Here is a 57,671-nt window from a genome sequence, read left to right as displayed (position 1 = left end):
GCAGGCAGTTCTGCTAATTTCAAATAGGCATCTACAACCCACTGCGGATCGGGCGCATCATCGCTTTTAAGCATTTTATCAAACTCCTCGCCCATGGCTGATGGAACACCTGCCAGGTCACCATATGACTCCAATACAATGCTATGTTCAGGAGCTTTGCCTGACGCCAATAAGCCTGTGCCAAATGGACCCGGTTCAACCAAAACTACATCAATTCCAAAGGGAGATAACTCGTATCGGAGCCCCTGGCTATAGGCTTCGAGTGCATGTTTGGTTGCGGCATACGTACTAAAAAACGGTCCGGTAACACGCCCCACAAGGGAACTTGTATTGATAATCAGGCCTGATCCGGCATTACGCATAGAAGGCAACACCGCCTGCATGGTTCTAATCGCACCAAAATAGTTGGTTTCCATTTGAAAACGTGACTGTTCAACACTATACGCTTCGGTAATACCGATATACATGATCCCGGCATTGTTGATGAGAACGTCGATACTCCCTGCTTCCGCCAGGATTGTGTCCATGGCTGCTGTAACAGAATCATCGCTTGTCACATCCATATCCACTACGCAAATGTGTTCTGAGTATGCTTCCAGTTCTGCTTTTTTTTCTGCATTCTTGCCATCAGGATTACGCATCGTGGCGAATACTCTGTTGTATCTGTCGGCAAAATCTTTCGCAGCTTTTAAGCCGAATCCGCTGCTGCTTCCTGTGATGATTATATTTTTCATTTTGAATTTTTCTAAGTCTAAAATTTAAATTGAGGCGTATGAAAACGCCAGATAATTAAGTGCCGATGCAACGAGCCAGAATGCAGAAAATACGATACCGACATTTCTGCCATTTCTGGATACTTTAGAATGTTTAACTAAGAAAGGATAGGCGACTTCCACGGAGTGAAGAATACCGGGTGCCATACACATTGCGAGAGCTAGCGTAGAAATTGAATGTTCAGTCATGATCAATTTTCTTATAGTTGCCTGAAATTATTAGAATCCGAACATTCCGTTGTCATTCGCTAAACCTTCGGTAGGCACAGGCTGAATCACATCCCAATGCTCCACGGCTTTGCCATTTTCCATACGAAATAGATCGTAAAAGGCATTAGTAGTACCGTTCCATTGGCCCTCGCTTATCGTAAGAACAAAGTTTCCCTCACCCAATACTTTATGGATTTTGGTGTACCTGAACATGTTGTTTTGAGCCATAAGGTATTCCACTGTTTCTGTGATACCCGCTAATCCGTCTTTTATATCGGGATTATGCTGGTGGTAGTGCTCCGAACTGATATAGTCGGTAATCTTATCTGGGTTTTTCCCCATCAGAATATCTTCCACCAGAGACTTTGCAAGTGCCTTGTTTTCTTCGGTTTTATCAAGGTCAGTTGATTCGACAGGACCATCCGTCTGCGTCCTTCCGTTTGCGGTTTCATTTACAAAAGGGGTCATGGCATCCCAATGCTCAGCTACTTTGCCGTTATCGTCTAATCGGATAATATCAAAGGAGACCATCTCATCTGCCCCAAAAGGTTTGGCGTTTCTCCAGATGTTATGCATAAACACATAATTGCCATCCCGGAACATCCTGATGTTTTCGGCAGTGGTACCATTTTCTTGTAGAACAGGCAGCATTTGAATGAATGGTTCCAGTCCTGTCGGGATAAATGGATTGTGCTGGATGTAATTGTCATTTGCCAATTCACGCATTGTGGCTGGATCATTTTGAATAACAGCACCCAGGAAGGTGCTCACAGTTTCTTTTTTACTCATTGTTGACATTTTAGATTGTTGGATGTTGTTTGGTATTCTTTGTACTACAGCAAGCGATTAAACCTGTAATCAGAAGATTTTTACCGGTTTGTTTCATGCTTGAAAGTTTTTACTTTTGTTTTGCAAGTTAAAATAGTGAATAACTTGCATTTTGCAAGTAATATTTAATAAAATGTTAAAAAATGTCCCAGGATTTCAGATGTGATTGCCCATTTACCTCAGCCGTCGACATTTTAGGCGATAAATGGATGTTGGTTATCGTAAAGCAGATGCTAATCGAAGGCAAAGAAACCTTTAAAGACTTTACGGAAAGTGAAGAAGCCATTGCCACCAATATTCTATCGGACAGGCTCAAACTCCTGGAGGAACTGGGAATCATCCTCAAAACAAAACGGCCGGATAACAAAAAGTCTAATCTCTATCTTTTAACTGATAAGGGTTTGGCATTGATACCGGTACTTGTAGAGCTTGCAACCTGGAGCGATCGTTACCTCAGAGATATCCATCCAGGCATTGTTGATGGCGAAAAAATGGAATTATTGCGAAATGACAAAGCAGCTTTTGCACACGCATTGGAGAAAAATTACAGGAAGAAACTGGCTACTATTGAGTAGGCGCCGGTAAAAAATTCAGCAATCTCTTGAAAAAATTGATTGATGAACTGATCATTACGATTCTCCCGATTCTTTTGGGAAACGGTATTTCATTATTGGCAATGGGACTTCAGAGCAGCCTTTAGAATTTATGGATGTTGCTACTGCTGCCGGTATGCAGCGATACAAGGTAAAATCAATTGAATCGATAAAAACTGCCTGACCTGTAAATCTTTCGTTATCCATTCTCAGACTTTAAAGGAAGTTCTTTTCTCAAACCAATCTCGTACTTCTATCAATTCTATTGCAGCTTAAAAATAATGGTGATAGTATATTATCTAGGTTTATTCATTAATATTATCTATACTGAAAATGCTATTCTCTTGTTAAACATCTACTTGGCTCACCTCCTTTAACTCAAATAAAAAAAAGGGATAGAATTATGAAATCTATAAAATGTCTGGTATCAGCAGTTTTGTACGTACTCATGTTGGGCTTATGCTTACCTGTATTGGCACAACCAATAAGTATCTATCAATTTCGTCACGTATCTAATGAAGATATGTCCCAGTTTATGCATCGTGAAACTACATACTGGGAGAAAGTAGCTGAAAAAGCTGTTGAAGATGGTAACCTTCAATTTTGGGCAGTCCTGGTAAAAGTTGGCGGCTTCGATATTCCAAACTCTCCTAATGTACTCTTCATTAATACGTTTAATGATATCGATGCCACAGGTGGCATTTGGGATCCTTCAGCATTATTTCCGGATGTGCCCTATGAAAGTATGGATACCTTTTCAATGAGCAAAGTTATGCATACAATGTTTGTAAGAAACCAATATTACGTAGAGGCTGATGGTGTGAATCCAGATGAAGATATTAACTATGTGAACATGATTTTTCACGATACCAATTCTCCTGGAGCATTGATCGATTTGGAAATTGAGCATTGGGGCTCCTTTATTGAGAGTTCGATGAACGAGAATAAAACACCTCAAAAAGGGTGGGGAAATGCTGTCATTTTATCCCCTTCCGGGCCTGATATCAAAGCTACTACAATATCATACGATCTGTATTCAACATTGAAGGATGCTCTGGCTCCCACCTGGGCTGAGGGTACTGTTTTCCCTGATGAAGGCCTCGATCAAATTGAAGAACTGGAGATCAACCGACGTATCAGTAATATTTATCAAATAGTGACTGTGGTTAGTGCAGATATGGATAATTAATCACCAAAAAAATTACTCTTTTCAAAAGGCCTCCATTTGGAGGCCTTTGCTATGTACAGTTACAAGACTCATTATACTAAAACTCCCACCTGGTGCAAGTCTTAAACGAAGTGTCAGTTGTGAATCTTCTTCTTTAATGATTCTTAATTTGCCTGAATATCTTTTCATACATTAAGCTTATGAAACGACGATCTTTTCTCAAAACATCACTTCTCGGAACGGTGGGACTCGGTTTGAATGCATGTATTCAAACCAAAAAAACACATATCTTCACCCTCAGCTTTGACGACGGTTTCAAAAAATCATTCTACAAAATTGCTGATATTTATGATGAGCACGGCCTGAGTGCCTGCCTGAATATTATTGCGTCAGGGCATCTCCCCTCCTTTCAAAAAGTGGATGAGTGGATTCTTCCCGAACTGATGGGAAATTTTGATGACTGGAATGCCCTCCAGGGCCGCGGGCATGAAATTATGCCCCATAGCTGGCAACATCTGAACCTGGCTAATCAGCCGTTGGATGAAGCGAAGGAACTCATTGTTCGATGCCTGGATTATTTTGAAGAACATCTGGATGGATTTGATGCATCCCGTGCTGTGTTCAATTACCCCTTTAATTCGTCAACGCCGGAACTGGAACAGTTTACACTTACAAAAGTCCGTGCACTTCGATCGAGTGGGGAAACTGCGCTGAATGTAATACCAAGTTCTTCGGAGCCATTCCTAATCGGCTGCCAGTCCATGGGACCTGGTAACATCGATCATTGGGTGGAACAGCAGGTGAATGATTTTCTGAAAACTGATGGTGGATGGCTCGTGCTTAATGTTCATGGGCTGGATGACGAAGGCTGGGGACCGATGAGTACAACTTATCTCGAAAACCTGATTGCACGTTTGGTTCAGGTGGAAAAACTGGAGATCCTGCCGGCCGGTGAAGTTTTGAAAAGAACAGCCTCCTGAGAAAGCAATTTTATCTCATTTTCATTTCCATATTTTTTTTCATGCATCAGTTGTACATCTAATTTTCATACTTAAAAAGTATGTTACTGTTATAGATCCAAATAAATCTTGAGAGATCTTAGGGATTAAAAACAGTAAAAAACAAGAGAATAGATGACACCTGATGATCTGCTGAATAATGTTTCCCGCCGAACATTTCTAAAAATATCTGCTATCTGGACGGGTGGTGCCTGGATCGTGGGGATACCGGGGTTATCTTCTCAAAGCTACGATGTACTTACAAGAGAAGAAGCCGATATCATGGATCTGTTAGCAGACTGTATGGTCCCGCCTGATGATTTTGCCGGTGGTAAAGAAGCGGGTGTCACCAATTTCATCGATCAGCAGATCAGTAGAAACGGATATCTAACTGAAGACCGGGATCTATACAAAACCTGCCTTCCTGCACTAAACCGGACTCCTTTGAAAGAATATAAAAAGCACTTTCTAACACTTGACCGGGATGCCCGAATCGAATATCTCAAGAAGTTAGAACGTGGATTTTATGATCATTCTACGGCAGAAGAAATTTGGGAGCCATTTATACCGTCACATTTTTTTGCAAAAATGAGAGATCAATGCTTGATGGGCTTTTATGGAAGTCCCAAACATGGTGGCAACAATAACTATGTAAGCTACCGAATGATAAGATTTTAAAAGAGGGACAGTTCATGGAAAAGAAACGTGTAAATGCTGTTGTAGTTGGCGCCGGTGCCGGTGGTGGGGTAGCTGCCAAAGAATTGAGTGAAGCGGGACTGTCGGTTGTACTCTTTGAACGCGGTGGATTGGTGACACATGAAGATCATGGAAACGATGAACTGACCGCCCAAAGAAGTTTTCCGCTTGCTTGTGCTTTTGGCCCGGATAATGAGCGCTATCGAAGAGTCTACCGGGATCTTCAGGGAAACGAAAGGGTTGTACTCCCGAATGAGTGGGATTATCAAAACAATGCTGCCTGTGTAGGTTCCGGTACTGTCTGCTACGGTGCCATGGCATGGCGGTTTATGGAGGAGGATTTCAAAATGAAATCAACGTATGGAACTGTTGAAGGATCAACACTTGAAGACTGGCCCATCTCTTATGAAGACCTTGAACCCTATTATGAAAAGGCAGAGTGGGAAATCGGGGTGGCGGGAGATGATTCCATCAATCCGTATGCACCCTGGAGAAGAAAGCCTCATCCGATGCCTGCATTCCATCACAACAGGGAAGCAAGAATTCTTGAATCGGCTGCCAAAGATTTAGGATATCATCCATTTTCCATACCGATGCTTCGAAACTCAGTTCCATATAATGGCCGAAGAGTGTGTGCGCACGTTCGTCAATGTGTGGGATTTGCCTGCCCGGTTGACGCCAAAAACGGAACACAAAACACCGTGATTCCAACTGCCATTGAAACCGGAAACTGCGAATTGAAAATACACTGTAAAGTTGCAGAACTCCTCACCAATGATCAAGGCAGGCTGACCGGTGTCTCCTATTTCGATGAAAATGACCAAAAACAAATTCAACCGGCGGATATCATTGTGCTTGCCGCATCAGCAACAGAAACGCCCCGTTTGATGCTCAACTCTACATCGAAGCATTTTCCAAACGGTATCGGAAACCGGTACGACTGGGTCGGGCGCAATCTCCAGGGGCATGCATATTGCGGGGCTGACGGACTATTTGAACATGAAGTCTATACCGGGGAAGGACCCGGAGCAAGTGTAGCAATCTGTGATTTTAATCACCACAATGAAGGGTACGTGGGTGGTGCCATGCTTGCGAATGAATTTATTAAACTTCCCTATGCTTACAGTTCAGGTTACCGGCCTCCCGGAAGCGCTCGCTGGGGGCAAGAGCATAAAGATTTTCAGAAGAGATACTACAGGCGAAATGCCAGTATTCGGGGACCGGTCCAGGAGATGCCAAATTATGAGTCCAGAGTACAGGTTAGCAGGGAAGTTCGTGACCACTGGGGAATTCCCGTTGCAAAAATTTCGGGTTATAAACTGGATGAGGATATACAAACAGCAGAGTTTATCGCCGATAAAGCGGAAAAATGGCTGCAGGCAGCCGGTGCCGTTGAAACCTGGAAGAGCATTCCGGGCAAAGGGGTCAGTGGCAGTCAGCACCAGGCCGGTACGTGCCGTATGGGAGATGATCCTCAAACATCCGTAACCAACAAATACGGTCAGGTTCACGGGGTTGACAATCTTTTCATAGCTGACGGCAGTTTGCATGTAACAAACGGAGGATTTAACCCGGTTCTAACCATTATGGCATTAGGCTACTGGGTATCCGATTATATTGTAAAAGAGTGGCAGCACGGCAATCGTTTTTAATAGTCTTCACTACTTTCAAATGGTATGGAAGCGGCTGACAGATATTTTTCCGCACTCAAATCACCACAAAAGGAGATCTGCCTGACGCTCCGGGGTATCATTTTCAGGCAAATCCCGAGTGTTCATGAAGAGATGAAATGGGGCGTTCCGGCTTATGCGGGAGGAAAGTTTTATATCGTAGCGCTCAAAGATCATGTAAACCTTGGTTTCTCACTTAAAGATTTGTCCCGGGAAAAACAACGGATGCTGAAAGGTTCAGGCAAGACAATGAAGCACCTGGAATATTATACACTGGATGATATCGAAGAACTAACCATTAAGGATTTACTGAAATCTGTACTGCATGATTGATAAGGTTAATCCCTCCAACGCCTGTCAAGCTTTTCTTATAGCCCGATGGCAACAGGAAAAGCACGAAATATAAGATATCCTCATTAGATGAATGCACCACTTGTCATCAATCACCGGATAAAGTTGTGCCTTTGGGGACGGAATTAGCAAATATGAACGTTGACATACGTGTTAATAACGAACCTGTAAACCAAATTGATCATCTAAAAAATAAGGGCCTTTTCCATACATCTCAGCTACCTCAAATAGATACATTTCCTAAATGAGATGACACAAAAATACCGTTAGAACGTAGAGCAAGAGCATATCCCGACGTCAATTGTTCTCATTGTCATACTCAAAGCGGTTTTGCAGGCTATACGACACTTCAGCTGGATTATGAGATACCTTTTGCTCAAACAGGAATAGATAAAAACAAAAAGAGTATTAGAAAGAGACTAAAATCAAAATGGGAAAGTGAAAGAATGCCTTTGATTGGAACGACAGTCATTCATGATGAAGGCGTCGAATTAATTGAACAATATTTGAATGAATTAAACACGAATGAATAAAAGCTGTGTTGATGAACATCAAATTAACTTTCTAATTCTAAATCTGTTTTAATGAATAAAATAACGCGTATATGGCACGGTACCACGAAAGCTAAACTTGCCGATGAATACTTGAAATACCTCGAGAAAACTGGATTATCTGGTTATCGGAAAATGGATGGAAATGTATCTACTAAGATTTTGAGGAGATTCGACGGTTATATTTGTCACTTTTTAACCGAGACAGAATGGAAATCTTATAAAAACATAAAGAGCTTTACCGGAGATGATTTTGAAAAAGCATAGTATTATCCAGAAGACAAAAAATATATCCTGACATTTGAAGAGTAAGTGATTCACTTTGTAACCTTTGAGTATTAAAACAGATTCCCTTTAAAAGTATTTAAAAGTGGTATCTGAAGCGAAACAAGTGGACTGGTAAGCGATTATTTTTATTAACATTAATCTTTGTTCAGCAGCGTATATGCTGGGTCGTTGCATCGCTTAATAACTTGAAACAATAAAACAAACTTATAAAATATGAATAACGAGATCGGGATCGTACTTATCCATGGAGCTGGATTTGGAAGGAGACCGAAAAACATCTTCAAACTGAAAGTTTAGCCATCGACTTTCCAGGAAGAAATGATACCTCAGAAGACAATAAATCACTTTCGTTAAATGATTATTGCAATCACGTTCTTGACAGTATTCGTGACTGGGATAAACAGCAAGTTATCTTGGTAGGCCATTCAATCGTTGGTGTTATTGCCCTAAAATTAGCAGATCAATTGGGTCATCGGGTTGTGGGGTTTGTAGGAATTAGCGCAGCCATTCCTACAAATGGGGCTCATTTATTTCTACTTTACCGTTTTTTAAACGGTTATTAATGAATTTTATACTCCGCATTGCCGGTACAAAACCTCCAAAAAATGTCATAATAAACTCATTATGTAACGATCTCACATCAGACCTATCTGAAAAGGTAGCCAATAAATTCGTATCAGAATCAATCCATCTTTATTTCGATAAATGTAAAGCTCCAATTCCGACCATAAATAAACTCTATATAAAATCAAGCGAAGATCAAGAGTTTCCTGAATCACTACAAGTTGAAATGATAAAGAATTTGGATACTCAGCATGTAAATATTACTGAGTCGGGACATTTACCTATGATTAGTATGCCACAACAACTTGCAGATATCTTAGATCAATTTGTTTCAAAGTGTAAAATCTAAAAAGTTGCCGGCGGTATAAATCACACGTATGAAGCGGACGTGTCTCGCTTTTGGCTGTCAGTTTGGATTCTCAGTTTCCAAAGTACATTTGTTAAAGAAACAACGCAGTTTTTCATACACCTTATGCACAAAGTTGTTATTTCTTTGTAGAGATCTATTGTATGTTGTATCCAAGATTGCAGTTATTACTATTATATTCAATGTACAAACGAACAGGATACTGCGATCAAACATGGCAAAAAAAAGAAAAAAGCAGGACTTTCGGGGACAGATCACAAATACCTTGATTTGCTTTTCCGGGAAGGTTCCTTGACTGCAGGTGAATTTGCTGAAAAAACGAATCTTACAACCTGAGCCATAACCGGAATCGTTGACCGTTTAGAGAAACAGGGATTAGTAAAAAGAGAAAGAAAAAAACTTACAAAATTGTACCGACTCTGCCGATAAAATATAAGTTTCCTTGGTACTCGATTTCAGTTACCCTTTTTTTAATTCCAGTTATAATTCAAAATTTAAGATGATGGTTCTGAACCATAAAAAAGCAACAAAATATCTCCGGGTAGCAAGCCTTTTTTTTAGCTTTGCAGGAATTTATTGGGCAGTGAGTGGCCAATTTGATCCTTTTGGACTATACAAGTCTGCATTTTTGGAACAGTTTTTAGGGCTTGAAAGCATCCAAAAAGAGGTGGACTTAACCTTTACATTTCTATTAGGACCGCTGGGTGCTACATGTGCCGGTTATTTTTTGATGCAATATTTCATAGCCACATACGCCTATTCCAAAAAAGAAAAATGGGCATATTTTGCTATTGTTATTCCTTTCACGGTTTGGTTTACTATTGATACGATCATGTGTTTATATTTGGGGGCTTATTTCAATATATATTTTGCAAATCTGCCAGCATTGGCGGCCATGTTACCCATCTATTTTACATACAGAAATTTCGATACTGAGTTTGGGAGTGCCGAAATTTCAGATCGGTAATAAGGTTATGGCTACTGAATCTTCCCCCCAACTGTCGCAAGTTTTAAGCGAAGCGTTACTTGAACCCGTTTGGTAATGCCCCTTAATCCAATGGCGAAACTGCTCTGAATCCCGTTCCCAAATCTTCAGAGCCTTTTCGTATTTGCTGTCGATCTATGGCACCCGACAACATCGATAACTGGGTGGAGGATCAAGTGGAACGATTTTCTCGAATCCGATGGCGGCTGGCTCGTTCTCAACGTCCACGGACTGGATGATGAAGACTGTGAGTACCACCTATCTACAGAAACTCATTTTATGATTGGTTCAAATCGAAAAACTGGAAATCCAACAGGCGTGTGAAGGTCTGGGACGAACTTGAATAATTCTCACCAGACAATTTGTTAGGATATAACTATTGATTTCTCCATATTGAATACGATTCACAACTCTTTTCGATTGTAGAGAACAGCTTGAGCCTTTGTTGTTGTTAATAAAATCAAAACCACTAACCGGGGAACAACATGGGCAATACAAAACTCATATTTCTTTTTTTTTGTGTATTTCTGATAACAAGTTGTACTGGGAATTTAGATAAATCTGAAATCCAGACTACCACAAGTACAATTCTTGAAGCTTCTAATAGCAGACCTCTCACAGATGTTACGTTTGAAGTAACGCCAGAACGTATAACACGGGGAAAGTATCTTGCCGAAGGACTTTACTGTTTAACCTGTCATACAGAAAGAGATACCACCCAAGTTGGTTGGCCTCCAATTATGGAAAAGCAGTTTTCCGGAGCACTTCGGTTCGAAACAGACAGTACATATCTATATGCTCCGAATCTAACACCTGATATAGAAACCGGAATAGGTTCCTTTTCAGATGATATGTTATCCAGGGCTATCCGGGAAGGAGTTGGACATGATGGACGAAGGCTCGTCCCACCGGGTTTGGGAGGAATGCCTGTTGGATCATTTCGCAACCTAACGGATGAAGACCTCGCTTCCATTATTGTTTATTTAAGGTCAATACCACCCATTAAGAATAAATTACCAAGTCGAAATATTGGAAATGCGTTAGAGGAAAATCTGAAAGAACGTTGGCATCCTAATATTACCGGTTTAGAAGATCCGGATTTTTCTGATCCGGTCGGCCGCGGCAAATATCTTATCTCTTTAACTGATTGTAATGGGTGTCATACAGGATGGTATGGAAGAAATCCGGGGGTATTTGGAGGCGGCTTACAATTTGGTGACGAGGATAAAAATATTGCGAGTCCTAATATCAGCTCAGATCCTACCGGTATTGGAAACTGGACGGCTGAAGGATTCATCGATATAATCAGAACCGGAAAAAATGGTCTTCTAGACCCCGCAATGCCGTGGATATCATATCGAAACCTGACCGATGAGGACTTAACATATATCTATCTTGCACTCAAAGAGTCTCAACCTGTCAGGCATTTTGTTTTAAATGGAGCCGAACCTACTTACTGCGAAATATGTGAAACTGAACACGGTATGGGAGTAGCAAATCATTTAGAACCGATCCAATCTTTTCAAAATGATTTTATGATTCCCATTGATTACGCAGGAAGATATGTCAACCAGATATTTGAAGCTGATACCATTGAATTCACGATTGCTAACAACAAACTAATCATGGAAGATTTTGAATTTATTCCAGTAAGTGAATCAGATTTTGTTGCAGATAGGTTTTTTGCACCTATTCATTTTAGCAGGGACGGAAGCGGTAAAGTGGTTGACTTTTACTACCAGGCTTATATGAGGGGTGTCTATAAAAAGTTAGAATAAAGAAATACTATCTCCTCCATTGCAAAACGAAACGGCTCTTTGATGACCAGGTTGACAGGGGTTCCTTATTTCTTGCGAATGTCCGGGAATGGCCTGTATTTAATGATATCTATGAAAAGTATATTTCTTCTCCTTTTCTAGCAAGAACGGCAGCAGCTGTTGAATCTCTTGCCCCGGAAGCCCGAGTTGAAAAAGATTGCATATTCACCAGAAGATGACAATTAACCTCTTCGTAATAGGGATAGGGTTTTTCCGGTTCCTGCGGACGATTATACGTTCTCTTCTCAACCTTTTCGCGATACATGTTGAGTTCAAAGGACTGTCCGCCCTGGTTCCAGGTTCCGGAGATGGAATCGGCAACGGGTATGCCCTCGTAGAAAGCCCCGATATTTGCTTCTCTCAGTATGAGTTTATTGTCGTTATATTCTACGGCATTAAATGGCATGCCCATCGCTCCCTGATCCGGGCTGTCGAGAATTCCAGAATATCCGCTGTCGCTTTGCTGGAAATGGAAGACGAGCGTTACTTGTGTTCCCATCACTTCCAGAACTCCGTACCAATCACCTGTTATATGCTGTGCTTTAAGGTTCGATATCAGGAATGATATCAAACAGATCATCAATGCTAAAATTTTCTTTTTCATAGTGTTTTTCTCCTTTTAGTCGAATTGTGAAAAGGCAAACGGCAGACGTGAAACGGTCATTCTGAAGCTGCATGCGCTGAATCCTTGATTCGGAATTCCCCGATGATGGAAAGTTCGTGAATGCCTAATCAGATTTAGGATTACGCAAAAGCATTATCTCATTTTGCCTTTTGCCTTTTGCCTTTTTACTCCTGTTCATCTTCAAAAATTTCTTCTATCTGCTTCTCAAAAAGCCGTGCAATTTTAAAGGCCAAAGGTAAACTGGGGTCGTATTTTCCCGTCTCAATGGCATTTACCGTCTGTCTTGAAACCTCCAACGCTTCCGCCAGGTCGGCCTGGGTCCAATCTCGTTCTGCCCTAAGTACTTTTAGTCGGTTCTTCACTTGTACTTCCTCACATTTATAAACAGAGTTGCGATGTACGTCAGACTTATTAGAACAACCAATCCACCGATTTCAGCATCAAAAGGAATAACATTTGTTGCGTCTAACATTGAGTAAGCAATCCCTCCTACCACGGCTGCCCCAAGAGCAATTCCCATCGCATCCAGGTGGATTTTTTTCATGAGCTCATCCAGGGTTTCCAAGTGCCGAATGTTAGCCATAATCATGCCGATACCCACTCCAATATTCAGTAAAATTGCCAACAGGTTTATCAGGGTATTCTCCCCCCAAAATAGTGTAGGCCCAAATGCAGGAATAGCAACTGTTATCACCCATGATATAGTCCACTTTGCCAGACTTACCGTTGTTTCTTTTGTGCGGCCCGGCCAATCACTCGATTTTGTTTTTTGATTTTTCATTCGTCTATGTTGTTTGTCTTTATGTTAAGTAAGCTTTACATATGATATTCTTATCCACCCTAAATGTCAAGTACTCTTTACAAATATTTTGGGTTACTTTACTTTTTGTGATTTGAAACTGGTCATATCATTGCTAAATTAGATGAGAAAATAGTTTTCTATCTATGATCAAATAATGCTGCCATGAACCTGAACCTATTATCCAAAAATCAAAGAACATTCGACGCCATTGTAGTAGGCACAGGAATCAGCGGCGGATGGGCGGCTAAAGAACTTTCTGAAAAGGGGTTGAACACGCTTGTTCTCGAACGGGGACGAATGGTGGAGCATATCGAAGGTTACCCCACTATGTTGAAGCATCCCTGGGAACTGCCGTATGCAAATGAGCTGACATATGAAGAAAAGACGCAGATTTACCCTGTTCAAAGTCAGACTTCATATGCAGTCAAACAAGATAGTAAACACTTCTTTGTGAAAGATTCCGAGCATCCCTACATCCAGGAAAAACCGTTTTTATGGACACGGGGTTACCAGGTTGGCGGCAGATCTCTCATATGGGGGCGATGGTCTTACCGGCGGGGAAATTTGGAATTGGGTGTTTACGAGCAAGATGGTGTAGGCATCGACTGGCCCATTCGATATGAGGATATCGAGCCGTGGTATGATTATGTTGAGGATTTTATCGGAGTGAGTGGAAACGAGGATGGACTCTGGCAAATTCCGGATGGTAATTTCCTGCCACCCTGGGAGATGAATTGTTTAGAGAAACATGTTCGCGATCAGTTAGTGCAAAACTTCGATGATCGCGTGTTGACTATTGGCAGGACAACAAATATCACTCAACCCCATGGCGGACGCGGGAAATGCATGGCGCGAAATCTTTGTCGCCGGGGATGTCCATATGGTGCCTATTTCAGCAGTAACGCTTCTACCCTTCCGGCAGCTGAAGCAAGCGGGAATATGACACTTCGACCCAATTCCATCGCTCACACTATTCTTTACGATGAACAAAATCAAAAAGCATCCGGTGTGAGAATTGTGGATCGTGAGACGAAAGAGAGCATCGACTATTATGCTGACATCGTTTTCCTGTGTGCGTCCACGCTTGGCTCTACAAGTATCCTCCTGAACTCTGTTGAAAATACGTTTCCCGACGGCCTGGCAAACAGCAGCGGCGAGTTGGGACACAACCTGATGGACAATCACTTCCAGGTGGGCGCTTACGGAACGTTTGACGGTTTTGAAGACCGTTATTATAAAGGGCGACGACCGGTGGATGTACTGGTTCCCCGATTTCAGAACCTGGATGAAAAAACAAATCGAAACAACTATCTCCGTGGATTCTCAACCTACGGCTGGGCCGGACGACAAGGCGTTGGGCAAGGTGATTCGCTGGATTTTGGAGCTGAATATAAAGATCGTCAGTCTACTCCGGGTCCATGGGAAATGACCTTTTTAGCCTTCGGTGAGTGTCTTCCAAAACATGAAAACAGAGCTTATCTAGACCATGAAAACATCGACCAATGGGGACTCCCGAAATTAGTGATCGACATGGAATTTGGTGAAAATGAAGCTGAAATGAGGAAAGAGATGGAATCATCCAGTGCGGAGATGCTGGAGGCATCCGGATTCAGGGATATTGGAATCTATAATGAAGAAAGTCCGCCCGGCCTCAGCATTCACGAGATGGGAACGGCCCGAATGGGACACGATCCCAAAACGTCCGTGCTCAACAGGTGGAATCAAATTCACGATATCCCAAATGTTTTCGTAACGGACGGTTCATGCATGGTATCTAATGGCTGGGGCAATCCGTCACTGACCTATATGGCGCTTACGGCTCGGGCTTGTAATTATGCTGTGAGTGAATTGAAGAAAGGTAACCTATAGTATATTTGATATGGATAAAATCAACAGAAGAGAAGCGATTAAACGAACGGCGGCAATCATGGGCTGCACATTAAGCGGTTCATTGATTTCGGCCGTTCTCTCCGGTTGTTCTAATACGTCAACGTCTAATGAATGGACACCATCCACACTAACTAAAGATCAACTTCAATCAGCGGCTGATCTTGCCGAAGTGATCCTTCCTACTACCGAAACTCCGGGTGCAAAAGATGCAAAAACAGAACGATTTATTGATCAGATGGTTGACGGATTCTATCCGCCTGATGAACGAGATTTGATAATTGACTCACTTGAAGTACTGAGCCGGTCTGATTTTTCTGACTTGAGTTTTGAGGAGCAGACTGAATTCGTTTCTCAATTTATAAGCCAAGACGAAAACCGGGATTTCTTCCTTCTTTTTAAACAAACTACAATGATGGGATTTTTTACATCCGAGATCGGTGCCACACAGGTTTTGCAATACGATCCCATTCCGGGTGAATATTGGGGATGTGAATCACTGGATGAACTCGGTGGCAAAACCTGGGCTACATGAAGTTTTTGGAATGTAAAATTCCGCCTGCTCTCCAGTTTATCATCATTGCAGCTCTTATGTGGTGGATTTCTGATAGTATTCCCGATCTGAACTACTCAAGCAGCCAGCTCAAATGGCTGGGAATCTCACTTTTCTCAGTAGGAGTTTTCATCGGACTTCTTGGAGTTTATGAGTTCTGGAAACAAAGAACCACGGTAGATCCTCACAAACCGGAAAAGGCCTCTTCTTTTGTGGATACCGGAATTTATCGATTCTCTCGGAATCCAATGTATCTCGGGCTTTTGGTCGTATTGATCGGAATTCTATTCTACTTCGCAAACCCAGTAAATATTTTACCGGTGATAGGCTTTGTCCTGTATATGAATCGATTTCAAATCATCCCTGAAGAACGGGTGATGGCAAATAAGTTTGGAGAGGATTTTTTTGAGTACAAACAATCCGTTCGTCGGTGGTTGTAATCTCCCTCGAGGGGAGTGGGACTTTAGTCGCGAGGGGTGTACATCCCCCTGGTTCATCCAAAACCAAAGTCCAACTCACTGCGGTACTCAGCGTCCCCCGCGGTTAAATAAAACCGCTGTGAGCGCAGAGGAACGCTGATATTTTTGGATTAACCGGCCAAAAACTCTTCAATATTGGACTTCACACCCTCAATCAGTTCCGTTCTGGCTTCGATACTTGCCCACGCGATGTGAGGTGTCATCACCAGCTTATGCTTGTTCTTGATGGAGAGCAGCAGCTTGTTCGTATATATATGCTCCTCGTCAACTAGATCAAATGCAGTTCATCCAAAAACCAAAATCCATCTCACCGCGTACCCCAGCGGCCCCGCGGTTAATAAACCTAGGTTCGCAAAGTTTAAACCACAACGAACACAAAGTTTTTTCACTACGGTCACCACGTTGTGTACTTTGTGATTTCGTTGAGCCGCCGTGGTTTTATTTATGCCCTATCTTGCAAATATTTAATCACTCAAAAACTCTTCAATATTTACCTTCACACCCTCAATCAGTTCCGTTCTGGCTTCGATACTTGCCCACGCGATGTGAGGTGTCATCACCAGCTTATGCTTGTTCTTTATGGAGAGCAGAGGATTATCAGCATTAATCGGCTCCTCTTCAAACACATCCAAACCGGCACCACCAATTTGATCTTCATCCAATGCTTTTGCGAGATCGGCTTCATTTACAATCCCTCCCCTGCCGGCGTTGATCACAATGGCGGATTCTTTCATCAATTTTAGTTCATCATAGCCAATCAAACCTTCTGTTTTCTCATTCAGCGGTGCATGAATGGAAACAAAATCAGAGGTTTTCAACAATTCACTCAAGTCCTTATGTGGGTAAGGCTGATCTAAATTTCGTCCGGAAGTCGAATAATAAACCACCTTCGCTCCAAACGCTTCCGCAATCGCAGCCACTTTACTGCCGATATTTCCCAGCCCGATAATCCCAAACTGCTTCCCATAAATTTCAGAATAACTGATATCCATATTGGTAAATATATCATGCTCAGCATATTCACCTCCTTTCACAAACTGATCATACTGCGAAATTTTTTGCACCAGGTGGAGAATCATCGCGAAGGTGGTTTGAGCTACACTGTTTGATGAATATCCGTCTACATTCTTCACCGGAATCTCCGCCTCTTTAGCAGTATCCCGATCAATATTATTCATCCCGGTAGCCGCAACGCAGATGAGTTTCAGTTTCTCAGCCCCTTCAATCAATTCCCGGTTTAAAACTACTTTGTTGGTGATGACAATATCAGCCTCTTTCATTCTCTCTTTTGTTTGATCAGGGGATGTTGTTTGGTAAAACGTAACATCACCAAATTTCTCCAGATCTTTCAGGTTCGGTACGTCACCTACGGTTTTAGCATCGAGGAATACAATGTTCATACTCATTTATTTCGGTTTTAATTGACTGTTTGACCCTAAGATAATCCACATAGTTATCGCTTGAAAGAATGTTTACATCCCTTTGTTTTTATCATCTCTTTTCTTATCTCTTATATTGCAAGTAAAAGTAAATATATCAATCAATTAGGGCTTTACAGATCATTCGATTAACCGTGATTTTCAACGGTTTCGGAAAGAATTCTTAACCAAAACTCACATATATAAAAAATGAAACTTCTGAATAAAACTACTGTATTCCTGTCAGCTGCATTATTTTTGGGCTTTTTAGCTGTCTCGTGTTCACAGGAATCCTCCGAGCAAACTGAAACGATGGATCAAAGTGAATCGGTTGATCTGACCTGGGATTCCGTCCAGGACTCTACCGATATCGTTGTTAGCGTTACCGGGTTCTCCGGGCCGGAAGCTGTTCGGTACGATCCCGCCCAGGATGTTTATTTTGTATCCAATTTTAACGGCGATGCTGCAGGTGATGCCAACGGATTTATCTCCAAAGTCTCATCTGATGGTACAATAGACGACCTTCAATTCATCACGGGTTCAGACATTCGTCCCCTCCATGGTCCGCGTGGAATGTACATCACGGGCGATACGCTCTGGGCTGCCGATGCAGAGGGTGTTCACGGGTTTGATACAGAATCGGGAGAACTGTTGAGCTTCATCGATTTCACCAGTCACGAACCGGGTTTTTTGAATGATGTTGTCCAGGGAGCCGATGGCAACCTCTATGTAACGGATACCGGGAAATCAACGGTTTACAGGGTTGAAGATGGTTCACCGGTTGTTTTGGTTGAGAACCTCCCGGCACCCCCAAACGGCATCACCATTGATCCGGACAACAATCTTGTTCTTGCACCATGGGAAGGAGCCACAATGTTCCCGGTACTGGCAGTCGGTGATCCCGGCTACGAAGAGTACGCGAATGCACAAAGTGGCGGCAATTTTGACGGTATTGAGTTCGTGAACGGGCGAATGGTTGTAGCTAGCCAGAATGATAACAGCATTCACGTGATTTACGACGGAACCGATCATATAGCCATCCAAACCCCCGGCGATCCTGCAGATATTGGCATCGACACACAGAGGAACCATATCGCTGTACCATATATCGCCTTAAACCGGGTTGATATCTGGCAATTGCCCACTGATTAATTTCCAGTTAGAAATCAAATCTTATATTTTTAGATCTGTATGACCTGATTGATTTCAGGACTTTAAAACTTTGCTATATCCTGAAATCAATTTCATACAGTGATGTTTAAAGATTATTTTTGCTTTAAATGAAGTGCGCAAACTAAACTGCGCTCAGATAATAAATCCTTGTCCATTTGTTGATCATGTGTAAAAATTGCAGCTACTTTTCTATATCCTATTTTCTGCTGACCCTTTTCCTGCTGGCTGGTTGTTCTCCTTCAAATAATCGTAACGCAGATTCAGTTGAGGAAGTAATAAACCATATCGAATCTCAATTTGCACCCGATAGTCGAACCGTACTTTTCGATGTTCATGCAAAAGATGGAAACGGCGGATTGCTGCTTTCGGGAGAAACCTCTTCAGTTGATGCAAAAAATGCACTTATAGACTCACTTTCTTCCCGTCAAATAGATGTTACGGATAGTATCTCTGTTCTGCCTGCTCAGCATTTGAACGGTAAAGTATTTGGCGTTATTAACAATTCAGTTGCCAATTTACGGTCTGAACCCTCTCATCCCTCACAACTGGCTACGCAAGCTACACTCGGAATGCCGGTAAAAGTGCTTAAAAGGGACGGTGACTGGTATTACATTCAAACTCCAGACGATTATCTTTCCTGGGTGGATCATGGTGGAATCCAAGTAATGGACAAGCAGAGTTTTGAGCGATGGAGTTCCTCTCCCAAAATTATTTATCTACAACTCAATGGGTCTGCGTATCAAGAACCTTCAATCTCTTCTCTTGAAATATCCGATTTGGTAGGGGGCAGTATTCTTGCGAGCCGGGGCAAGGTTGATAATTTTTATCAGGTTCAATATCCGGATGGACGTATCGCCTACGTTCCTGAGGCTGATGCCCGGCCTTTCGATGAATGGAAAGCCTCTGTAGAAGCTACAGAAGATAATCTGGTACAAACTGCAAAGCAGATGATTGGACGGCCTTACCTGTGGGGAGGCACATCCTCCAAGGGCATGGATTGCAGCGGGTTCACCAAAACGATTTTCTTTATGAATGGATGGGTTATTCCGCGGGATGCATCTCAGCAAGTTCATGCAGGCGAAGTGATCGACACCTCCGACGGTTTTGACAATCTCCGCCCCGGAGACCTTCTTTTCTTTGGAACACCGGCTACCGATTCTTCATCCAGAAGGGTTGTTCATGTAGGAATGTGGATTGGTAACGACGAATTCATTCACTCCTCGGGACGTGTTCATATAAGCAGCGTGAATCCTCAGTCCGAAAATTTTGATGAATTTAATTTAAACCGTTTTCTCGAAGCCAGGCGTTACCTGGACAACCAACAGGGTAACACCAGAAGAGTAGCTGATTTGTACTCATCCAATCAGTAAACCTAAAATTGGAATAGTCTTCTTACAAGCATATTAAAGTAATGCAACCGTGATTTGAAGACGATTTAAGTCACACGAACATTGGATAAGTAAGAATGTGGAGAACCGGTTCAAGATTAACTGAATGCATCTGAGAATACCTGCCTCCCCAATGCACACATTTCTCAAGACAGAAGGCTTACAATCAATCAATTCTGAAGTGGCGGGCTTCTTTCTGCAGTGGCGATGATAGCCACAGGATGGGATGCTGCCCCAAATTCACATGCACACGGTTTCCCAAATAACGAAAACTGGACGGTTTACCGGGAGGGTTTACATAAGACGTCCAAAAAATCTCGGCAATATTTAAGCCTCGAGAATATTATTATAGTATTAAAGAGCAGCTGTGAAAAATCATAACAATGAACCGTGCAACCGATGAACAATCAAGAAAAGATTACCTACATAGAGCTTCCTGCAATTGATATTCCTGCAACAAAAAAATTTTTTGAAGAGGTGTTTAACTGGACCTTCAGCGATTATGGTGATGAGTACACCGCTTTTTCCGAAGAACGGCTTGAAGGCGGATTCTATCAATCAGACAAAAAATCTTCAACTGAGAATGGAGCTACCTTGATTATTTTTTACAGTGATGATCTTGAAGCATCCGAAAGAAAGATTAGAAAAGCGGGCGGCAGGATCATCAAACCAATCTTCTCATTCCCGGGCGGTCGCCGCTTCCATTTTACTGAACCAAGCGGAAATGAACTGTCAGTTTGGTCTGATAAATAAAAATCAGTCAACTTTTAGTGATCTGAGAGTACTTGTGAGAGCATGCTTTTTATGATTTCAATTGAATCGTAAATCAAAATCTATAATTCGATGTCTCCCAAAGAGAAAATAGAAGAAACCATTCAAAAATTCTTTCACTCTATGGATGTTCAGGATTTCGAACTGATGAAAGAGGTAACCGCTCAAAAGGAGGATGTGGTGCACATCGGGACAGATTCGGAGGAGATCTGGCGAGGATGGAGTGAGCTCAATAAAGCTACGAAAGAGCAATTCGAAAACCTCAAATTTTACAAAAGCAACATTCGAGAACTGTCTATACACATATCTGACTCTGGCAGCGTAGCCTGGTATTCGCACCTGCTGGATGCAAAAATTAAATCCGACACAACCGTTCAAACCTGGAAGGGCGCAAGGTTTACCGGAGTACTTGAAAATATAGACCGACAGTGGCAGATTGTGCAGACGCACGTTTCGATTCCGGAATCATATCATACCAAAACTTAAAAAAGATAAAAAAACCTTCCGCCATGCATATTGAACATCTTGCTATTTGGACCAAAGATCTTGAAAGATTGAGAGAGTTTTATGAAACATATTTTGATGCTACATCAAATTCGCTGTACGTCAATGAAAAGAAACAATTCCGGTCTTATTTCTTAACGTTTGATGATTCCGGTGCACGTCTTGAACTGATGCAGCGGCCTGATATTGAATCTCCCCAAAACTACGATGGAACGGAACTGTTTGGATATGCCCACCTGGCCATCTCTGTTGGCTCAGAGGATGCTGTCGAGCGACTGACTGTGCGATTAAAAAATGATGGCTACCCGGTCTTGGATGGACCTCGCCGAACAGGTGACGGATACTACGAAAGTGTGGTGGCAGATCCTGATGGAAATCGAATTGAAATCACTATTTGATTTTCATCGATTAAAAGCACCTGATTAACTACTGCATAATTCTGAAATAGTGTAGATAGTTTTTACCTGAATTATTCATTCACTCTCTTTGGTAAATGGTCTTAAAATGACAAAATTTGCTTCAGAAAAATCTCATAAAAATACCGTTAAGATATTTAAAAACAGTATTTTAACTCATTTGCAAGTCAAAAAAGATTAAACTATTATAATCTTTATAAAATTTTTCGTATTCATACAAGTCACAGGCTGAACCTGTATTTTAAAAAACCTTTTTTTGGTAGATCAAAGCTTTAAAACATTGTCTAGCACAAAAAAATCAAACCATCTCTTAAAAATGATTGCATCCCGGAGTGTTCAAAAATCTTTTAGGATCGAATTGTATGCAGTTCTGTTTTGCTGTATGCTCACGGGTTGTTATCAATCGGAATCAGGACAACACGAAGAGCTCCAGGAAGTTGCGATTGGTGTTACCTCTACCTACCAGGGGGAAGCCGCTACGTATATCGCCAAGGAACGGGGTTTTTTTGAACTGAATGGTTTGAACGTAACATTAAAAGAGAATCCATCCGGTAAAATTTCCATGAGGGATCTGATTGACGGAGTTGTTCAGATTGCTCATGTTGCGGAAACTCCGGTTATATACTCCATTATGGATACAAGCTACTTTAAAGGTTCAGGCCACCCTCCTTTCCAGATTTTTGCCGATAAAATTTACTCTCACGACATCCAGAAAATTATTGGACGAAGAGATCATGGAATCACTGAAGCCGAAGATATTGTCGGTAAAAAAGTGGCTATTTATCAGGGAACCCAGCTCGATTATTTTTTCGATTCGTTTTTGCTGGAACACCAGATCTTGAATAGTGAAATAGAGATAGTGAATATGAGTCCCGAAAAACAGATCGAAGCGATTAAAAATGGTGAGATCGATGTCTCGGTAACTTGGGAGCCTTATTCATCCTATATTCAAAAAGAACTTGGTGAGAATGCTGTTCATATTGATACCGATCTAACATATTCAACTCTCTGGCTCTCGGTAGCACTTAATTCATATGCCAGTTCCCATCCCGATATACTTGCTGCATATCTTGAGTCAATTAAAATGGCCCAGGATTATATCCGTGAAAATCCTTCCGATGCTCAAGAAATTTTAGCCAGGAAAACCAACGTTCCCCTGGATGTGATCGAATCACTCTGGACGGAGATCGATTTTGAGTTGTCCCTGAGTGAACGAATGTTAACACTACTTGAAGATCAGGCTCGCTGGATGATCCGCAATGACCTTGCGGATACCACCATTCAAAACATGGAAGAGCTGATAAATTTTGGCCCGATGGAGCAAGTTCATCCAATCGGAATTACAGTAGTAAGATGAAAATAAAAACACGCCTGAATATCGTTACGATTCTGTCGATTGGCTCCGTAATTGGGCTCTATCTCTACCTCTGGTTTTCTACGTTCCAGGTGGATCAGCATTTTGAACAAATTGACCAGATTAGTGATTTTACAAACACCGTTTCGGAACTGAACCTGGTGATTGAAAACTACCTGGAGTATCGTGAACAGCGCCATCTTGAGAGTTGGAACGCTCTTTTTAATCGTCTTACAGAATATGAAGAAAATATTGAGGATCTGTCTGAAACGAACGTTATCGGCAACTCACTTTCTTCTATCGAAAGTGCTTTTGAGCTGATCGAAAAAATCAGGGGAAATCCTGATGCCTACCCCGATATCATTGATCGTTATCGTCTTCTTGATCGAGCTACTTCAAGAATACGCTCTGATATCCAGATGCTGCTGACGATATCGAATAATATTGCTACAAACCGCAGGCAGACAATCCGTGAAATTCAGGTGAGCCAGCAGATCAATTTTTTGATGATCATGATCCCCGTGGTTTCTTTCCTCGGGTACCTGTTGTATCAACTTCGCTCCAGGATTCAAAGCTCTCTCAATATTTTGCTTGAGGGAACACAAGAGATCGCGAAAGGAAACCTGGATTTGAGAATTGAAGTGGAGGGTAACGACGAACATAAAACGTTGGCTGAAAATTTTAATTTAATGACCCGGCGACTGCAAGAGCAGATTAATAAAGAACGGGATGCGCGCGAAAAAGCAGAAGAAAATCAGAAACGCTGGGAGGGGCTTGTTGAACAGGATCCCAACCTGGTCATGATTCATATCGATGGTGATATTCAGTTTATCAATCCGGCCGGTGCACAAATGATGGGAGCTACCAGTCCCGATGAAGTCGTTGGTAAATCAGCAGATAATTTTTTCCTCGAAACAGAACATCAAAGAAGGCGTGAAGCAAGTATTACACGAAATGGTAAGGATGAATATTCTCCTACCATTCGGAAAGTTTACGGACTGGATATGAATGAGAGATTTGTTCAGATTGAGTCTGTCCCCATAAAATATTTCGGACGTGAGGCTACCCAAACCGTTGGCCTGGATATTACGGAACACATTCATCACGAACGTGAATTGAAAAAGTCGATTGAGGAAAAAACAATTCTGCTGCAGGAAGTTCATCATCGCGTAAAAAACAACCTTGCAGTAACCTCTGGCCTGTTGTACATGCAGAGAGTATCGACGGATAATCCCGAGATCACAAGCCTGCTTGGCGAGAGTGAACGCCGCATTAAAACCATGACGCTGATTCATGAACTTCTGTACAGCTCGACAGACCTCTCCTCCATCCCGATTGATGAATATATCCTGAATCTTGTTGGGTTGATTCAAAAGTCACTCGACCCAAATGAAAACATCCGGGTAAATACCAATGCTGACTCATTTTCTATCAATGTAACACAGGCCGTGCCATGCGCACTGATTCTTAATGAGTTGATCTCTAACTCGTATAAGCATGCTTTTAAACATGGCGAAACCGGGACGATCGATATCAAAATCACCCAAAATAACGATAATGTTGAGTTTACCGTCCGCGATAACGGAGCTGGAATTCCGGAGGAGATACTCAATGATGAGAAAAATACCTCACTTGGCCTCACCATTGTAAAAACATTAATCCGACAAGTTGAAGGTACATTCGATATCAGGAATAATGACGGAACCATTGCAAAAATTAAATTCAAGAAAGAGGCGAACGCTAAAACAACTTCTAATAGTCTTTAAGAGAGTGAATACTATAAAATGAGCTGATTCAGCTGTTGGCTTTTTCCAGTTTTTTTATCAATTCTTCGGTATCATCAATCAAATAAACAGGTGTTCTATGTCTTTTGATAAAGGTTTAGCCCAGCGTATTCGAGAGTATTTACAGGATTACCCCGATTTGGAAGAGAAAAAGATGTTCGGCGGACTTTGTTTTATGATCTCTCGACATATGTGCTGCGGAATTATTGAGGATAAGCTTATGGCGAGAGTAGGGCCGGAACAGTATGAAAGTCTGCTGGAAAGAGACCACACATTAAAAATGGATTTTACCGGTAAACCGATGAAGGGAATGATATTTGAGGAATCGCAAGGTTTAAATACGGATGAAAAACTGAAGAAATGGCTCGATTTCTGCATAGAATTTATCAACACACTGCCCCCAAAAAAATAATCATTGGAAATATTGATATGATTCAACTGTATGATTCCTCTATCTTAAAAAATCCACAATAAGCTGATAATGAAACACCTGCCTGATGAATACTTCATTGAACAATAAATCCTCAGTTGAAGAAATTCGCAAACGCTTTGATCACGACGTTGAACGATTTTCAAACCTGGAAACAGGCCAGCAGGCTACTGTTGATGCACCGCTTACCATGGAACTCATCACACAGGCAGCCGCCAGCAACAACCCAGATGCTAATAATATTTTGGATATTGGCTGTGGTGCCGGGAATAATACCCTGAAGCTTCTTGAGCAGCTGCCCGACCTGAACTGCGACCTGATTGATTTGAGTCAGCCCATGCTGGATCGTGCTGAAGCACGAGTTAAGGCAGAAAGCCTTGGCCGAATCCGGACACTGCAAGATGATTTTAGGAAAGCTGATCTGCCGTCTGAACATTATGATATCGTAATTGCAGCGGCCGTATTGCATCATCTTCGGGATGATGAAGATTGGGACATGGCATTTCAAAAAATATTCGATGTGACTGCACCGGGTGGCAGCGTCTGGATTACCGATTTAGTTACGCATGAAGTGGAGGTTATCGACCAGATGATGTGGAGCCGTTATGGTGATTATCTTGAAACCATTGGCAGCGCTGAGTATCGAAAAGAAGTTTTTGCTTATATCGAAAAAGAAGATTCACCACGTCCTGTAACCTACCAGCTCGATCTACTCAAAAAGTCGGGATTCGAAAGGGTTGAGATCCTGCATAAAAATTCATGTTTTGCGGCGTTTGGGGCAATTAAAGCCGGGAGTTAAATGCTATGGAATTTGTCTTTTTAGCGGATCATCCCGGTGCCCTCTCCATAGTTGCTGAATGGTACTATCAACAATGGGGTAAAGAGCATGGAATGACTTCCGTAAAAAAATCCGAAGAGATCTTAACCGAGTTCCTCAATCGGGATCAACTTCCTTTTATTCTACTTGCCAGGGAAAATGATGAGATTTTGGGAGCCGTTCAGTTGAAATATTACGAAATGGATATCTACCCAAACAAGGAGCACTGGCTGGGTGGTGTTTTTGTACCAGAAAAGCATCGAGGCAGAAAAATCGCCAGGAAACTTGTGAAGTATGCAACTGAATTTGCTGAATCAAAAGGAGTGGACATTTTGTACCTTCAAACCGAGAAATTAGATGGCGGGCTCTATAAACACCTGGGCTGGAAACCGATCGAAACTGTTAGCTACAGGGGAAAGAAGGTTCTTGTAATGAAGAAGAAGTTGTAAGCTGATCAACTATAGATTGGAGTGTGCACCTTTTATATTTTCAGGAAACCTCAGGTTGATACCGAAACCGGTTTTAGGTAGTTGAAGAAACTGGTAATCTGCTGAAAGTTGACTCAAAGAGGTTTTAATGATAGTGATTCCCAAAGATGATGACTGCTGCATTTCAACATAGTCTACACCTTTTCCATTGTCTTTGTACTCAATCTCAATAAATCCATCTGATTGATTCACATCAAGAGAAATTTCAGGTCCGTTCATTCCATTAAATGCATGCTTGTAAGAATTGGTAATCAGTTCATTCAGTAAGAGCCCGAGAGGTATCGCCTGGTTAATATTCATTCGTAATCCAGAGATATTCTTATTTATTTTTACAGGATTCTTTTGTGAATCAAATGTACTTTTTAATCTGTGTACAAGCTGATTGAGATATTCAGAAAAACTGATATCAGAAAAATTGTCGGTCTGGTAGAGTAACTCATGAACGCCGGATATGGAATAGATCCGGTTCTTGGTTTCAAACAAGTTCGATTTTGTAGTCTCATCCTCAACATCGGCATTTTGTAATTCAATAAGCCCAACGATGATGGCAAGATTGTTTTTAACACGGTGGTGAATCTCAGACAGCAAAATATCTTTCTCTTCGAGTGTTTTTTTGAGCTTTGCCTCGTACTCTTTCTCTTTGGTGATATCTTCAAAAACAACTAGCATCTGCTCATCCGAACCAACGATACTGCTGACATAAACCCGAAATGTTCTTTTAGTGCCATCTTTTCGCTTCCTGGTTACTTCCCTGTTTGATACCCCACCATTCATTTTTATCTCATCCATCAGGCCCTTGTAACTTTCCTCAAACTCATCGGTAACCTGGGGTAAAAAATTGCCGAGCACCTCTTCCTGTTTCCAGCCCAGCATCTCCTCAGCGGCGGGATTCCAAAAATCTGTTACATAACCTTCTCCATCAATCACATAAATTCCTACCGGAGCGGATTCAATCAACGCCCTTTGTTTTTGGTTAGCCAATTTTGAAGTTCGCTCTGCCTGCGCCGACTTTTGAGTGAGGTAAAAACTAATCGCCAGGAAAAGCCCCAATATGATCGTTAAGACCAATACAATATCATTGTAAACAGTAGAATTTACCACCCCAAACAGAATGTTTGGCACCATTGTAACTGTCCAAATACTTTGGTTTGCATCTCCAATTTCAATTCGGTGAGTTGTCATCATATCACGAAATGATTCGGTACCCTCAGAGCTACCAAATTTATAAAAAACGGTTCCACTACCATCTGCTATCTGAATGTTGTATTCGTCTAGCCCATGCAGTACCTGGTCAAACCGGGAGGTGAAATCCATACCCGCTGTTATTGTTCCATAAAACTCCCCATTGATATACACGGGTTCATCTACCAGGAATGAATATTTACCCTGAACCAGTTCGACCCAATGGGTCATATTAAAGCTTGAATCGCGGCGAGCCCGCTGCCAATCTGATTTTCTGTATTCAAGCTGTGAGATATCAAGGCCTACCGCCTCCTCATTTCCTTCATACGGTTGAATGCGTTGAATAACCATTGTACTGTCGATCCACTCCATAAAGCTGAGTGTATTAGACGATTCAATAATCCTGGCGGCATCCTGCTCCCAATATTGGAAATAGTTACCATTGGTAAGCTCAAGACGGTGTTTTAAATTTTCCAGCCGGTCAACATTCTCAGTTAAAATCACACGAAACTGTTGGACCAGAAGCTGTCCCGTATCTTCAACTTTACCGGATAGTGATTCTTCCCATCTTTGCTGGTTATATCCCCAAATGCTAATAGCTATAACGCTGAGCACCAACGCAATTCCAAAAGATATAAGGATTCGATATTTCTCAAGAAAAACCAATTTCAGGAATTAAACCCCTTATTTCAGATCATTCTGTATAAAATATTCCATGTAAGGTGGGCTTATTAAATAGAAACTATATTTGTAAAGTTATTTTTGACAAATCTTAAATACCTCTTTAACGCAAAAAAAACAAGTCTTTCCCGATACCATCTACATTAAAAATTCTGTTGATAAAACTAACCTACTGAACAAACTTGCCTTTCTTCCGACGTTTCATAAATTGGTGCTTACCTGAGTAAACCTTACACGACTAATTAAACAAACCATGGATCGCAGAGAAACCCTGAAAACAATCCTTTTAGGATCAGTTTCTATTCCCTTTTTAAGCAAAATACCTCGAATAAATTCAACCGATAATTTAAAGCCCCTTCTGAGTGAGGAAACCATGATGGTAAGTGAATGGGATCAGTGGCCTGACATGGAGTGGACAGGACCTGGTTTCTGGGGCAACCGGTTGCAGGATTGGCAGCTGAGAGATGGCAAAGCACGTTGCTCGGTTACTGCCCCCAATCGGACTCTGCACTCTCTCACGCACCAGGTAAACGGAGAATCAAGAAATCTGCAGCTCTCTGTAAATCTCGAATTGTTGAGTGAAACCCTTTCAGCCGAAGACAAAATTGGATTTCGTATCGGGGCCAAAGCAGCTGATGATCCTGTACCTGTGACGTTTGAGGATTATCGCCGCGATGCCATTTTTGGTGAAGGAATTGAAGCAGGTGTTCAGGCCGATGGGTACCTGTTCATTGGTAATCAAAAAAGTGACTCTTCAATCAGTCTCCAAAACCCGATAAAACTAACAATCTCCGCTGAACGAGAAGGAAATAACTGCCATCTTGAACTTACTGCTATTAACTCCGGTGATGGAACTTTTTTAGATAAGATCAACGTCTCTGATGTCGATCCTCAATCATTGAATGGCAATATTGCCCTGCTTTCTCACTTTCAATCAGACCCGACCTCGGCGGATTCTCCATCCGTTCTGTTTTCTAATTGGATGATATCCGGAGAGAACCTGAATCATGATTCAAACCAAACCTTCGGTCCCATCTGTTTTTCGCAATATACCCTGAACCGGGGTACGCTGAAAATGACGACTCAATTGGCACCGGTTGAATCGATTGAGAATCACTCTGTAGAATTACAGATTCAGCAAAACGGTGTATGGCAAACGTTACAAACCACTTTAATCGATCCCCTTTCGCGAACTGCTCATTTCAGGCAGGAATACTGGGATTCTGATGAAGATATCACTTACAGAATCCGACTTGAACTACCCCTGAAGAATGATACCCGGGAATATTTCTATAAGGGAACAATCGCTGCTGAACCGCTCAACTCAGACGAACTGAAAACCGCTGTATTTAGCTGTAACAGTCATTACGGTTTTCCCAACCAGGAGGTGGTTGAAAACGTTAAAAAGCATCACCCGGATTTGGCCGTTTTCCTGGGAGATCAGCTCTATGAAAGCCATGGTGGTTTTGGAATTCAGAACAGTCCCGTTGAAAAAGCCGCCCTGGACTGGCTTCGAAAATGGTATATGTTTGGTTGGTCGTACCGTGAAATTTTCCGGGATATTCCATCAGCGTTTATTCCCGATGATCATGACGTTTACCACGGAAATATTTGGGGACAAAGCGGAAAAGACGCACCCGTTGACGAAGGCTGGGGGTATGCGGCACAGGACCAAGGTGGCTACAAAATGCCGCCCGAGTGGGTGAATATGGTACAGCGGGCTCAAACCAGCAATCTGCCCGATCCATATGATCCAAGCCCTGTCGGTCAAGACATTAGCGTCTATTATACCGATTGGACCTATGGAGGCGTCAGTTTTGCCATTTTGGAAGATCGAAAATTTAAAACAGCTCCCAAGAATATTTTGCCCGCTGAGGCTAAAGTGATGAACGGTTTTATCCAAAACCGTGATTTCGATATTAAGCAATATTACAACATTGAGGCCGATCTGCTTGGTGAACGCCAGCATACTTTTTTAGACCATTGGGCGGCTGACTGGAGTCACGCTGCACAGATGAAAGCCGTCTTTTCTCAAACAAACTTTTGCACAGTTGCTACACTCCCTGAAGGCAGTATTATTGATCAAATTGTGCCAAGTCTCCCAATCCCAATGAAGGGCGAATATGTTACGGGTGATGCCCCAACGGTAGATATGGACTCAAATGGCTGGCCGCAAAAAGGCCGTGATGAAGCACTGAAGAGGATTCGAAAAGGATTTGCACTGCACATCGCAGGCGACCAGCACCTGGCAAGTACTGTGCATTACGGGGTAGATGAACACGGCGATTCCGGTTTTGCTTTTGCAGGTCCTGCGCTCAACAATATCTGGCCAAGAAGATGGTGGCCTAATGTTCAAACAGATCATAAATCCCTGCCAGGCCGGCAAAAAAACACCGGGGATTTTGAAGATGGATTTGGCAATAAAATGACAGTATACGCAGTCGGAAATCCTGTACAGACCAACCGGGAACCCGGACTTATTTACGACAGGGCAACAGGGTATGGAATGGTAATTTTTGATAAAAAAGATAGAACAATGAGGATTGAGTGCTGGCCCCGCTATGTCGATCCCGAAATGAACCCGGAGGGTCAGTTCGACGGATGGCCGATCACTATCAAACAAAGTGAAAATTATGGACGAAAGGCTGCTGCTCATTTACCTGAACTTCAAATTAATGGGCTAATGAATCCGGTTGTGCAGGTTTACAATGAACGTGATGAAGATTTGGAATACGCAATTCGGATTGCCGGAAACCGGTTCACCCCTAAGGTTTATCAGAAAGAAACGACGTACCGGGTACGTATTGGAGATCCTGACAGGGAATTATGGAAAGAGTTCAACCAGGTATCTCCCGATGACAGCACTCCGCTGGTTTGTAATTTCTAACAAATAAAAACTCATTCGTTAAGTACTTGTAATCGGCCGACAAACTAATCAATTCTGATTGATATAATACCGATATATTAATCTGCAGAATGTCTGAATTAGCTATTTGAACTCATTTCATGGGTAAGTAATAGTGATTGGCATGACTCCAGAAACAAACATATGTGTTAGAATACTTTATAGATGAGTTCTGAATATGCAGTAATTTTTTTGGCGTGGGGCGACCGGTATATAAAGGAGGTAGAAAACTGTATAAAGAACAGTGCTCCAATTCACAGACATGATACTATTCTTATTACCGACCCGACCACGGCTATCAATGAGAGTGATAATCTATTTTCAAAAGTCATCAGAACAGAATTTAAAAATGACGGACTGCTTCGAAAAACTGAATTAATCCATCATATACCGGAAGGGTACAAGGCTTATCTTTTTTTGGACACTGATATTACCGTACTTGAAAATATTGATCTTGGTTTTGAAAAAGCTGAGAAATTCTCTATAGCTATGGTCCCCTCCCCTTTTTACAGCCTGAATGATTTCTGGGACTTTTCGGAGATTATGAAAAAAGAAAGGATTCCGAACAAAGGACAATTGCAGTACAACAGCGGAGTTATCTTTTTCACATTGAATCACAAAGTTGTGGAAGTATTTAATAGATGGTATGAACTTGGCAGGAAGCACAAGTATCACAATGACCAACCGCTGCTTTCGATGGCAATGGAACAGTTGGGGCTTAATCCTTACACTCTTTCTCCCTCATTTAATTACAGGGGACGTGGAGAACTAATAAGTGGAAAAGTTTTCCTGTGGCATTCCCATTTACCGTATCCCAAAAACATAAATGAATTTAATTCTGCCTGGCCTCCCAGAAGAGTTATAAGAGGACGGTTAGAAGAGTTTGCAGATTCTGCAAGTGTAAAAAGAATCTTAGCAACAAGATTAAAACTGTTCTTTAAGAAGGTGACCTCTTTTACGAAACGGTAAATTTCTGATCCTGTCAATTAGGAGCAAAACTATTCATGATCCAAAAGAAGCTGTATAAAAAAATCCCTTGTTCTGAGTTCACTGGTTTAAAATTTTTTTGACTCAGTACTGGCGCAAGTTTGTAACTTTTGCCATTTATAATCACTCCCTCAGCGCAGGAATCTCCTGAAAGCCATTGGTGATTAAAATCCAACTAAAGACCATAACGGTCAGTTATGTCCACACGACAGCACGGTTCGGGACAGGCTTAAATTGACGATCTTCAATAAATTTGTATCGAACTGACGTTAATCTTATCAATTAGGAGCAAAACTATTCGTGATCCAAAAGGAGCTGTATTAAAAAATCCCTTGTTCAGAGTTCACTGTTTTAAAATTTTTTTGACTGTTCACTCATTAGTTTACGTTATAATTAAATAGAGGATTGAATATATATTCAAATTACATATCTGAATCTTGTGCTATTTTTCAAATATCAAAGACAAAATAATCGAGGTTTTTTCGGGTTAAGATAAAATCATGTATCTATTCTTAAATTACCTGTTTGTCATTTTTCACGGGAGCCTCACTCTCTTTAACATCTTCGGGTGGGCCTGGAAACGAACTCGTCGAATTCATCTCTATACCATCAGCCTGACAATTTTTAGCTGGGTGGGCCTTGGGCTTATCTACGGTTGGGGATACTGCCCTTGCACCGACTGGCACTGGGATGTTAAGCGACAGTTGGGAGAACGAAACCTGCCCACATCTTACATCAAGTATTATGCGGATTATCTCACAGGGATGAATTGGGATCCATTTGTAATTGATATGGGAACCGCCGCTGTGGGCATTTCAGCATTTCTACTCTCTGTATGGTTTAACTGGCAGGATTGGCGTGAAAAGAGTTAATATTCACTCTCAAACGGCTAATAAAATAAATAAGCCATTCATTTTGACCGCACTTGTTAGTAAACAGCAGTTTTAAGCTTGCAGTTTTTAAATATCCAGTGACTCAGACAACTCTTTGAGATAGCGGTTGAAGTGATAAAGACAAAGAGCGATATTAGTTTAATTATTTGTAAATAAAGTAAACTTCACGAACTGATATTGGTTCAATTGATTTATAGGAAGCTTCATGTATAAGAATAAAAAAGAGTTTGTAGAAGATTTTAGCTTGAAAATCGAGGAGTTCGGCCATCCCCGAATCTATGGACAAATTCTTGGTTGGCTTTTAATCTGTGAACCACCTCACCAATCTTTTTCCGATCTGACTGAGAACCTGGGGATCAGTAAAGCTTCTGTAAGTAACACCACCCGTATGTTACTGGAACGCCAACTGATTGAGAAAGTACGCTTAGAAGGTGAACGGCAAATCTATTTTAAATTAAAAAAAGGTTCACTCATTGAATTTATGGAGAAACAGCTCCAACTTACTCTCGACCTGGAGTCTATCACAGCAAAAGGACTTAAATTCGCAAAAGAGGAAAAAAATATTGAGACAGATCGATTACAAAAAGCAAACGATTTTCATCAGTTTTTAGCCGAACAAACCAAAGGCTTGATTGAGAATTACAAGAAAGAAAGCAACCTTTGATTCACAGCTCGCACAAAAAGTGACTCTCCGTTCAAAATTTTTCGGAACTAGAACTTCTGTTTTGTAGATCCTGTTCCGTTGCCATACTATTGTAAACGCTTTTCTAACCTTTAAGCCAACTTTCAGCACTCCGCCCACCCGTCAAAATCTCCATTTAATGGGGAGAAATAAATGAAACGCTCCTCTGTTTATTTTGTTTACTAATTACTAAACTTAATGAAATTATTATACTGATCATCAGTCAGTTAATGACTGAGAGTTATTTTTTATGGGAAAAACCGAACGGAAAGAACGAGAACGGAAGCGGCGTAAGGATCGCATTTTGAATGCCGCGATCTCTCTTATCGAAGAGAAGGGGTTTGAAAAAACGACCATGGAAGAGATTGCCGAACGAGCGGAATTTAGCAAGGGAACGCTTTACCTCTATTACAATGATAAGTCTTCGCTTTTCCAAGCCATTAAAAAACGGGCTCTAAAATATTTGCACGATCAATTCCTGCAAATTCTACAGAAAGACCTACCCGGCGCAAAATTAGTTCACGAAATGATGATCACCTTTCTGGATTTGATACATGAAAACGCCACATTCACCAAAGCTATGATGCTCTACGGCAAAAAAAGTGAACAGGAGGTTGAAGCGACCGATGGAACCATTCAAGAAGATTGCATTCAGCTTGAAAATGAACTGCTGATGTTAATTGTGCGCTCTCTGCAAATAGGAGTCCAGGACGGGAGTATCAATACTAAATTAGACCCGAAGCTGCTTGCCCTACAGATCGGTTTTCAAATGAACGGTATGATTCAGTTTTGTCTAACAGGTTCTAACAAAAAAGGACTTCAAATTCTGGATGAAAAAAATATGGATCTACCCGATTTGATGGAACAGTTCTTACAAACTCAATTCAGCCAGGCCGGTTAACCCATAATTCAATGATTTTTATTGATGAAACAGCCGAAAATTATAAATCAAACTTTCTGATCTTTATGAATCATCGTTTTTTCTATCCTTTGAAATTATGTGGGATACTTATTCTGATAATCGGTTTTCCTCTCTCCTCTCCTGCAGAGGCTCAACCCGCCCGGCAGGTGGACGATACACTCAGCCAAACCCTGAATTTGAAACAAGCTATCCAAATTGCGCTGGCGAATAATACGCAGATGAAGCGCGCCCTGCTCTCCATTCGGGATGCTGATGAACAGGTCAGAATTGCATGGAGTAATGTAATGCCCGATATAGCTGCATCTGCAAATTACACCCGTAACCTGGAAGTACCCGTGAATTTTATTCCGGCCGTAATTTTTAACCCTGATGCAGACCAGGATGAATTGGTTCCGGTTGCCTTTGGTACAGACAACAACTGGCAGGGCGGGTTCTCCGTATCCCAAACCATTTTCAGCGGTCAAGCTTTTGTGGGCATTAGCAGTTCAGAGGTATACAAGGCGGCTCAATCGGAAAGTCTACGTGCGACCTCTCAGGGAATTGTTACTCAAACCCGCGTTACTTATCACCAGGTTCTCATCGCCAAAGAGCAGGTAAAACTGATACAGGCACAAATTCAAAGGATCCGAGAAACTCTTGAAGATACTAGAATACGATTTGAAGAGGGATTTGTGGATGATTATGCAGTTCTGCAGCTCGAAGTGCAGCTTGGGAATTTGAAGCCGCAACTTACAACAGCCCAATTTGCAATTGATACAGCAAAACGTGAACTGCTTGATATTTTGGGACTCCCACTCCATCTCCCGATTGATGTCGAGGGCAATTTGAGCAATCTCAATATTTATTCATCCTCCGCTGAATCACCCGAAAACAGATCACTGAAAAAGATTGATAAAAGCGTCCCGATTCAGCTTGAGAAAGATTCCCTGATCATCAACCAGGCTTTTGACCTGAGAGGCGATTTACGGGTGCTCGATGTTCAACAGCAACTCCAGGACCGCCAGTTGAAGGCTCAGCAAAGCCAGTATCTGCCTTCATTGTCGGCTAATTATAATTTACAGTGGACTGCATCACAGCCCGGAACTCCACAATTTTTTGGAACCGAAGATCAGCGGGCACGATCACAAACTATTATGCTGAATCTTCAAATCCCCATCTTCCAGGGATTCAGCCGAGATGCCAACATCCAGAGGACAAAAATCCAGTTGAAGGATCTTGAACTTCAGGAAAATCAAACCCGGCGGACGGCTCAGAAAGAGATTCTCTCAGCTCAACAATCCATAGAGCAAGCTTTTGAAACTTTAGAAGCCCAGAAAAAAGTACTGGAGCAGGCCCGACGCGGGTATGAGCGCGCGGAAGCCCGGTATCAAAACGGAGTGGGAACACAGCAGGAATTAACCGACGCCGATCTACAGCTTCGTCAAGCAGAAAACAGTTACGCGCAGACCGTATTCAGCTATCTGAATGCCAAGGCTCAGTACGACCAGGCACTCGGGCTGGTACCTTTTGTAGGACAGCAAGTCAACGACATTCAAAATAAGATAGAACTCAACTAACATGTACCTCTTAAAAATGAAACCTCAAATCTCGATAATTGCACTGTTTTTATTGATTTCGGCCTGTGGAAATGGAGCCGAAAATGGAAACGGCGATAACGAAAATGCACGTACCACCCCTGTTTATGTACAGGAACTGAAACTTTCAGAGTTCAGGCACTATGTAAATGTTCAGGGCGATGTAGAATCGGATAAAACCATCATGATCACCCCAAAAACCACGGCTACAGTCGAGGAGATCCTTGTTCGCGCCGGTGATGATGTGCAAAAAGGTGACATTTTAGCCCGGCTTGATGGAGAAATTACCCGCAGCCAGATACAGGAAGTGGAGACACAACTTGAACTTGCTGAAACATTGTACAAACGGCAGCAGAATTTGAGGGAGCAAAACATCGGCTCAGAAGTTGAATTTCTCCAGGCCAAAACACAGTACGAATCCGCTAGAAACCAGTTAAATACACTTACGGAGCAATATGAAAACTACACCATCCGGGCTACAATTTCGGGAACAGTGGATCGGGTTGACCTGAAAGTAGGTGAAATGGCAAGCCCTACAATAGCCGCGTTTCAGTTGACAAATACGGATGCTCTCAAAGTAACTGCCCAGGTTTCCGAAGCTTACATCACACGAATAGAACAAACCGACAGTGTTGAAATTACTTTTCCAAGCCTCGATGAAACAATACGGAAACAGTTAGACGTGGTGAGTAAGGCCATTAACCCATCAAACCGAACATTTGGCCTGGAAATTTACATTTCGAATGAAAGTGGCACTATTCGCCCCAATATGATGGCGCGAGTCAGCATAAACGACATCACACTTAACAATCAAATTGTAGTGCCGGTCAATTCCGTACAGATTGCTAATAACCTAAGCTATGTTTTTGTAGCTGAAAACACAGAAAGTGGATGGGTAGCCAGAAACAGGGAGGTAACCCGGGGGTACAATTACGGAAACAACCTGGTGATTGAAGAGGGATTAAATGACGGTGAACTGCTGGTGACGGGTGGGTATGCAAATCTATCCGACGGAGCAGCAATCTCCATCCAGGAAAATTAATTGAATTGAAGCGAGAAACAGGTTATGGATTTCAAAGAATTTAAAATTTCGAGTCTTGCGATTAACAACCGTACGACAGTTTATTTGCTGACGGTTTTAATTACGATGATCGGGATATTTTCATATATCACTCTTCCGAAGGAATCTTTCCCGGAAGTTGAAATACCGGTTTTTAATGTTGTAACCATCTATGCGGGCGCCTCTCCGGCCGATGTAGAAAATGTTATTACCCGTCCCATAGAACAGGAGATACAGGGTATAGACGGAATTGATGTAATAAGCAGTGTTTCTAAACAGGCTACATCCATCATAACCGTTGAATTCTTAACAAGTAAAGATAAACTGGTTGCACAACAGGAGGTGAACGATGCTGTTGAAACAGCCCGGTCAGAGCTGCCGACTCAACTGACCCAAGAGCCACAGGTAAACGACTTTAATCTCGACGACCAGCCGATTCTGAACATCAACCTTTCGGGGAATTTCGATTTGGTTGAACTCAAGAAATTTGCCGATGAAATTCAGGATCGAATCGAAAGCCTTTCTGATGTAAATGAAGCTGAAATTGTGGGAGCCCTGGAGCGAGAGATCCAGGTAAACGTCGACCTGCAGAAGATGCAGGCAACAGGTATTACCTTTAACGACATACGATCAGCCGTGCAGAGCAAGAACATGACAATTTCTGCCGGACAGCTGGACATCGGCACCATGGAACGCTCGGTACGAATTGACGGCGAAATTGAAGAGGCGGAAGACCTGAATAATCTCATCATACAAAACAACCTTGGAGATGAAGTTTATCTGAAAGATATCGCCGAAATCAGAGATGATTTTGCCGACCGCGAAAGTTATGCAAGCCTGAATGGCGAGCCGGTGATAACTATAAATGTGAAGAAGAAAAGCGGCGGCAATCTGATTGAGACGTCCGAAGCAAGTTTAGCTATTGTGGAAAACTTGCAGGAGACCCAATTTCCCGAAAACCTAAATATTACCATTACGGGAGATCGTTCTCAGGATACCCGTGACAGCGTATCGAACCTTTTCAATACTGTAATTCTCGGGTTCTTTTTTGTGGTACTGGTCCTAATGTTCATCATGGGTGTGCAAAACGCCATATTTGTTGGGCTTGCCATACCTCTCTCCTCATTGATAGCATTTGCCGTGATGCCTCCTATTGACTTTTCCATCAATATTGTAGTGCTGTTTGCGCTCATTTTAGGACTTGGTATTGTGGTTGATAACGCCATTGTAATCGTAGAAAATATTTACCGGCATGTAACCCAGAGCAATTTAAATAAGATTGATGCAGCCAAAAAAGCCGCCGGTGAAATAGCTTTGCCCGTTATAACCGGAACACTCACCACGATAGCTCCTTTCGTACCTCTTCTCTTTTGGACTGGTATTATCGGTCGTTTTATGATCTACCTGCCGGTGACGTTAATCCTGACACTTATCGCTTCTTTGCTGGTGGCTTTGATCATGAATCCTGTATTTGCTGTCTCATTTATGAGTGAGGAGGGAGATCACGTCACTGAAAAGAATCACCAGGATAACCGTTTTCTGTGGATAGCTACTGCAGTTGTAGCAGTTTTGGGAATCATCTTTTACCTGACAGGCGGTATGTTTGTGGCCAATCTGCTGATATTCATCTACCTGCTTTGGATTCTTGAACGATTTGTACTAAAACCGTTAATTCGAAAATTTAATGAATCAACGCTTCCCAAAATTCAGCAAGTCTACCACGACACTATTGAGTGGATTTTGGTTGGAAAACGTCCCTGGTTTACACTGGGAGCAACAGTCGTGTTCCTGGTATTCAGTATCTATCTGCTGGGTGTAGTTTCACCCAAAGTGGTGTTTTTTCCCGAAAGCGACCCCAACTTCGCATATGTCTACAATGAAATGCCGTCTGGTACCGATCTGGACGAGACTAATAATGTTACAAAAATGTTGGAAGATCGGGTATATGAGGTTATCGGCAGGGATAACCCGGCTGTAAAATCTGTTATTTCTAACGTAGCTATTGGCGCAAATCCCCCGAATAGTATCGATCCCACTCCATCACCCAATAAAAGCAAAGTATCAGTTGAATTTGTGGATTACCAGTATCGTAATGGTATATCAACGCAGCAGATTCTGAACGATATCCGTGACAATGTGCAGGATATTCCCGGTACAACTGTAACCGTCGAGCAAGAGCAAAATGGTCCCCCTACCGGCAAACCAATCAATATCGAAATTACCGGGGAGGAGTTTGATCAATTAATTACTATTTCGGACCGCCTCAGGAATTTTATTGAAAATCAGGATATAGAGGGAATTGAGGAGCTTCGGTCTGACCTCCAGGTAAACAATCCGGAAATTATTGTTGATATCAATAATGAGAAGGCAAATAGCTATGGAATAAGCAATGTCCAGGTGGGCAGCACCCTTCGAACGGCGTTGCTTGGTGAGCCGATATCAACATTCCGGGAGGATGAGGATGAATATGACGTAACTCTTCGTTTGATGGAAAGAGATCGCTCAAACATCACAGATCTGATGAATATGACCGTAGCCACACCAACAGGGAATATACCCATCTCTGCCGTAGCTACCCCAAGATTAAGTAACAGTTATGGCGCTATCAACAGGATTGATCTCGAACGTGTTGCCACATTATCATCAAATGTACTCTCCGGGTACAATGCCAATGAAATTAACAGTCAGATTCGAACTGCCATGCAAAATTTTGAGGTTCCGCAGGGATATGAAATTTCGCTTACAGGAGAGCAGGAAGAACAAGCCGAAACCGGACAGTTCCTGATGGTGGCACTCGTAGCAGCCATCGCGCTGATATTTCTTGTCTTAGTTGCCCAGTTCAACTCAATCGGAAAGCCGCTCATAATTATGTCGCAGGTTGTATTCAGTCTGATCGGGGTATTTATTGGCTTCGCCACTTTTGGAATGGATATTTCAGTTGTTTTAACCGGTATGGGGATCATCGCGGTAGCCGGAATTGTGGTGAAGAACGGGATTATCCTGATCGACTATATAGACATTTTACGGAGTGAAGGTAAATCATTGAAACATGCAGTGATCGAAGGAGGTGCCATTCGTTTAAACCCGGTATTGCTTACTGCAGCCTCCACGATTCTTGGTTTGATTCCGCTCGCTATTGGACTGAATATCGACTTTTACGGGATGTTTGCCAGTTTTGAACCAAACATCTACTTCGGAGGTGACAACGCCGACTTCTGGGGTCCCCTGGCATGGACGATTATCTACGGTCTTGGATTTGCCACATTCCTCACTCTCTTTCTCGTACCATCTATGTACTACATCGGTGTAAATACAAAAGTATGGGTCAAAGAAAAATTCATGAACATCTGATACAAAATTAAAAAAACTATTCCCATGAGGTAGATAGAGGGCATCTTGAGTAACTCAAATCCCATCGAGTTATGAGAGGTGCCCTTTTTATTTTTAAGACCCACCCTAATCCCTCCGTATTGGGCAACTTTATTCTGAACTAACCGCATTTATCTCTTCCTTCATCAAATCAGCAAACATTTTATACGATTTAAATCTCTCATATTTGTCGTAGATATAGGAAGCTATCATCAGCTCCTTGGCACCTGTCATTTCAATAAAACCTTTTACCTCTGCTTTCACTGTAGCCGGACTTCCGATAAATGAATATCGAAGCATCTGTTCTACCGCCATCTTCTGGTGAATACTCCATACAGTATTCATATCGTCCACAGGTGGAGGCATCGGTTTTCGCTCACCGGTTACAACGCCCATCATCATCTGTTTCATAGAAGTAGATAAATATTCCGCCTGCTCATCTGTATCAGCTAAAATGATATTTACACAAGGCATCACAAAAGGTTCGTCAAGTTGTTTTGACGGCTCAAACTGCTCACGATAAATTCGAAGTGCCGGAACCATTTGTTGTGGAGCAAAATGACTGGCAAAAACATAGGGCAACCCTAATTTCGCAGCGAGGTGGGCGCTGTCTGTACTTGACCCTAAAATCCAAATTGGAACCTCCGTCCCCTCTCCCGGAATAGCGCGGACTTTATTTCTGCTATTGTCAGATGAAAAATAGTTTTGCAAACGTTTTATGTTTTCTGGAAATTTCTGCACTTGCCGCATCCTATCTTCGCGAATAGCATTAGCTGTAACCTGATCGGTTCCGGGTGCTCGCCCCAATCCTAAATCAATCCGGTTGGGATAGATCGTAGCCAGTGTGCCAAACTGCTCGGCAATTACTAAAGGAGAATGGTTTGGCAACATCACCCCACCTGAACCAACTCGAATTGTTTTCGTTGCCTCCGCTACATAACCCAACAAAATGGATGTTGCCGAACTGGCAATATTTTCCATGTTGTGATGTTCAGCCATCCAAAACCGTGTATATCCCAATTTTTCTATATGAACGGCTAATTCCCGGCTGGTTTGGATAGCCTCTCGAATGGAATCGCCTTCAGTTACAACAGCAAGATCTAAAACGGAATACGGAATATGAATCATAATAAAATTCTAACCAATCATTTGTATCTTCATTCAACGCCTCAAACAAAGATTGAAATTTTATAGTGCCTTTTTCATCCATTTTCTTATTAAGAAACATTTGAAATTCATTGTGCTTCAAATGAATAGCTTCTCGAAAAAGGACTAATAATATTCGTTTTTTAAATATAAAATCCAGTGAAAAGTAAACGAATTGCCATACTACTCCACGAGAATGATGAAAAGCCTATGCTGAAATCATCTCTCATTTCTAAAATGGCCATTTGTTGGGAAAATGACGGTCATGAGGTGTTCTACCTTTACGGAACAGATCAATTTGTTCCCGCCGATCTAATTTTTATGCATATAGATCATACCGTCGTTCCGGATTCTTATTTCGAATTTGCTCAACAGTATCCACGAGTCATTAATGGAGATGTTAAAGATATCCGTAAATCCACCTTGAATAATGATCTACTTCATTTAACTAAAGATTGGGACGGACCGGTGATTGTAAAATCGGATTATAATTGTGCAGGAATTCCGGAACGCTTAAGAAACGGGGCTTTGGGTAAGATCGAAAAGAAAATGCTAAGCATGTTCAATTCCCTGAATGTTGACCTGCACCATCCCAAGTTCAGATCATCTCTGGATTATCAAGTCTTTGATCATCTCGAGGATGTACCAAAAATCCTATTCTATTATCCCAGTGTTGTTGTTCAGAAATTTATACCGGAAATGGAGAATGAGCAATACTGTGTTCGAACAGTCAGTTTCCTCGGAGATAATATGACCCCCAAACGATTGAAAGGTCCTAACCCGATTGTAAAAGGGGAAACAGCGTCTGCGATAGAGTATGATATTGAAACCCACCCTGAGATCCTTTCAAAAATTAAAGAGCTGAAGTTTGATTATGGAAAATTCGATTATGTAGTAGTGGACGGTAAACCGATACTCCTGGACATCAACAAAACAGTGGGGGTTTCACCGAATCTTGTGTCGAACCATGGTATAGATAAAACGTATCGACATCATGCAGATGGGATTTACCAGTTTCTCTCCTGAGAATTAACTGCAGTCCCACTCTTGAACATAATCCGGAGTTTCTTAAGGATAGGACCCAACTGCTGATTGGGAATACCCGTTGGATTTTTAGACATCGTTTCTGTTTATTATTTCAACAAGTAACAATGGCAGTATCTCTCTTGATGATACTTTCCTCAGTGTTCATTCGCTCAACCTACAGAAATTTTTTATGAAACGACGTGAAGCCCTCAAAACACTTGGTTTGGCTGCGGCCGGGCTTGTCACACTTCCCGCTTGGGCATCAGGATGGACGGCACGTGATGTGGCTATCAAATCCTCTACTTTTAGCTCAACCGAACAGGCACTTTTAGCCTCCGTTGCTGACACCATCATTCCGGCGAAAAATAATGTAGGAGCAATTCCCCAGGAGGTCCACAAATTCCTGGTTCGCCTCTTTGATGAGTGCTACGAAAAGGAGAAACGCGAGAACATTAAACGACAACTGAATGTGATGAATAACCTCGCGATGAAAGATTTTGATTCGTCTTTTATGGATAGCTCTCAACAGCAGCGTGAACAGATTTTACTCTCATTCAGTGAATCGGAGGATGAATCCGAGCAGGAATTTTTCCAGCTCGTAAAAATTGAAACGATTCGTGGATTCCGAACATCAAAAGTTGTGATGCAAGATTACCACGGGTACAGATTGGTTCCGGGTTTTTATAATGGAAATGTAGATGTAGAAGCATAGGATTATGGCAAACCTCAATATCGTTTCGAAGAAAAAGAGAACCTATGATGCGATTGTGATCGGCTCGGGAGCCACCGGCGGATGGGCGGCCAAAGAACTTTGTGATAATGGTTTAAATACGCTGGTGTTGGAGCGGGGACGAGACGTAAAACATATTGAAGATTACCCCACAGCCTCCAAAGCCCCGTGGGAATTTGAATTTCGCGGAACCGTACCGCTCGACAAACGAACCGGTTACGGCAGCGGAAAAAGGCTTCGTATGGAAACACTGCACTGGCAACTCAAAGATGACGAACAACCCTACATCGCTGAAAAGCCGTTTCGATGGTTTCGGGGATATCACGTTGGTGGCAAATCGCTGCTTTGGGCACGCCAGACTCAACGCTGGAGCAATTTCGATTTTGAAGGCCCGGTACGAGACGGATTTGCTGTAGACTGGCCCATTCGATACAGAGACATTGAACCCTGGTACGATCATGTTGAAAAATTTGCCGGAATTGCCGGAGATAAAGATGGAATTCCGGAACTGCCGGACAGTATCGTTCAACCTGCCATCGATTTAAACGTTGTTGAGCACTATTTCAAAGAAAAGATAAAAGAACATTATGGAGATGATCGTCACCTGGTTGCCGCACGATGTGCTCACCTGACTGATCCACAGGAGATACACCTGCAGCAGGGACGAAGCAAATGCCTCCATCAAACCATGTGTAACCGCGGTTGTAATCTCGGTGGATATTTCAGCAGTAACGCATCTACAATTCCCTGGGCGATGAAAACTGGGAATCTTACGATGCGTCCCGATTCGGTCGTTCATTCTGTTATTTATGATGATGAAAAAGAGAAGGTAACCGGTGTTCGGGTTATCGACCGGCACTCCAAAGAGATGATGGAGTTTTATGCCAATATTGTATTTGTGAATGCATCGGCGTTGAATAGTAATATGATATTGATGAACTCCAGGTCCAACCGGTTTCCGAACGGACTCGGAAATGACAATGGATTGCTTGGTAAATATATCGCCTGGCATAACTACCGTGGGAATGCAAGTGCATCGGTCCCCGGATTTGAAGATAAGAAAACTGAAGGCCGTCGTCCCTCTTATGCATACATCCCTCGATTCCGAAATGTGTTCGAGCAGGAATCAGATGTTGATTTCCGGCGGGGTTATGCAGTCGGCGTTAGCACCGGACGTGGATCTAACACAAACACAGACACTATCGGGGATAAACTGCGTGAAAACATTCTGAATCCTGAACTTAATGAGAACTGGCACATCGGTACCTGGATGATGGGTGAAACCGTACCGCTTGAGAAAAACCATGTTCGGTTATCGAAAGACAAAACAGATAAATATGGAATTCCGCAGTTGATTGTTTCTTGCGAATGGGATGAAAACGACGATAACATGACTGAGGATTATCTTCAAGAAATGACCGCCATGTTTAAGAGAGCCGGTTTTACCAATATTGATGTTGAAGATACCCATTCACCGCCCGGTGCGGACATTCATGAGATGGGCGGTGTTCGAATGGGGCACGACCCGGAGACCTCCCTCATAAATAAATGGAACCAGCTTCATCACGCCAAAAATGTATTCGTCACCGACGGGGCCTGTATGACCTCCACAGGAAGCCAAAATCCGACGTTGACCTTTATGGCATTGACCGCCCGGGCTGCGAATTATGCGTTTGAGGAATTGAAGAAGGGGAATTTGTAATATCCTCATGCCTGTCCCGAAAATTTTCGGAGAGGGAGTTCCCGACAAACTTTTCGGGGCAGAGGGCAATCTTCCTTTGATGGGTAAGAAACACAAAAGTGTATCAGGATGATGACTAAACTCGACTTTAATCAAGATCTATTCCACCCTTTCCAAATAAAAGCCAAGTTTTGTACATTAAAACATGGAAACAGTAAAAGTAGACATATTAAATCCAAAAGCCAGAAAATTGCTCAAAGATCTGGCTGATTTAGATTTGATCGCTATTCGCAAATCTGACAAGAGTGACTTTTCTAAAATTTTAAAAAAACTGCGCTCCAAATCTGAATATGTACCTACCCCTGAAGAGATTGCAAAGGAAGTGGAAGTCGTTCGCTCAGAACGGAACAACAAATAAGCATGCGTCTCATCCTCGATACCAATCTTTGGATCAGCTTTTTAATTAGTAGCAATTATGAAAAGTTGGATGAGTTACTTGTTAATAAGGATTCCAAACTTTTATTCAGTCAGGAACTGTTGGAGGAATTTTTAACTGTAGCCGGACGTCCCAAACTTAAGAAATATATTTCGGATGAAGATTTAGCCTATCTTTTGGAAACAATTGATGAAGTTGCAGAATTTGTGAATGTAACGTCTGAAATAACCAAGTGTCGAGATCCAAAGGATAATTTTTTGTTGTCGCTGGCTGTTGATGGAAAAGCTGATTATCTACTAACCGGTGATAACGATCTGTTGGTTTTAAAAAAGATTGGTGATACAAGAATAGAAACTATTTCAGATTTCTTTAATGAGATCAATTCCTAACATTTTGTTGTTAACTTTTGGGATTTCTTAGTTCATGATGTCTGAGCAGCATATTCCAGGCAAGCCAACAGATTTTCTTTCTTTAAATCCGGATAATCAGACAGTATTTCTTATCAATACTCATATCCGACACCAGCAGATCCAGCATAGTGTCTAGCGGGTATCTCAATCCACGAATTGTTGGCTTTCCGTGTCAAATATCCGGTATTTCAAAGTTATGCTTCATTTTTAATAACCAAGTCCTCCAATATTTTTTCGTATCAAATGGAGTCAGCTTCATCATGCCAAAAATATATTCTTCACCCACGGGACCTGCATGACCTTCACATAGCCTCAGCGTACTAACTATCCTTCTGACGTAGATTTTATTCCCACTCTGGAAATTGAGTTTTATTGAGATCCAATGCGGCAATCGCTTGCATGTCTGATTCATCAAGCTCGAAATCAAAGATATTTAGATTCTCTTCCATATGGGCTTTTTGTTGTGTTCTCGGAATCGCAACAATTCCACGCTGGTAATGCCAACGTAATGCAACCTGTGCATTACTCTTGCCATATTTTTCACCTATTTTCGCAAGCGTTGGGTTCGTAAAATATCCGTTTCGTCCCTGTGCCAGTGGCGACCAGGCTTCATGCTGAATGTTATGCTCATTTAAGAATTCCAGCTCATCAGCCTGCAAAAAGAAAGCATGCGTTTCAATCTGGTTAACCGCCGGTTTCACGCTGAAATTATCTATCAAATCATTGATCTGTTCAGGTGTAAAATTACTGACACCAATCGCTTTGATTTTGCCATCTTTGTACAGCTCTTCCATGGCTCTCCACGTACCATGAACATCGCCACGCGGCCGGTGGATAAGATAGAGGTCAAGGTAATCCAGTCCCAGTTTGGTCAGAGAGGTTTCAAATGCTTTTTTCGTACTTTCATACCCAGAATCGTCAACCCACAATTTTGAGGTTACAAAGAGCTCTTCCCGGTTGACCCCGCTGCGTTTTATCCCGCCTCCCACAGCTTCTTCATTGCCGTAAATTGTAGCAGTATCAATGAGCCTGTAACCCAGTGAAATGGCTTCGGAAACTGATCTCACACCAAGCTCATCACGAAGGTAAAGTGTTCCGAAACCAAGGATGGGCATTTTTACACCATTGTTAAGTGTAACGGTTTCAATTGAGGTTGCTGTTTGATTGATATTATCAGCACCAAATAACTTTGAAGTTCCTAAACCCATAAACAAAGCAGTAGCACCAAACTTTACGCCGGTTTCTAAAAATTCACGACGATTTATTCGATTTTTTTGATTCTTTTTATCCATTGAATTCTCTTTTGATCGGTTTATAAATTATGACAGTTAAATTTCTGGTAGAAGATTAAACCTGATGCATTCCGATCAGGAATATCATAATCGGTTTTTACACAACTGTTTTAATAATACATGTAAATTAAGGATATGAACTTCTATTTACATCTTTATTTAATTTGATCTGAAATTAAATCCTGTTTACCTGTTCCTACCGGAGATTTATCCACCTCATAAAGTTATTTTCGAGCCCTTTACTTGTTACTTTGAAGTGACCGTGAAGCATAACGAAATAATTATTTCAGATTATCTAGCATATTTGATCGGGATTTAAAAACAGCACCTCATAAGACAAGCAAGAAGGGAAATTCAGAGATCAGGCACGTAAAAAAAGTTGACCCACAATCATCAGTAGCTGATGAAAATGGGCCCTATCCTATTAACAAACACACAATTCATTAAAAAACAGGGAATAATTTAATACATTCTAAGTATACAATACTAAAACTTTAATTCATCACCGACCATGAAAAAAACGATTGTTACTGCCATAACATTTTTAGCGCTACTCTTCACTATTCAACCCGCTCAAGCCCAGGATTCCGATGAGCCGTTGTACACGGATGAGTTTGGTATCCAAATGTACACTTTTCGAAATGTGATTCCTGAAATTGGGTTGGAAGCAACCTACGACAGAGTCCAGGAGATGGGAATTAAATATGTTGAAGGCGGACCGGGCGAAGGCCAAACCGCTGAAGATTACCTGCAAATGCTGGAAGAACGGGATTTGCAATTAGCCTCGACCGGAGCCGGTTTTGGTGAACTTCGGGACAACCCACAAGCTGTAGCTGACCGGGCCAATGAACTGGGTGCCAAATTCGTAATGTGCGCTTGGATCAATCATGAAGTGGGTAACTTCAATTTCCTCAATGCCAGTGAAGCGGTTGAAGTGTTCAACAAAGCAGGTGAAGTAATGGCTGAAAACGGGCTTATATTTATGTACCATGCCCACGGTTACGAGTTCCAACCACACGGTGAAGGAACCTTATTCGATTACATTGTTGAAAATACCGATCCCGAGAATGTAAAATTCCAGATGGATGTTTTCTGGGCTCATTTTGGTGGTGCCAACCCAGAATTTCTTCTCAATAAATATCCAAACAGATGGGTTTCCCTTCACTTGAAAGATATGCGAAAAGGCACACTCAAAGACCACACAGGCCTCACAGATCCGGATAACGATGTAATTCTCGGAACCGGTGAACTAAACATTCCAAATATTATCAGCGCTGCGAATGAGATTGGGATAGATTACATGTTTATCGAAGACGAAAGTAGTGATCCACTTTACCAGGTTCCCGAGACGATTGAGTATTTGAAGAGTATCACAACGGAAGATGTCTACGATTTTGAGAATATGCCGTGAGACCCATCCCCTCGGTCCCCTTCCCTATCCGTCGGCTGACGGACAAGGAAGGGGAAAACTCTTAATTTAATATTGATAAAAAAGAAAAAGCCCCTCCTTGTTTCGCTTCTTTTGGCGAAATAGAGAGGGGTTGGGGTGGGTCCCCCAAAAAACAAGCGCAAAGTGTTATATCCGGTATTTCAAAGCATAAATTGAGATCATCCGGGATTTGTCTTGCTGGAAAAATCATTATACCAACAGCAGATCCAAGATGTCACTTGTGCCTTCTTTTTCTAAATGGGAAGGTGGCACGAGTGACGCTTCGCTTAACACTCGCGCCAGTTGTGACAACCAAAAATAGATAATCGTATGAACTTCTGTCTGCCTTACCATTTCAACACACCGCTCATAGTCTCTTTCTTTCATGCAAGTTTGTTATGGGCTGCGATTTTAATCCTTCCGTATAATGTTGGAGCTCAGGTAAATGGAGAACTCATGCCAATCGAGTTTGAAAATTCGGCTGAGTATCGCTGGTTGCAAAAAGAGGTTCTTGACAGCCGACTGTTGGATGATATGTCCGAACCAGGTAACTGGACTCTGACCGGAACGGGTGATTTGACATTTCAAAAAAACAGCGGTCCGGATGGAATGAACACCCTGCGGGTGGAGATGGAAATGTTTTCAGATCAACCCGCCCCGACAACCCGAAGACTCTCATCCGTAAATCTGGTTCGAAAAATTCCAGGTGAAAATTGGAACAGTTTTAATCGAATTTCCATGTGGATTCGGCCAGATGTAAAGGGTTTCCCGATGCTACCACTACAGATTGTATTGCACAACGATGGGGAAGTTAAAGTTCCTGATGCCTATTACAGAGAAGGTATTCATTACGTAACCCTGCAAAATAAAAAATGGCAAAAGGTAGTTTGGGAAATAACCCCCACAGAAAGAGATAAGGTAACATCCCTTGAATTTGGCTACTGGGTGAACAAAATGCTTGCTGCACCGGATGACAGAATATCTTTTGAAATGGGTCAGATTGAACTGCAGCGGGTTGAACCGGATCATTACAAAGGTTGGGATGTTGCTCCGGGAAAGATATCATACAGCCACACGGGATACCAGGTTGGGGCTTCAAAAAGTGCACTTGCAAGTGATCTTTCCGCTAATAATTTTCAGCTGATACGCTTGGATAATAATGCATTACCGGAATTGGTCTTAGACGCACCCATTGAAACTGTTACAACAAAACTCGGAGAGTACCAGCTTATGGATTTCTCCGAAGTACGGAAATCAGGGACTTATATCATTCAGGCTGGAAATACCCGTACGCAGCCATTTAAAATTGATGAAGATGTATGGAGAGGAACAATCTGGAAAACGCTAAACTTTTTCTATGGTCAACGCTGCGGATATAAGATTCCAGGCTCACACGATGTCTGTCACACGGACTGGATGGCTACACAGGGCAATAAAAAGATTGTGATGAATGGTGGCTGGCATGATGCCGGTGATCTCTCTCAAGGAATGATTAATACGGGTGAAGCAACTTATTCAATGTTTGCTCTGGCCGAGAAACTTCAAAAACGAAAATATGACCCAGAACTTTTAGAAAGAGTTCTCGATGAAGCAAAATGGGGGCTTCATTGGATACTTAAGGTCCGTTTTGAAGGGGGCTTTAGAATCGGTTTTGCAAGCAATAACTTGTGGACAAATGGTATCATTGGCGATGAAGACGACCGAACCAGGGAAGCACTAAACAATCCAAATGTGAACTACATAGCAGCTTCGGCAGCGGCGATCGCTTCCCGAGTTTTGAAACACATTGATCCTCAGTTAGCAGCAAAAAGCCTTAGAATTGCTGAAGATGACTGGCAGTATGCCATTAACGGAACTGCCGGTCCCGAAACTTGGAGCACACCGGCTTATTCGACCACTCCCCTTGAATTGGCTGGAATTGGTATCCTGGCTTCAATCGAACTCTACAAAGCTTCAGGAAAGAAAAAATATGCCGACAAAGCCACTGAACTGGGGCAGATTATTGTGGACTCCCAACAGAAACGTTTTGTTGGGCCAGAATTTCCTTTAGCAGGGTTTTTCTACACAGGGCCTGACAAAGAGGATCACTTTTACCAGTTTCATCACGGTAATGACCAGGCCCCTATTCTTGCCATGGCAAAACTTGTGTCTACCTTTCCATTTCATGAAAATTGGATGGATTGGTATGCTGTAATTGCTTTATACTCAGAATATCAAAAAACAAGCTCACAAATTACGGAGCCTTATGGGGTCCTTCCTGCCTATGTCTACCATGAATCAGACTACATACATTTCCCGGAACAAGCCGCCAGGCATCAGGCATCGCGTGAAGGTTTTCGTGATCAGGTGCTGCAGGGATTACCCATGGGAGACGGATATTATCTAAGAAAATTTCCAGTGTGGTTTTCGCGCCGTGGGAACTATGGAGTACTACTATCGCAAGCTAAAGCCCTGGCAATTGCAGCGCATACAAGACGAAATTTGGATGCCGCCAATCTAGCACAAAAGCAAGCCCAGTGGATTGTCGGACGAAATCCTTTTGCCTCCAGTACCATGTACGGTGAAGGGTATGACTGGTCGCAGATTTACAGTGTTTCATCAGGCGATTTTGTTGGATCGCTACCCGTTGGCATGAAAAGCTATGATATTACTGATGTTCCATATTGGCCTCCTCAGAACATGTATGTTTACAAGGAAGTCTGGACCCATTCAACAAGCCGATGGTTATGGCTGATGGAGGAACTTTCAGGACCTGCAATTGTTGAAGGTCGGGTTACTCCGAGCTCTGCTCATCAAGTAGAAATAGAAGAAAAAGCTACCGGACGCACTCTCACAATCGACGTGGATAACGATGGCTCATTCCGATCATTTATTCCCGAAGGTGAATACCTGGCAAGAGCTCATGACAAACAAACGAGCTTCACGGCACTTACCGGAAGCAGATCTCAACTGGATTTAAGAAAGAATCACTCCCTCGATTTTACACTGGAAAAAGAAACCACGGAAAAAGGTGCGGTGACAATCAAACTAACAGCTACCGGCGAAGGCACTCACACATTTACTCTCCGTTCTGACAACCTCGATGTCAACCAACCCGAAAAGGAGCTCACACTTACATCCAATAACGGCAGCAGCATCGAGTGGAATGCCCAAATACTTTCAGCGGATGCACCGTGGGTTGCTGTGGTGATTCCTAATGGAAACATTTCGCTGCGCAAGGAAGTGGTTGGATCCTTCATTCGAAACGAATAGAGATGTTCTAAATCACACATCTCATTAAGTAAGAGTCTCTCGCTATTTACAAAAACCCAAAAAAAACTGGCGGTTGTGTTAAATACTGTATTTCAAAGCATAAATTGAGATCATCCGGGAGTTGTCTTGCTGGAAAATCTTTATGACAACAATAACAGGTCGAGGATATCACTTGCACCTTCTTTTTTTAATCTGAAGGTGGCACGAGTGACACTTCGCTTAACACTCGCCAGTATTGGATAAGGATCTATACGAGATTTAAAAATAAAGTCCCTGCTTCTGGCGTGCTTTTCGCCATAGGGAGGGATTTAGGGTGGGTCCCAGAAAACTGGCGCAAAGTGTTATATCCGGTATTTCAAAGCATAAATTGAGATAATCTGGGATTTGTCTTGCTGGAAAAATCATTATACCAACAGCAGATCAAGGATGTCACTTGTGCCTTCTTTTTCTAAATGGGAAGGTGGCACGAGTGACGCTTCGCTTAACACTCACGCCAGTTTGGGTGAATCACTAAATTAAGGCTTTTAACCACGACGACGCTAAGAAGATCACAACGGTCACTAAGAAATAATCTTTGTGATCTTCGCCGTGCTATTGTGGTTCGATGAATAGATGATGGATTAAGTATCCTGTTTTTATCATTGTCATTTGGGTTTTGGAACACCCTACCCTTTCACAACTGCTAAAGGCTCCAGCTCAATGACGATTTCGATCAGGTCTTTCTGCAGCTCCATCACTTTTTGGATGTCTTTGTACGATCCGGGGGCTTCATCGAGGTCACTTTTATGACGAATTGCATGTAAAATTCCACGTTCCTCCAGTGGTTTCGACTCCTCCTCAACACTCAGTGTTTTCTTCGCTTGATTTCGGCTCATCACCCGGCCGGCACCATGCGAACAGGATTCAAAGGCGTCCCTGTTTCCCTTTCCTCTCACGATAAATGAACTCGATCCCTGAGATCCCGGAATCATTCCCAACTCGCCTTCTCTTGCACGGGTTGCACCTTTTCGGTGAATAAGTAAATTTTTTCCAAAATGATTTTCTAGGGAAGCAAAATTGTGTGGTTTATTGATGAAATCAGAAAAATCCACTTCACCCAATACATCCGTAATAGCATTTTGAACCCTTTCCATCATCAATTTTCGGTTGTTCAGGGCAAACTCAATACAGTAGTCCATCTCCCGGATATAGTCATCGAACTCCTTTGTATCCCTTGGGAAAAATGCGAGATCCGTGCGTGTTTCACTTTTCCATTTCTCGTTTAGCTCTTTCGCCTTTTGGTTGTAATGTTTAGCGACTGTATATCCAATATTTCTCGAACCGGAGTGAATCATAATCCAAACATATCCATCCGAACCTTTCTGAATTTCAATAAAGTGGTTGCCACCTCCGAGTGTGCCCACCTGGCTTTGTGCACTTTCATACTCCTGCTCAACAATCTCCAAATTTCCATTCAATTCCGGCATCCATTTTTCATCCTGTTGCTGATCATGGTGATTAAACCCAACCGGAACCGTTTTTCGGATAATACTCATGATCGATTTCAGATCATCACGATCAATTTCTTTGCGATCTGTCCTCAGCGAGCACATTCCGCAGCCAATATCCACGCCCACGGCGTTTGGAATGATGGCATCCTCTGTTGCCAGAACTCCTCCAATCGGCATACCATAACCTTGATGAGAATCGGGCATGATGGCAATATGCTTGAAAGCGAACGGCAAATTTGCCAAATTTTTGGCTTGTTGAAGCGCACCTTCTTCCAAATCCTCCAGCCAAAGCTTAATTGGAAGTCGCTCTGAAGAAATAACCTGTTCCATCACTCTTTAATTTTTAAAATCATTTAATCGCAGTTGCTGTTGAGCACTACAAACAAAACGTAATTAGAAATTAAATGATTTCTTGATACTCTTCCCGGATAAATTAAATTCAGCTCGTGAAAAACAATGGATCAAAAAATCATCATTAAATCTCACAAACGACTGCGATGTAACTGATCGTTTGAACCCGGCAAATTTTTCTCCACCCCTCCTTTGTAGAGATCCTGGGTTTCCCGTCTACGTACAAAATACCCAGTCTCTATTAAAAGAATTTGAAAAGATTTCTTGATGAACTGTTTTGCAATGAAAATACCGGCGGCTCCTGCACCAACAATAATAAGGTTAAAATGGTCTGATTATGGAAATTCGTACTTTCTAAATTAAAGAGCGATCTTCTAATCTATCTTAATAAACATTTAACAGTATTTCTGATTGAGACTAATTGATCCTGAAACCAAAAAAACAAACAATCTGAACAAAATCAGGAATCCAAATGTTTTTTTAGAAATAACCAATCAATCATAAAAGAGAAAACAAAATGAAATACAATTTATTAGGTGATACAGGACTGCTCGTCTCAGAACTTTGCTTTGGTACCATGACATTTGGTGGTGAAGGAATGTGGGAAGCAATCGGTCAGCAGGAACAGGGGGAAGCAGATGCACTAGTTCAAAAATCAGTGGATTCGGGAATTAATTTTATTGATACAGCAAACATATACTCATTTGGCCAATCTGAGACAATACTGGGTAACAGCATCAAGAATTTAGAACTAAACCGTGATGAACTTGTGATTGCCACCAAGCTTCGCGGAAAAATGGGTGAACAGCCTAACAACCAGGGACTCTCGCGATATCATATCTTCAACTCCGTAGAGAAAAGTTTGAAACGATTACAACTGGATCACATCGACCTTCTCTATGTTCATGGAGTCGATCCTGTTACGCCTGTTCGGGAAATTATGCGTGGATTGAATGATATTGTTGAAAGCGGAAAAGTGCGATATATCGGTGTGTGCAACTGGCCGGCCTGGATGGTGATGAAAGCTCTTGGAATAGCACGGCAGGAAGGCTGGCATGAATTCAAGGCGATGCAGTACTTCTACTCTCTCTCCTCTCGCGACGTGGAAGATTCCCTCATCCCATTGAGTCAATCCGAACAACTTGGATTCATGCCCTGGAGTCCTCTCGCCGGCGGCTTTCTTTCGGGTAAATACACTCGTGATAACGAGAAAGCCGGAGATGGCTCACGCCGTGACGAATTCGACTTCCCTCCCATCGATAAAGAACAAGCCTATGATATTGTAGATGTGATGGAGGAAATTGCCGATAACCACGATGCATCCGTTGCTGAAGTTGCTCTTGCCTGGGTTCGCCTGCAATCAGGAGTTACGAGTACAATCATCGGCGCAAAAAATATGGATCAACTATCATCAAACATCCGTTCTGTTGAACTTGATTTAAGTGATGATGAATTAAAGGAGTTGGATGAAGTTTCTTCTACCACGAAACGTTATCCTTTCTGGATGGTCGACCGACAAGGCTCAAACCGGATTCCAAACGCTAATGAATAAAGACAGTCTTTAAAAAGTTCTGAATACTGATGTTTTCTTTATTCTGTTGTATCTTTGTGTTAAATATGATCTTTAAAAATTTGAGAGGTAAATATGCTATTAGAGAAAATTGAATCCCTACTGAATGACCAGGTTCAGCATGAATTTGAAGCCGGAAACTGGTATCTGGCAATGTCCTCCTGGGCTGAAGTAAACGGTTTTCACGGTACCGCAAATTTCTTCCTGGAACAGTCGAAAGAGGAACAGTTCCACGCCATGAAAATTTTTCACTATATCAATGATCGCGATGGTCATGCTGTAGCACCTGCTATTGCTAAACCCGATAGCGAGTTTGACTCCATCCGTAACCTTTTTGAACGCGGACTGGAATTGGAGCAGGAGAACACCCGGAAAATCGATAACCTTGTCGAAGCTGCCAAAGAGGCAAAAGACAACGCAACCCACCAGTTTTTACAATGGTACGTAGATGAACAGGTAGAAGAAGAGGATCTCTTCCGAACAATTCTTGACAAGCTGAATATTTTGGGTGAAAAAGGTCCGGGTTTATATATGCTTGACCAAGAACTGGGTCAACGCCAGGGGGATCTGCCTGAAAATGGTAATGGAGAAGAGACAGAATAATATTGAGACCTGTCAGCGTCCGCAGGACCTGACAGCGTCGGATTCAGGATGAAGGTCCAAATTGTCCTGCTATTGAGATTTAAAAACGCCAAAAACTGTCAGGGCTAAAATCAGTTGTTAGCGGGGAGTACCAATAGCGGTGTTTGCGAATAGAAGCTCATCGCTTTGGTCTCGCTGTAGTCGAAAATCTGATTCAGAAAATCGAGATCGTATCGTCCCATGGCTAATAAGGAACAACCTCCCGGGACTTGGTAACCTGCAATACCTTCAAGAAAGTTAGAGGCATATTCCACGTTAAATTCTAGCTTCTTATAGTTAATCTGATCCTGAATCATTTCACGAAAGCCCCTTTGCATGATCGCACTCTTTAAATTTTTCTCTTGTGAAACATGAAGCACCCGGATGGTTGAATTCCACAACTTCGCAAATTCAACGATTGAATGAAGCAGTTCGAGGTCGTTTTCCTGGTATTCTGTTGTAAATACAATTTTCTGAAATTCATCAAAATGAGATTCATTTGGGATCACCAGAACCGGCACTGGTGATTCAGATACCACACGAGATGCATTGCTTCCAAATAAAATCTTTTTGAGCCCGGTGGACCCTTTAGTTCCCATAATTACCCAATCGGGTTTTATTTTATGAATACCCTTTAGAATACCGCTTAGCGTATTTCCTTTTACAACTTTGTAGTCAATCTCTAACGCGGAATATTCATCCATTTTGTTAAATTCGGAAATCATTTTTTCAAACTTTGTTTGAGCATACTCCCGAATTCCCTTCATCTTTTCTTCTACTCGAGTTGCAAAATCAAAAGGTTCTTCGACGGTCAGCCAGAACGTAACTCTGCTGCCTGTTTTAGCAGCAATATTCAGAGCATAAGGATACGCGTGTTCTGCGTTCTCGGAAAAGTCAGTGGGTACCAGTAGGTGTTTCATATCTCATTTTTTTGGTTCTCCCTCTATTTAAATATATCGCTTGTATAACGTTATTTGGATTAACTTTTAATAAAATTTGAGCCGAATTTTTATGAATCCTTACAATTTTTTGCCCACTCTATCTCTTGGTTTTTAATTGTTTGAATTGTCCTTCTTTGGAATGCAGAACCTGGAGATTCACATTTTGCTCTGACTGAAATCATTACAATTTCATTGCACTACCCCTCGACATCACATAAAGCTTTTACAAGATTCATTGCCTCGGGGATTTGTTGACTTTATCACGTAACCCCGGGTTTCGCTCTTTTCAATCG

At 42.1% G+C, this 57,671-nt stretch carries 54 protein-coding genes and 1 pseudogene (1 of these 55 running past the window's edge); 42 read left to right on the top strand and 13 right to left on the bottom strand.

Annotated features, from left to right (window positions below; genetic code table 11):
• A protein-coding gene (locus tag L6773_RS14945) for an SDR family oxidoreductase (protein ID WP_237855248.1) crosses the window boundary here: on the bottom strand, positions 1 to 734 show its 5' portion. The gene continues 136 nt to the left of window position 1, outside the view; the window shows 734 of its 870 coding nt (coding positions 1-734); its start codon is at positions 732 to 734; the stop codon falls past the left edge of the window.
• Positions 735 to 992: 258 nt separating this feature from the next.
• Complete coding sequence (locus L6773_RS14940; protein ID WP_237855247.1) at positions 993 to 1,772, bottom strand: nuclear transport factor 2 family protein; 780 nt, start codon at positions 1,770 to 1,772, stop codon at positions 993 to 995.
• 182 nt (positions 1,773 to 1,954) lie between these two features.
• Between L6773_RS14940 and L6773_RS14935 the strand changes: the two genes are divergently transcribed.
• The 12 genes and pseudogenes from L6773_RS14935 (at position 1,955) to L6773_RS14890 (ending at position 11,820) form a co-directional block, all read left to right on the top strand.
• On the top strand, positions 1,955 to 2,386 hold the full coding sequence (locus L6773_RS14935) for a winged helix-turn-helix transcriptional regulator (RefSeq protein ID WP_237855246.1): 432 nt from the start codon (positions 1,955 to 1,957) through the stop codon (positions 2,384 to 2,386).
• Between the two features lie 421 nt (positions 2,387 to 2,807).
• Entirely contained in the window at positions 2,808 to 3,593 is a 786-nt protein-coding gene (locus L6773_RS14930) for a hypothetical protein (RefSeq protein ID WP_237855245.1), read from the top strand.
• A 179-nt stretch (positions 3,594 to 3,772) separates the two neighbouring features.
• Positions 3,773 to 4,552, top strand: a complete 780-nt coding sequence (locus L6773_RS14925) for a polysaccharide deacetylase family protein (protein ID WP_237855244.1) — start codon at positions 3,773 to 3,775, stop codon at positions 4,550 to 4,552.
• A 153-nt stretch (positions 4,553 to 4,705) separates the two neighbouring features.
• On the top strand, positions 4,706 to 5,248 hold the full coding sequence (locus L6773_RS14920) for a gluconate 2-dehydrogenase subunit 3 family protein (protein WP_237855243.1): 543 nt from the start codon (positions 4,706 to 4,708) through the stop codon (positions 5,246 to 5,248).
• Between the two features lie 14 nt (positions 5,249 to 5,262).
• Complete coding sequence (locus L6773_RS14915; protein ID WP_237855242.1) at positions 5,263 to 6,918, top strand: GMC family oxidoreductase; 1,656 nt, start codon at positions 5,263 to 5,265, stop codon at positions 6,916 to 6,918.
• Between the two features lie 24 nt (positions 6,919 to 6,942).
• Complete coding sequence (locus tag L6773_RS14910) at positions 6,943 to 7,269, top strand: DUF1801 domain-containing protein (protein ID WP_237855241.1); 327 nt, start codon at positions 6,943 to 6,945, stop codon at positions 7,267 to 7,269.
• A 602-nt stretch (positions 7,270 to 7,871) separates the two neighbouring features.
• A complete protein-coding gene (locus L6773_RS14905) occupies positions 7,872 to 8,105 on the top strand; it encodes a hypothetical protein (RefSeq protein WP_237855240.1) in 234 nt (77 codons plus the stop codon).
• A gap of 275 nt (positions 8,106 to 8,380) precedes the next feature.
• Positions 8,381 to 8,689 carry an alpha/beta fold hydrolase gene (locus L6773_RS21770; protein ID WP_369431582.1) on the top strand — a complete coding sequence of 103 codons (309 nt, stop codon included), beginning with the start codon at positions 8,381 to 8,383 and terminating at the stop codon, positions 8,687 to 8,689.
• Positions 8,689 to 9,039, top strand: a complete 351-nt coding sequence (locus L6773_RS14900; RefSeq protein WP_237855239.1) for an alpha/beta fold hydrolase — start codon at positions 8,689 to 8,691, stop codon at positions 9,037 to 9,039. Before L6773_RS21770 ends, L6773_RS14900 begins: the two co-directional genes overlap by 1 nt.
• Before the next feature lie 288 nt (positions 9,040 to 9,327).
• Positions 9,328 to 9,450 (top strand): annotated as a pseudogene (locus L6773_RS21945) (MarR family transcriptional regulator); the annotation flags it as partial.
• 106 nt (positions 9,451 to 9,556) lie between these two features.
• Complete coding sequence (locus tag L6773_RS14895; RefSeq protein ID WP_237855238.1) at positions 9,557 to 10,024, top strand: hypothetical protein; 468 nt, start codon at positions 9,557 to 9,559, stop codon at positions 10,022 to 10,024.
• Positions 10,025 to 10,527: 503 nt separating this feature from the next.
• Positions 10,528 to 11,820 (top strand): c-type cytochrome, encoded by a 1,293-nt coding sequence (locus L6773_RS14890; RefSeq protein WP_237855237.1) that lies wholly within the window; start codon positions 10,528 to 10,530, stop codon positions 11,818 to 11,820.
• Between the two features lie 109 nt (positions 11,821 to 11,929).
• Here L6773_RS14890 and L6773_RS14885 read toward each other — a convergent pair whose 3' ends face one another.
• The 3 genes from L6773_RS14885 to L6773_RS14875 all read right to left on the bottom strand — a co-directional run bounded on the left by L6773_RS14885 (position 11,930) and on the right by L6773_RS14875 (position 13,265).
• Positions 11,930 to 12,463, bottom strand: a complete 534-nt coding sequence (locus L6773_RS14885) for a hypothetical protein (protein ID WP_237855236.1) — start codon at positions 12,461 to 12,463, stop codon at positions 11,930 to 11,932.
• A gap of 185 nt (positions 12,464 to 12,648) precedes the next feature.
• Complete coding sequence (locus L6773_RS14880) at positions 12,649 to 12,846, bottom strand: helix-turn-helix transcriptional regulator (protein WP_237855235.1); 198 nt, start codon at positions 12,844 to 12,846, stop codon at positions 12,649 to 12,651.
• A complete protein-coding gene (locus tag L6773_RS14875; protein ID WP_237855234.1) occupies positions 12,843 to 13,265 on the bottom strand; it encodes a hypothetical protein in 423 nt (140 codons plus the stop codon). Before L6773_RS14875 ends, L6773_RS14880 begins: the two co-directional genes overlap by 4 nt.
• A 183-nt stretch (positions 13,266 to 13,448) precedes the next feature.
• On the opposite strand from L6773_RS14875, the gene L6773_RS14870 reads away from it, so the two are divergent.
• The 3 genes from L6773_RS14870 to L6773_RS14860 are packed head-to-tail and all read left to right on the top strand — an operon-like array spanning position 13,449 to position 16,166.
• On the top strand, positions 13,449 to 15,155 hold the full coding sequence (locus tag L6773_RS14870; protein ID WP_237855233.1) for a GMC oxidoreductase: 1,707 nt from the start codon (positions 13,449 to 13,451) through the stop codon (positions 15,153 to 15,155).
• Positions 15,156 to 15,165: 10 nt separating this feature from the next.
• Positions 15,166 to 15,708 carry a gluconate 2-dehydrogenase subunit 3 family protein gene (locus tag L6773_RS14865; RefSeq protein WP_237855232.1) on the top strand — a complete coding sequence of 181 codons (543 nt, stop codon included), beginning with the start codon at positions 15,166 to 15,168 and terminating at the stop codon, positions 15,706 to 15,708.
• Entirely contained in the window at positions 15,705 to 16,166 is a 462-nt protein-coding gene (locus L6773_RS14860; RefSeq protein WP_237855231.1) for a methyltransferase family protein, read from the top strand. The genes L6773_RS14865 and L6773_RS14860 overlap by 4 nt, the downstream gene beginning before the upstream one ends.
• Positions 16,167 to 16,669: 503 nt before the next feature.
• Here the strand turns inward: L6773_RS14860 and L6773_RS14855 are convergent.
• Positions 16,670 to 17,605, bottom strand: a complete 936-nt coding sequence (locus L6773_RS14855; protein WP_369431581.1) for a D-2-hydroxyacid dehydrogenase — start codon at positions 17,603 to 17,605, stop codon at positions 16,670 to 16,672.
• A 228-nt stretch (positions 17,606 to 17,833) separates the two neighbouring features.
• Between L6773_RS14855 and L6773_RS14850 the strand changes: the two genes are divergently transcribed.
• From L6773_RS14850 to L6773_RS14805, 10 genes are all read left to right on the top strand, one after another.
• Positions 17,834 to 18,775: an SMP-30/gluconolactonase/LRE family protein gene (locus tag L6773_RS14850; RefSeq protein ID WP_237855229.1), complete on the top strand. Its 942-nt coding sequence runs from the start codon at positions 17,834 to 17,836 to the stop codon at positions 18,773 to 18,775.
• A 185-nt stretch (positions 18,776 to 18,960) separates the two neighbouring features.
• The gene (locus tag L6773_RS14845) at positions 18,961 to 20,166 is read left to right on the top strand and encodes a C40 family peptidase (protein ID WP_237855228.1); all 1,206 of its coding nucleotides are present in this window, start codon (positions 18,961 to 18,963) and stop codon (positions 20,164 to 20,166) included.
• Between the two features lie 417 nt (positions 20,167 to 20,583).
• A complete protein-coding gene (locus tag L6773_RS14840) occupies positions 20,584 to 20,937 on the top strand; it encodes a VOC family protein (protein ID WP_237855227.1) in 354 nt (117 codons plus the stop codon).
• Between the two features lie 90 nt (positions 20,938 to 21,027).
• On the top strand, positions 21,028 to 21,441 hold the full coding sequence (locus L6773_RS14835) for a nuclear transport factor 2 family protein (protein WP_237855226.1): 414 nt from the start codon (positions 21,028 to 21,030) through the stop codon (positions 21,439 to 21,441).
• 23 nt (positions 21,442 to 21,464) lie between these two features.
• Positions 21,465 to 21,857, top strand: coding sequence for a VOC family protein (locus tag L6773_RS14830; RefSeq protein ID WP_237855225.1), 393 nt, complete (start codon positions 21,465 to 21,467; stop codon positions 21,855 to 21,857).
• Between the two features lie 334 nt (positions 21,858 to 22,191).
• Positions 22,192 to 23,232, top strand: a complete 1,041-nt coding sequence (locus L6773_RS14825; RefSeq protein ID WP_237855224.1) for an ABC transporter substrate-binding protein — start codon at positions 22,192 to 22,194, stop codon at positions 23,230 to 23,232.
• Entirely contained in the window at positions 23,229 to 24,995 is a 1,767-nt protein-coding gene (locus L6773_RS14820; protein WP_237855223.1) for a sensor histidine kinase, read from the top strand. Before L6773_RS14825 ends, L6773_RS14820 begins: the two co-directional genes overlap by 4 nt.
• Before the next feature lie 97 nt (positions 24,996 to 25,092).
• Entirely contained in the window at positions 25,093 to 25,425 is a 333-nt protein-coding gene (locus L6773_RS14815; RefSeq protein WP_237855222.1) for a TfoX/Sxy family protein, read from the top strand.
• Positions 25,426 to 25,510: 85 nt separating this feature from the next.
• On the top strand, positions 25,511 to 26,242 hold the full coding sequence (locus tag L6773_RS14810) for a class I SAM-dependent methyltransferase (protein ID WP_237855221.1): 732 nt from the start codon (positions 25,511 to 25,513) through the stop codon (positions 26,240 to 26,242).
• A 5-nt stretch (positions 26,243 to 26,247) separates the two neighbouring features.
• Positions 26,248 to 26,709: a GNAT family N-acetyltransferase gene (locus L6773_RS14805; RefSeq protein ID WP_237855220.1), complete on the top strand. Its 462-nt coding sequence runs from the start codon at positions 26,248 to 26,250 to the stop codon at positions 26,707 to 26,709.
• A gap of 9 nt (positions 26,710 to 26,718) precedes the next feature.
• Here L6773_RS14805 and L6773_RS14800 read toward each other — a convergent pair whose 3' ends face one another.
• Positions 26,719 to 28,545, bottom strand: coding sequence for a sensor histidine kinase (locus L6773_RS14800; protein WP_237855219.1), 1,827 nt, complete (start codon positions 28,543 to 28,545; stop codon positions 26,719 to 26,721).
• A 319-nt stretch (positions 28,546 to 28,864) separates the two neighbouring features.
• On the opposite strand from L6773_RS14800, the gene L6773_RS14795 reads away from it, so the two are divergent.
• From L6773_RS14795 to L6773_RS14760, 8 genes are all read left to right on the top strand, one after another.
• A complete protein-coding gene (locus tag L6773_RS14795; RefSeq protein WP_237855218.1) occupies positions 28,865 to 31,498 on the top strand; it encodes an alkaline phosphatase D family protein in 2,634 nt (877 codons plus the stop codon).
• 183 nt (positions 31,499 to 31,681) lie between these two features.
• A complete protein-coding gene (locus tag L6773_RS14790) occupies positions 31,682 to 32,485 on the top strand; it encodes a putative nucleotide-diphospho-sugar transferase (protein ID WP_237855217.1) in 804 nt (267 codons plus the stop codon).
• A 518-nt stretch (positions 32,486 to 33,003) separates the two neighbouring features.
• Positions 33,004 to 33,375, top strand: a complete 372-nt coding sequence (locus tag L6773_RS14785) for a DUF2784 domain-containing protein (protein WP_237855216.1) — start codon at positions 33,004 to 33,006, stop codon at positions 33,373 to 33,375.
• 226 nt (positions 33,376 to 33,601) lie between these two features.
• Positions 33,602 to 34,060, top strand: a complete 459-nt coding sequence (locus tag L6773_RS14780; protein ID WP_237855215.1) for a GbsR/MarR family transcriptional regulator — start codon at positions 33,602 to 33,604, stop codon at positions 34,058 to 34,060.
• Positions 34,061 to 34,328: 268 nt separating this feature from the next.
• Positions 34,329 to 34,979: a TetR/AcrR family transcriptional regulator gene (locus tag L6773_RS14775; RefSeq protein ID WP_237855214.1), complete on the top strand. Its 651-nt coding sequence runs from the start codon at positions 34,329 to 34,331 to the stop codon at positions 34,977 to 34,979.
• Positions 34,980 to 34,990: 11 nt separating this feature from the next.
• Positions 34,991 to 36,556, top strand: a complete 1,566-nt coding sequence (locus tag L6773_RS14770) for a TolC family protein (protein ID WP_237855213.1) — start codon at positions 34,991 to 34,993, stop codon at positions 36,554 to 36,556.
• 16 nt (positions 36,557 to 36,572) lie between these two features.
• On the top strand, positions 36,573 to 37,616 hold the full coding sequence (locus tag L6773_RS14765; RefSeq protein WP_237855212.1) for an efflux RND transporter periplasmic adaptor subunit: 1,044 nt from the start codon (positions 36,573 to 36,575) through the stop codon (positions 37,614 to 37,616).
• Between the two features lie 24 nt (positions 37,617 to 37,640).
• Entirely contained in the window at positions 37,641 to 40,985 is a 3,345-nt protein-coding gene (locus tag L6773_RS14760; protein WP_237855211.1) for an efflux RND transporter permease subunit, read from the top strand.
• A gap of 129 nt (positions 40,986 to 41,114) precedes the next feature.
• Here L6773_RS14760 and L6773_RS14755 read toward each other — a convergent pair whose 3' ends face one another.
• Positions 41,115 to 42,131, bottom strand: a complete 1,017-nt coding sequence (locus L6773_RS14755) for an LLM class flavin-dependent oxidoreductase (protein WP_237855210.1) — start codon at positions 42,129 to 42,131, stop codon at positions 41,115 to 41,117.
• Between the two features lie 177 nt (positions 42,132 to 42,308).
• Between L6773_RS14755 and L6773_RS14750 the strand changes: the two genes are divergently transcribed.
• The 5 genes from L6773_RS14750 (at position 42,309) to L6773_RS14730 (ending at position 46,411) form a co-directional block, all read left to right on the top strand.
• Positions 42,309 to 43,175: a hypothetical protein gene (locus L6773_RS14750; protein WP_237855209.1), complete on the top strand. Its 867-nt coding sequence runs from the start codon at positions 42,309 to 42,311 to the stop codon at positions 43,173 to 43,175.
• Between the two features lie 190 nt (positions 43,176 to 43,365).
• A complete protein-coding gene (locus L6773_RS14745) occupies positions 43,366 to 43,887 on the top strand; it encodes a gluconate 2-dehydrogenase subunit 3 family protein (protein ID WP_237855208.1) in 522 nt (173 codons plus the stop codon).
• A gap of 4 nt (positions 43,888 to 43,891) precedes the next feature.
• On the top strand, positions 43,892 to 45,607 hold the full coding sequence (locus L6773_RS14740) for a GMC oxidoreductase (protein WP_237855207.1): 1,716 nt from the start codon (positions 43,892 to 43,894) through the stop codon (positions 45,605 to 45,607).
• A gap of 184 nt (positions 45,608 to 45,791) precedes the next feature.
• Entirely contained in the window at positions 45,792 to 46,004 is a 213-nt protein-coding gene (locus L6773_RS14735) for a hypothetical protein (protein WP_237855206.1), read from the top strand.
• Between the two features lie 2 nt (positions 46,005 to 46,006).
• The gene (locus L6773_RS14730; protein ID WP_237855205.1) at positions 46,007 to 46,411 is read left to right on the top strand and encodes a putative toxin-antitoxin system toxin component, PIN family; all 405 of its coding nucleotides are present in this window, start codon (positions 46,007 to 46,009) and stop codon (positions 46,409 to 46,411) included.
• A gap of 32 nt (positions 46,412 to 46,443) precedes the next feature.
• On the opposite strand, the gene L6773_RS21940 is transcribed toward L6773_RS14730, so the two are convergent.
• The 3 genes from L6773_RS21940 to L6773_RS14725 form a co-directional block, all read right to left on the bottom strand.
• Positions 46,444 to 46,515 carry a DUF433 domain-containing protein gene (locus tag L6773_RS21940; RefSeq protein WP_439653432.1) on the bottom strand — a complete coding sequence of 24 codons (72 nt, stop codon included), beginning with the start codon at positions 46,513 to 46,515 and terminating at the stop codon, positions 46,444 to 46,446.
• Entirely contained in the window at positions 46,494 to 46,580 is an 87-nt protein-coding gene (locus tag L6773_RS21935; RefSeq protein WP_439653431.1) for a hypothetical protein, read from the bottom strand. Before L6773_RS21935 ends, L6773_RS21940 begins: the two co-directional genes overlap by 22 nt.
• 196 nt (positions 46,581 to 46,776) lie before the next feature.
• Positions 46,777 to 47,580 carry an aldo/keto reductase gene (locus L6773_RS14725; protein WP_369431580.1) on the bottom strand — a complete coding sequence of 268 codons (804 nt, stop codon included), beginning with the start codon at positions 47,578 to 47,580 and terminating at the stop codon, positions 46,777 to 46,779.
• A gap of 655 nt (positions 47,581 to 48,235) precedes the next feature.
• Here L6773_RS14725 and L6773_RS14720 point away from each other — a divergent pair.
• A complete protein-coding gene (locus tag L6773_RS14720; protein ID WP_237855204.1) occupies positions 48,236 to 49,135 on the top strand; it encodes a sugar phosphate isomerase/epimerase family protein in 900 nt (299 codons plus the stop codon).
• A gap of 348 nt (positions 49,136 to 49,483) precedes the next feature.
• The gene (locus tag L6773_RS14715; RefSeq protein WP_237855203.1) at positions 49,484 to 52,405 is read left to right on the top strand and encodes a glycoside hydrolase family 9 protein; all 2,922 of its coding nucleotides are present in this window, start codon (positions 49,484 to 49,486) and stop codon (positions 52,403 to 52,405) included.
• 665 nt (positions 52,406 to 53,070) lie between these two features.
• Here the strand turns inward: L6773_RS14715 and L6773_RS14710 are convergent.
• The gene (locus L6773_RS14710) at positions 53,071 to 54,225 is read right to left on the bottom strand and encodes an RtcB family protein (protein WP_237855202.1); all 1,155 of its coding nucleotides are present in this window, start codon (positions 54,223 to 54,225) and stop codon (positions 53,071 to 53,073) included.
• A gap of 538 nt (positions 54,226 to 54,763) precedes the next feature.
• Between L6773_RS14710 and L6773_RS14705 the strand changes: the two genes are divergently transcribed.
• Positions 54,764 to 55,798: an aldo/keto reductase gene (locus tag L6773_RS14705; RefSeq protein ID WP_237855201.1), complete on the top strand. Its 1,035-nt coding sequence runs from the start codon at positions 54,764 to 54,766 to the stop codon at positions 55,796 to 55,798.
• 93 nt (positions 55,799 to 55,891) lie between these two features.
• A complete protein-coding gene (locus tag L6773_RS14700; RefSeq protein WP_237855200.1) occupies positions 55,892 to 56,419 on the top strand; it encodes a ferritin in 528 nt (175 codons plus the stop codon).
• Between the two features lie 110 nt (positions 56,420 to 56,529).
• On the opposite strand, the gene L6773_RS14695 is transcribed toward L6773_RS14700, so the two are convergent.
• Positions 56,530 to 57,357: a universal stress protein gene (locus L6773_RS14695; protein ID WP_237855199.1), complete on the bottom strand. Its 828-nt coding sequence runs from the start codon at positions 57,355 to 57,357 to the stop codon at positions 56,530 to 56,532.
• Positions 57,358 to 57,671: the final 314 nt, after the last annotated feature.

The organism is Rhodohalobacter sulfatireducens (assembly GCF_022012475.1).
In the GTDB taxonomy this organism is placed as follows: domain Bacteria; phylum Bacteroidota; class Rhodothermia; order Balneolales; family Balneolaceae; genus Rhodohalobacter; species Rhodohalobacter sulfatireducens.
The sequence above is the reverse complement of the archived record's forward strand: the minus strand, read 5'-3'. Positions and strand labels throughout refer to the sequence as shown.

Coding starts and splice junctions, on each gene's coding strand:
- L6773_RS14915 (WP_237855242.1), top strand. CDS start 5,263: ATGGAAAAGAAACGTGTAAATGCTGTTGTAGTTGGCGCCGGTGCCGGT.
- L6773_RS14805 (WP_237855220.1), top strand. CDS start 26,248: ATGGAATTTGTCTTTTTAGCGGATCATCCCGGTGCCCTCTCCATAGTT.
- L6773_RS14740 (WP_237855207.1), top strand. CDS start 43,892: ATGGCAAACCTCAATATCGTTTCGAAGAAAAAGAGAACCTATGATGCG.
- L6773_RS14810 (WP_237855221.1), top strand. CDS start 25,511: ATGAATACTTCATTGAACAATAAATCCTCAGTTGAAGAAATTCGCAAA.
- L6773_RS14770 (WP_237855213.1), top strand. CDS start 34,991: ATGATTTTTATTGATGAAACAGCCGAAAATTATAAATCAAACTTTCTG.
- L6773_RS14755 (WP_237855210.1), bottom strand. CDS start 42,131: ATGATTCATATTCCGTATTCCGTTTTAGATCTTGCTGTTGTAACTGAA.
- L6773_RS14795 (WP_237855218.1), top strand. CDS start 28,865: ATGGATCGCAGAGAAACCCTGAAAACAATCCTTTTAGGATCAGTTTCT.
- L6773_RS14910 (WP_237855241.1), top strand. CDS start 6,943: ATGGAAGCGGCTGACAGATATTTTTCCGCACTCAAATCACCACAAAAG.
- L6773_RS14780 (WP_237855215.1), top strand. CDS start 33,602: ATGTATAAGAATAAAAAAGAGTTTGTAGAAGATTTTAGCTTGAAAATC.
- L6773_RS14730 (WP_237855205.1), top strand. CDS start 46,007: ATGCGTCTCATCCTCGATACCAATCTTTGGATCAGCTTTTTAATTAGT.
- L6773_RS14835 (WP_237855226.1), top strand. CDS start 21,028: ATGTCTCCCAAAGAGAAAATAGAAGAAACCATTCAAAAATTCTTTCAC.
- L6773_RS14895 (WP_237855238.1), top strand. CDS start 9,557: ATGATGGTTCTGAACCATAAAAAAGCAACAAAATATCTCCGGGTAGCA.
- L6773_RS14860 (WP_237855231.1), top strand. CDS start 15,705: ATGAAGTTTTTGGAATGTAAAATTCCGCCTGCTCTCCAGTTTATCATC.
- L6773_RS14735 (WP_237855206.1), top strand. CDS start 45,792: ATGGAAACAGTAAAAGTAGACATATTAAATCCAAAAGCCAGAAAATTG.
- L6773_RS14700 (WP_237855200.1), top strand. CDS start 55,892: ATGCTATTAGAGAAAATTGAATCCCTACTGAATGACCAGGTTCAGCAT.
- L6773_RS14765 (WP_237855212.1), top strand. CDS start 36,573: ATGAAACCTCAAATCTCGATAATTGCACTGTTTTTATTGATTTCGGCC.
- L6773_RS14935 (WP_237855246.1), top strand. CDS start 1,955: ATGTCCCAGGATTTCAGATGTGATTGCCCATTTACCTCAGCCGTCGAC.
- L6773_RS14845 (WP_237855228.1), top strand. CDS start 18,961: ATGTGTAAAAATTGCAGCTACTTTTCTATATCCTATTTTCTGCTGACC.
- L6773_RS14820 (WP_237855223.1), top strand. CDS start 23,229: ATGAAAATAAAAACACGCCTGAATATCGTTACGATTCTGTCGATTGGC.
- L6773_RS14885 (WP_237855236.1), bottom strand. CDS start 12,463: ATGAAAAAGAAAATTTTAGCATTGATGATCTGTTTGATATCATTCCTG.
- L6773_RS14925 (WP_237855244.1), top strand. CDS start 3,773: ATGAAACGACGATCTTTTCTCAAAACATCACTTCTCGGAACGGTGGGA.
- L6773_RS14840 (WP_237855227.1), top strand. CDS start 20,584: ATGAACAATCAAGAAAAGATTACCTACATAGAGCTTCCTGCAATTGAT.
- L6773_RS14745 (WP_237855208.1), top strand. CDS start 43,366: ATGAAACGACGTGAAGCCCTCAAAACACTTGGTTTGGCTGCGGCCGGG.
- L6773_RS14825 (WP_237855224.1), top strand. CDS start 22,192: ATGATTGCATCCCGGAGTGTTCAAAAATCTTTTAGGATCGAATTGTAT.
- L6773_RS14830 (WP_237855225.1), top strand. CDS start 21,465: ATGCATATTGAACATCTTGCTATTTGGACCAAAGATCTTGAAAGATTG.
- L6773_RS14900 (WP_237855239.1), top strand. CDS start 8,689: ATGAATTTTATACTCCGCATTGCCGGTACAAAACCTCCAAAAAATGTC.
- L6773_RS14940 (WP_237855247.1), bottom strand. CDS start 1,772: ATGAGTAAAAAAGAAACTGTGAGCACCTTCCTGGGTGCTGTTATTCAA.
- L6773_RS14905 (WP_237855240.1), top strand. CDS start 7,872: ATGAATAAAATAACGCGTATATGGCACGGTACCACGAAAGCTAAACTT.
- L6773_RS14865 (WP_237855232.1), top strand. CDS start 15,166: ATGGATAAAATCAACAGAAGAGAAGCGATTAAACGAACGGCGGCAATC.
- L6773_RS14855 (WP_369431581.1), bottom strand. CDS start 17,605: ATGAACATTGTATTCCTCGATGCTAAAACCGTAGGTGACGTACCGAAC.
- L6773_RS14850 (WP_237855229.1), top strand. CDS start 17,834: ATGAAACTTCTGAATAAAACTACTGTATTCCTGTCAGCTGCATTATTT.
- L6773_RS14775 (WP_237855214.1), top strand. CDS start 34,329: ATGGGAAAAACCGAACGGAAAGAACGAGAACGGAAGCGGCGTAAGGAT.
- L6773_RS14715 (WP_237855203.1), top strand. CDS start 49,484: ATGAACTTCTGTCTGCCTTACCATTTCAACACACCGCTCATAGTCTCT.
- L6773_RS14930 (WP_237855245.1), top strand. CDS start 2,808: ATGAAATCTATAAAATGTCTGGTATCAGCAGTTTTGTACGTACTCATG.
- L6773_RS14785 (WP_237855216.1), top strand. CDS start 33,004: ATGTATCTATTCTTAAATTACCTGTTTGTCATTTTTCACGGGAGCCTC.
- L6773_RS14875 (WP_237855234.1), bottom strand. CDS start 13,265: ATGAAAAATCAAAAAACAAAATCGAGTGATTGGCCGGGCCGCACAAAA.
- L6773_RS14710 (WP_237855202.1), bottom strand. CDS start 54,225: ATGGAACAGGTTATTTCTTCAGAGCGACTTCCAATTAAGCTTTGGCTG.
- L6773_RS14760 (WP_237855211.1), top strand. CDS start 37,641: ATGGATTTCAAAGAATTTAAAATTTCGAGTCTTGCGATTAACAACCGT.
- L6773_RS14790 (WP_237855217.1), top strand. CDS start 31,682: ATGAGTTCTGAATATGCAGTAATTTTTTTGGCGTGGGGCGACCGGTAT.
- L6773_RS14695 (WP_237855199.1), bottom strand. CDS start 57,357: ATGAAACACCTACTGGTACCCACTGACTTTTCCGAGAACGCAGAACAC.
- L6773_RS14705 (WP_237855201.1), top strand. CDS start 54,764: ATGAAATACAATTTATTAGGTGATACAGGACTGCTCGTCTCAGAACTT.
- L6773_RS14870 (WP_237855233.1), top strand. CDS start 13,449: ATGAACCTGAACCTATTATCCAAAAATCAAAGAACATTCGACGCCATT.
- L6773_RS14720 (WP_237855204.1), top strand. CDS start 48,236: ATGAAAAAAACGATTGTTACTGCCATAACATTTTTAGCGCTACTCTTC.
- L6773_RS14890 (WP_237855237.1), top strand. CDS start 10,528: ATGGGCAATACAAAACTCATATTTCTTTTTTTTTGTGTATTTCTGATA.
- L6773_RS14815 (WP_237855222.1), top strand. CDS start 25,093: ATGTCTTTTGATAAAGGTTTAGCCCAGCGTATTCGAGAGTATTTACAG.
- L6773_RS14920 (WP_237855243.1), top strand. CDS start 4,706: ATGACACCTGATGATCTGCTGAATAATGTTTCCCGCCGAACATTTCTA.